At 65.4% G+C, this 53,160-nt stretch carries 47 protein-coding genes and 1 tRNA gene; 28 read left to right on the top strand and 20 right to left on the bottom strand.

What is annotated here, in order from left to right:
- Positions 1-165: 165 nt before the first annotated feature.
- Positions 166-564, top strand: coding sequence for a gamma-glutamylcyclotransferase family protein (locus AC0L30_RS18885; RefSeq protein ID WP_035993593.1), 399 nt, complete (start codon positions 166-168; stop codon positions 562-564).
- Here AC0L30_RS18885 and AC0L30_RS18880 read toward each other — a convergent pair.
- From AC0L30_RS18880 to AC0L30_RS18870, 3 genes are all read right to left on the bottom strand, one after another.
- The gene (locus AC0L30_RS18880) at positions 561-1,124 is read right to left on the bottom strand and encodes a chlorite dismutase family protein (protein WP_007596625.1); all 564 of its coding nucleotides are present in this window, start codon (positions 1,122-1,124) and stop codon (positions 561-563) included. The genes AC0L30_RS18885 and AC0L30_RS18880 overlap by 4 nt on opposite strands.
- Positions 1,125-1,194: 70 nt before the next feature.
- Positions 1,195-1,434: a BrnA antitoxin family protein gene (locus tag AC0L30_RS18875; protein ID WP_245285940.1), complete on the bottom strand. Its 240-nt coding sequence runs from the start codon at positions 1,432-1,434 to the stop codon at positions 1,195-1,197.
- A gap of 25 nt (positions 1,435-1,459) precedes the next feature.
- On the bottom strand, positions 1,460-1,771 hold the full coding sequence (locus AC0L30_RS18870; protein WP_473404956.1) for a BrnT family toxin: 312 nt from the start codon (positions 1,769-1,771) through the stop codon (positions 1,460-1,462).
- A gap of 159 nt (positions 1,772-1,930) precedes the next feature.
- On the opposite strand from AC0L30_RS18870, the gene dnaG reads away from it, so the two are divergent.
- From dnaG to AC0L30_RS18855, 3 genes are all read left to right on the top strand, one after another.
- Positions 1,931-3,943: a DNA primase gene (dnaG, locus tag AC0L30_RS18865; RefSeq protein WP_473404955.1), complete on the top strand. Its 2,013-nt coding sequence runs from the start codon at positions 1,931-1,933 to the stop codon at positions 3,941-3,943.
- Positions 3,944-4,320: 377 nt separating this feature from the next.
- Positions 4,321-6,471 (top strand): RNA polymerase sigma factor RpoD, encoded by a 2,151-nt coding sequence (gene rpoD / locus AC0L30_RS18860; RefSeq protein ID WP_007596618.1) that lies wholly within the window; start codon positions 4,321-4,323, stop codon positions 6,469-6,471.
- Positions 6,472-6,680: 209 nt separating this feature from the next.
- Entirely contained in the window at positions 6,681-7,061 is a 381-nt protein-coding gene (locus AC0L30_RS18855; RefSeq protein ID WP_371261371.1) for a thiol-disulfide oxidoreductase DCC family protein, read from the top strand.
- A 16-nt stretch (positions 7,062-7,077) separates the two neighbouring features.
- On the opposite strand, the gene AC0L30_RS18850 is transcribed toward AC0L30_RS18855, so the two are convergent.
- Together AC0L30_RS18850 and AC0L30_RS18845 are read right to left on the bottom strand one after the other, a co-directional pair.
- Entirely contained in the window at positions 7,078-7,314 is a 237-nt protein-coding gene (locus AC0L30_RS18850) for a hypothetical protein (protein ID WP_007596614.1), read from the bottom strand.
- 618 nt (positions 7,315-7,932) lie between these two features.
- On the bottom strand, positions 7,933-8,871 hold the full coding sequence (locus AC0L30_RS18845) for an OmpA family protein (RefSeq protein WP_473404954.1): 939 nt from the start codon (positions 8,869-8,871) through the stop codon (positions 7,933-7,935).
- Between the two features lie 157 nt (positions 8,872-9,028).
- On the opposite strand from AC0L30_RS18845, the gene AC0L30_RS18840 reads away from it, so the two are divergent.
- Complete coding sequence (locus AC0L30_RS18840) at positions 9,029-9,835, top strand: lytic murein transglycosylase (protein WP_473404953.1); 807 nt, start codon at positions 9,029-9,031, stop codon at positions 9,833-9,835.
- 190 nt (positions 9,836-10,025) lie between these two features.
- Here the strand turns inward: AC0L30_RS18840 and AC0L30_RS18835 are convergent, their stop codons facing one another.
- Positions 10,026-10,856 (bottom strand): SDR family NAD(P)-dependent oxidoreductase, encoded by an 831-nt coding sequence (locus AC0L30_RS18835; protein ID WP_473404952.1) that lies wholly within the window; start codon positions 10,854-10,856, stop codon positions 10,026-10,028.
- Positions 10,857-10,985: 129 nt separating this feature from the next.
- Here AC0L30_RS18835 and AC0L30_RS18830 point away from each other — a divergent pair, with 129 nt between their 5' ends.
- The 4 genes from AC0L30_RS18830 (at position 10,986) to AC0L30_RS18815 (ending at position 14,483) form a co-directional block, all read left to right on the top strand.
- Positions 10,986-11,360 carry a response regulator gene (locus tag AC0L30_RS18830; protein WP_007596606.1) on the top strand — a complete coding sequence of 125 codons (375 nt, stop codon included), beginning with the start codon at positions 10,986-10,988 and terminating at the stop codon, positions 11,358-11,360.
- Between the two features lie 56 nt (positions 11,361-11,416).
- Positions 11,417-12,028 (top strand): LysE family translocator, encoded by a 612-nt coding sequence (locus tag AC0L30_RS18825; RefSeq protein WP_007596605.1) that lies wholly within the window; start codon positions 11,417-11,419, stop codon positions 12,026-12,028.
- 582 nt (positions 12,029-12,610) lie between these two features.
- Positions 12,611-13,822 carry a GGDEF domain-containing protein gene (locus tag AC0L30_RS18820; RefSeq protein ID WP_473404951.1) on the top strand — a complete coding sequence of 404 codons (1,212 nt, stop codon included), beginning with the start codon at positions 12,611-12,613 and terminating at the stop codon, positions 13,820-13,822.
- Positions 13,823-13,856: 34 nt separating this feature from the next.
- Positions 13,857-14,483 carry a peptidoglycan recognition protein family protein gene (locus tag AC0L30_RS18815; RefSeq protein WP_354169367.1) on the top strand — a complete coding sequence of 209 codons (627 nt, stop codon included), beginning with the start codon at positions 13,857-13,859 and terminating at the stop codon, positions 14,481-14,483.
- A 182-nt stretch (positions 14,484-14,665) separates the two neighbouring features.
- Here the strand turns inward: AC0L30_RS18815 and AC0L30_RS18810 are convergent, their stop codons facing one another.
- The 3 genes from AC0L30_RS18810 to AC0L30_RS18800 form a co-directional block, all read right to left on the bottom strand.
- The gene (locus AC0L30_RS18810; RefSeq protein ID WP_007596600.1) at positions 14,666-15,007 is read right to left on the bottom strand and encodes a hypothetical protein; all 342 of its coding nucleotides are present in this window, start codon (positions 15,005-15,007) and stop codon (positions 14,666-14,668) included.
- Between the two features lie 192 nt (positions 15,008-15,199).
- Positions 15,200-16,099 (bottom strand): RNA polymerase sigma factor RpoH, encoded by a 900-nt coding sequence (gene rpoH, locus AC0L30_RS18805; protein ID WP_007596598.1) that lies wholly within the window; start codon positions 16,097-16,099, stop codon positions 15,200-15,202.
- Positions 16,100-16,316: 217 nt separating this feature from the next.
- Positions 16,317-17,324: an RluA family pseudouridine synthase gene (locus AC0L30_RS18800; RefSeq protein WP_473404950.1), complete on the bottom strand. Its 1,008-nt coding sequence runs from the start codon at positions 17,322-17,324 to the stop codon at positions 16,317-16,319.
- Between AC0L30_RS18800 and AC0L30_RS18795 the strand changes: the two genes are divergently transcribed.
- Both AC0L30_RS18795 and AC0L30_RS18790 read left to right on the top strand, forming a co-directional pair.
- On the top strand, positions 17,323-17,667 hold the full coding sequence (locus AC0L30_RS18795) for a hypothetical protein (protein WP_354169372.1): 345 nt from the start codon (positions 17,323-17,325) through the stop codon (positions 17,665-17,667). The two genes, AC0L30_RS18800 and AC0L30_RS18795, sit on opposite strands and share 2 nt — an antisense overlap.
- Before the next feature lie 242 nt (positions 17,668-17,909).
- Positions 17,910-17,984 (top strand) — tRNA-Glu (locus AC0L30_RS18790).
- Positions 17,985-18,080: 96 nt separating this feature from the next.
- Here the strand turns inward: AC0L30_RS18790 and AC0L30_RS18785 are convergent.
- Entirely contained in the window at positions 18,081-19,034 is a 954-nt protein-coding gene (locus tag AC0L30_RS18785; RefSeq protein WP_007596595.1) for an alpha/beta hydrolase, read from the bottom strand.
- Positions 19,035-20,062: 1,028 nt separating this feature from the next.
- Between AC0L30_RS18785 and AC0L30_RS18780 the strand changes: the two genes are divergently transcribed.
- Together AC0L30_RS18780 and AC0L30_RS18775 are read left to right on the top strand one after the other, a co-directional pair.
- Positions 20,063-21,553: an amidohydrolase family protein gene (locus tag AC0L30_RS18780; RefSeq protein WP_473404949.1), complete on the top strand. Its 1,491-nt coding sequence runs from the start codon at positions 20,063-20,065 to the stop codon at positions 21,551-21,553.
- A gap of 3 nt (positions 21,554-21,556) precedes the next feature.
- Positions 21,557-22,507: a CobW family GTP-binding protein gene (locus tag AC0L30_RS18775; RefSeq protein ID WP_473404948.1), complete on the top strand. Its 951-nt coding sequence runs from the start codon at positions 21,557-21,559 to the stop codon at positions 22,505-22,507.
- A gap of 61 nt (positions 22,508-22,568) precedes the next feature.
- Here the strand turns inward: AC0L30_RS18775 and AC0L30_RS18770 are convergent, their stop codons facing one another.
- Both AC0L30_RS18770 and AC0L30_RS18765 read right to left on the bottom strand, forming a co-directional pair.
- Positions 22,569-23,042, bottom strand: a complete 474-nt coding sequence (locus tag AC0L30_RS18770; protein WP_473404947.1) for a hypothetical protein — start codon at positions 23,040-23,042, stop codon at positions 22,569-22,571.
- A gap of 12 nt (positions 23,043-23,054) precedes the next feature.
- Positions 23,055-23,555 carry a hypothetical protein gene (locus tag AC0L30_RS18765; RefSeq protein ID WP_473404946.1) on the bottom strand — a complete coding sequence of 167 codons (501 nt, stop codon included), beginning with the start codon at positions 23,553-23,555 and terminating at the stop codon, positions 23,055-23,057.
- 295 nt (positions 23,556-23,850) lie between these two features.
- Here AC0L30_RS18765 and AC0L30_RS18760 point away from each other — a divergent pair, with 295 nt between their 5' ends.
- The 4 genes from AC0L30_RS18760 (at position 23,851) to AC0L30_RS18745 (ending at position 31,636) form a co-directional block, all read left to right on the top strand.
- On the top strand, positions 23,851-25,533 hold the full coding sequence (locus AC0L30_RS18760; protein WP_473404945.1) for a methyl-accepting chemotaxis protein: 1,683 nt from the start codon (positions 23,851-23,853) through the stop codon (positions 25,531-25,533).
- Positions 25,534-25,544: 11 nt separating this feature from the next.
- Complete coding sequence (locus tag AC0L30_RS18755; RefSeq protein ID WP_473404944.1) at positions 25,545-26,228, top strand: aspartate/glutamate racemase family protein; 684 nt, start codon at positions 25,545-25,547, stop codon at positions 26,226-26,228.
- Between the two features lie 127 nt (positions 26,229-26,355).
- Complete coding sequence (locus AC0L30_RS18750) at positions 26,356-29,661, top strand: carboxyl transferase domain-containing protein (RefSeq protein ID WP_473404943.1); 3,306 nt, start codon at positions 26,356-26,358, stop codon at positions 29,659-29,661.
- Positions 29,662-29,770: 109 nt separating this feature from the next.
- Entirely contained in the window at positions 29,771-31,636 is a 1,866-nt protein-coding gene (locus AC0L30_RS18745; protein WP_473404942.1) for a sigma-54-dependent Fis family transcriptional regulator, read from the top strand.
- A gap of 211 nt (positions 31,637-31,847) precedes the next feature.
- Here the strand turns inward: AC0L30_RS18745 and AC0L30_RS18740 are convergent, their stop codons facing one another.
- Together AC0L30_RS18740 and AC0L30_RS18735 are read right to left on the bottom strand one after the other, a co-directional pair.
- Positions 31,848-32,417, bottom strand: coding sequence for a flavin reductase family protein (locus AC0L30_RS18740; protein ID WP_354169390.1), 570 nt, complete (start codon positions 32,415-32,417; stop codon positions 31,848-31,850).
- A 57-nt stretch (positions 32,418-32,474) separates the two neighbouring features.
- Complete coding sequence (locus tag AC0L30_RS18735) at positions 32,475-33,572, bottom strand: LLM class flavin-dependent oxidoreductase (protein WP_473404941.1); 1,098 nt, start codon at positions 33,570-33,572, stop codon at positions 32,475-32,477.
- Positions 33,573-33,811: 239 nt separating this feature from the next.
- Here AC0L30_RS18735 and AC0L30_RS18730 point away from each other — a divergent pair, with 239 nt between their 5' ends.
- From AC0L30_RS18730 to poxB, 3 genes are all read left to right on the top strand, one after another.
- A complete protein-coding gene (locus AC0L30_RS18730) occupies positions 33,812-34,726 on the top strand; it encodes a 2-dehydro-3-deoxygalactonokinase (RefSeq protein WP_473404940.1) in 915 nt (304 codons plus the stop codon).
- A gap of 13 nt (positions 34,727-34,739) precedes the next feature.
- Positions 34,740-35,372, top strand: coding sequence for a 2-dehydro-3-deoxy-6-phosphogalactonate aldolase (locus AC0L30_RS18725; protein ID WP_473404938.1), 633 nt, complete (start codon positions 34,740-34,742; stop codon positions 35,370-35,372).
- A gap of 80 nt (positions 35,373-35,452) precedes the next feature.
- On the top strand, positions 35,453-37,189 hold the full coding sequence (gene poxB, locus AC0L30_RS18720) for a ubiquinone-dependent pyruvate dehydrogenase (protein ID WP_473404937.1): 1,737 nt from the start codon (positions 35,453-35,455) through the stop codon (positions 37,187-37,189).
- On the opposite strand, the gene AC0L30_RS18715 is transcribed toward poxB, so the two are convergent.
- On the bottom strand, positions 37,186-37,551 hold the full coding sequence (locus tag AC0L30_RS18715; protein WP_219683019.1) for a hypothetical protein: 366 nt from the start codon (positions 37,549-37,551) through the stop codon (positions 37,186-37,188). The genes poxB and AC0L30_RS18715 overlap by 4 nt on opposite strands.
- 68 nt (positions 37,552-37,619) lie before the next feature.
- Positions 37,620-38,528, bottom strand: coding sequence for a PaaI family thioesterase (locus AC0L30_RS18710; protein WP_354169400.1), 909 nt, complete (start codon positions 38,526-38,528; stop codon positions 37,620-37,622).
- A 150-nt stretch (positions 38,529-38,678) separates the two neighbouring features.
- Here AC0L30_RS18710 and AC0L30_RS18705 point away from each other — a divergent pair, with 150 nt between their 5' ends.
- Positions 38,679-38,999: a hypothetical protein gene (locus AC0L30_RS18705; protein WP_007596563.1), complete on the top strand. Its 321-nt coding sequence runs from the start codon at positions 38,679-38,681 to the stop codon at positions 38,997-38,999.
- A gap of 38 nt (positions 39,000-39,037) precedes the next feature.
- On the opposite strand, the gene AC0L30_RS18700 is transcribed toward AC0L30_RS18705, so the two are convergent.
- Positions 39,038-40,507: an amidase gene (locus AC0L30_RS18700; RefSeq protein WP_473404936.1), complete on the bottom strand. Its 1,470-nt coding sequence runs from the start codon at positions 40,505-40,507 to the stop codon at positions 39,038-39,040.
- Positions 40,508-40,632: 125 nt separating this feature from the next.
- Positions 40,633-41,745 (bottom strand): cyanuric acid amidohydrolase, encoded by a 1,113-nt coding sequence (gene atzD / locus AC0L30_RS18695; protein WP_473404935.1) that lies wholly within the window; start codon positions 41,743-41,745, stop codon positions 40,633-40,635.
- 399 nt (positions 41,746-42,144) lie between these two features.
- Here atzD and AC0L30_RS18690 point away from each other — a divergent pair, with 399 nt between their 5' ends.
- The 4 genes from AC0L30_RS18690 (at position 42,145) to AC0L30_RS18675 (ending at position 47,132) form a co-directional block, all read left to right on the top strand.
- Complete coding sequence (locus AC0L30_RS18690) at positions 42,145-44,481, top strand: Tex family protein (protein ID WP_007596557.1); 2,337 nt, start codon at positions 42,145-42,147, stop codon at positions 44,479-44,481.
- Positions 44,482-44,781: 300 nt separating this feature from the next.
- Positions 44,782-45,285 (top strand): hypothetical protein, encoded by a 504-nt coding sequence (locus tag AC0L30_RS18685; RefSeq protein WP_007596555.1) that lies wholly within the window; start codon positions 44,782-44,784, stop codon positions 45,283-45,285.
- A gap of 97 nt (positions 45,286-45,382) precedes the next feature.
- Positions 45,383-46,075 carry a response regulator transcription factor gene (locus AC0L30_RS18680; RefSeq protein ID WP_219683023.1) on the top strand — a complete coding sequence of 231 codons (693 nt, stop codon included), beginning with the start codon at positions 45,383-45,385 and terminating at the stop codon, positions 46,073-46,075.
- Positions 46,062-47,132 carry a sensor histidine kinase gene (locus AC0L30_RS18675; RefSeq protein ID WP_473404934.1) on the top strand — a complete coding sequence of 357 codons (1,071 nt, stop codon included), beginning with the start codon at positions 46,062-46,064 and terminating at the stop codon, positions 47,130-47,132. Before AC0L30_RS18680 ends, AC0L30_RS18675 begins: the two co-directional genes overlap by 14 nt.
- Here AC0L30_RS18675 and AC0L30_RS18670 read toward each other — a convergent pair.
- Positions 47,129-47,500, bottom strand: coding sequence for a response regulator transcription factor (locus AC0L30_RS18670; protein WP_007596549.1), 372 nt, complete (start codon positions 47,498-47,500; stop codon positions 47,129-47,131). The two genes, AC0L30_RS18675 and AC0L30_RS18670, sit on opposite strands and share 4 nt — an antisense overlap.
- Entirely contained in the window at positions 47,497-48,363 is an 867-nt protein-coding gene (locus tag AC0L30_RS18665) for a S1C family serine protease (protein WP_007596547.1), read from the bottom strand. The genes AC0L30_RS18670 and AC0L30_RS18665 overlap by 4 nt, the downstream gene beginning before the upstream one ends.
- 199 nt (positions 48,364-48,562) lie before the next feature.
- On the opposite strand from AC0L30_RS18665, the gene AC0L30_RS18660 reads away from it, so the two are divergent.
- The 3 genes from AC0L30_RS18660 (at position 48,563) to AC0L30_RS18650 (ending at position 53,024) form a co-directional block, all read left to right on the top strand.
- Positions 48,563-49,528, top strand: a complete 966-nt coding sequence (locus tag AC0L30_RS18660) for a VOC family protein (RefSeq protein WP_473404933.1) — start codon at positions 48,563-48,565, stop codon at positions 49,526-49,528.
- Positions 49,529-49,592: 64 nt separating this feature from the next.
- Positions 49,593-50,468: a dihydrodipicolinate synthase family protein gene (locus tag AC0L30_RS18655; protein ID WP_473404932.1), complete on the top strand. Its 876-nt coding sequence runs from the start codon at positions 49,593-49,595 to the stop codon at positions 50,466-50,468.
- A 231-nt stretch (positions 50,469-50,699) separates the two neighbouring features.
- Positions 50,700-53,024 (top strand): xanthine dehydrogenase family protein molybdopterin-binding subunit, encoded by a 2,325-nt coding sequence (locus AC0L30_RS18650; protein WP_473404931.1) that lies wholly within the window; start codon positions 50,700-50,702, stop codon positions 53,022-53,024.
- Positions 53,025-53,160: the final 136 nt, after the last annotated feature.

Here is a 53,160-nt window from a genome sequence, read left to right as displayed (position 1 = left end):
TATCACCCTCCCCCGTGGGGTGGGGCCCCGCCCCCCCCCCCGGGGGGCCCCCCCCCCCCCTTCTTCTCCCCCCCCCCCCCCCCCCCCCCCCCCCCCCCCCCCCCCCCCACGACCATGGAATGTGTGGCGCTGTCGCTCTGCATCATTCGCAGCTATAGAGCCCGCATGATCTCCAATCGTCTTTTCGTCTACGGCACGTTGATGCGCGGCTTCGACCATCCGATGGCGCGGCTGCTTGCCGGGCACGCGGATTTTCTGAGTGAAGCGACCTGCCGCGGCCGGCTCGTTCTGGTGAAGCATTATCCGGGGCTGCTGCTCTCCGATGTGCCGTCCGACCGCGTCCACGGCGAACTCTTCCACCTGCGCGTACCCGACGAGCTCCTGCGCGAGCTCGACATGTACGAGGCCTGCGGTGAGGGCTTTCCCGAGCCGACCGAATATCTGCGCCGGCTGGTCGACGTGACAGGCGCGGACGGGGTGACGGCACCGGCCTGGACTTACATCTACAACTGGCCCGTCACCGATCTGCCGCGCATCGAATCCGGCCGCTTCCTCGATCACTAGGCCGAAAGCACTTCCTTCACCGCGCGCACGTCGACCTCGCGCTCGACATAGGTCCACTCCTCGGTCCGCCGGAGCATCGCGACCAGCTCCTCGAACAGCGAGGCGTGCGCGGGCGCGAATTCGAACCAGGTTAGGAAATCGAAGGGCCCGCCAAGGTCGCGGCAATGATAGAGCTGCCGCGCAATCGCAGGCAGGAAGCGCAGGCTGCTCGCGATGTGATGCGACTTGTCTTCAAATATCCTGCGGCGTTCTTCCTGGGTCAGATCCCACCAGGCCTGCGACTTGCGGATCGGGATCAGCGCGGCGCTGGTTGCTTCCAGCCGGCCGAGGCCGGCCTGCATGGCAGTGAGCTGCTCCTTCTCGCCGCGCTCGGTGTAGCGCAAGCTGCTCGCGACACCGACCAGCCGCCAGGCATTGCGCGAGGGCACCAGCGGCAATGCGATGGCCTCGCTGTCGGTGACCGACAGCGCCGGCATGAAGGCGAGGGGCTCGCCCGTGACGGGCGAAATCGAGGTGATGCGCCAACCCCCGCTCTGGCCGCCTCGGAAGGTCCTGAACATGGCCCATGGAAGCGTGGAACCGGGGCGGGTTCAAGGCTTCTGTCACGAGCCTCCGAAGATATTCTCCGGATCAAGCCCGCTTCTTCGGCTTCGACTTCTGCTGCATGAAGGAGCGCAGCACCGCATTGATGCGCCGCTGATAGCCCTCGCCATCGCGCTTGAAGAAGTCGAGCACGTCCTCGTCGAGGCGGATGGAGATCGCCTTCTTCCTCGGCGGCATCACCAGCACGGCGTCCGACCAGTCGACGTCCTTGAACTCCGCCCAGTCGGGATCATTTGCGATCGAGGCTTCCAATTCCTCGTCCGTCATTGCATCGACACGGGCCCAATCACTATTACCCTTGCGGCGATCTCCCCATCGACGCTTCACGATATGCTCTTTTTTCATCTGGCCTCGGACGTCGCGCTGAAATGATACGGATCGCTTTGTCTCTTCGCGTGAAGATCACTGTCAGAAGTCGGTCGTCGAGTTTTCCGATCGCGATCCACCGCTCTTCGTCGTTGCGATTCGACCGTTTGATGACGACACGTTCGTAGAAGACCTGACTGGCATCGTCGAAGCTGATGCCATGTTTGATCAGATTAGTCCGGTTCTTCTCTTCGTCCCATTCAAACCCGGCAGACGCGAGAGAGCTGAAATCCGCCATCAGTTTCTCTGTATATACAATCGTATTTTTGGATTATCAAGCCTGTGGATATGGACTGAACATATCATGAACATTAAATAAGGCGTTGAAGCAAGGCCGGCGTTCGCCTTTCTGAGGTGGGCGCTTCACGCGGCCGAGCTGACAGAGTTCCATTCCGCCATGCGCTTCACGCCCCAATTCCTCGACGAGCTGCGTGCCCGGCTTTCGGTCTCCGAAGTCGTGGGCAAGCGCGTCAAGCTGAAGAAGGCGGGGCGCGAGTGGAAGGGGCTGTCGCCGTTCCAGCAGGAAAAGACGCCGTCCTTCTACGTCAACGACCAGAAGGGTTTTTACCACGACTTCTCCTCGGGCAAGCACGGCGACATCATCAGCTTCGTGATGGAGACCGACGGCCTGCCGTTCGCGGAGGCCGTGGAGCGGCTCGCCAATATGGCGGGCCTTCCGCTGCCGGCGGTGACGCCGGATGCGGCGCGTCAGGAGCAGCGGCGCCGCTCGCTGCACGACGTGATGGATCTCGCGGCGAAGTTCTTTGCCGAGACGCTGGCCTCGCGCGTCGGCGCCAAGGCGCGCGGCTATCTCGCCGATCGTGCGATCTCGCCGGCGACGCAATTGCAGTTTCGGCTGGGCTATGCGCCGCCCGATCGCTTCGCACTGAAAGAGCATCTCGGCAAGCTCGGCGTCTCCGTCGACGACATGATCGAGACCGGCATGCTGGTGGCAGGCAACGACATCCCGGTGCCCTATGATCGCTTCCGCGATCGCGTGATGTTTCCGATCACGGATCTGCGCGGCCGCGTCATCGCCTTCGGCGGGCGCGCGCTGGAGAAGGACGTTCCGGCCAAGTACCTGAACTCGCCGGAGACGCCGCTCTTTCACAAGGGCGACAATCTCTACAACCACCAGACCGCGCGCAAAGCCACCCATGACGGCAGCGCTCTCGTCGTGGTCGAAGGCTATGTCGACGTCATCGCCATGGTCACCGCGGGCTTTGCCGGCAGCGTGGCGCCGCTCGGCACCGCGCTCACCGCGAACCAGCTCGCGCTGCTCTGGAAGATGGCGGACGAGCCGATCCTCTGCTTCGATGGCGACCGCGCCGGCCAGAAGGCGGCGTATCGTGCCGCAGATCTTGCCTTGCCCTTCCTCGCGCCCGGCAAGAGTCTTCGTTTTGCGCTGCTGCCGGAGGGACAGGACCCCGACGATCTCGTGCGCTCCGGCGGTCGCGGCGCGATCGAGGAGGTGATCGCGGCGGCGCGTCCGCTCGCCGAGATGATCTGGTCGCGCGAGCTCGAAGGCGGCAATTTCGCCACGCCAGAGCGCCGCGCCGCGCTGGAGGCGCGCATCAAGGAGCTCTCCAACGGCATCCGCGACGAGGTGGTGCGGCGCTATTACCGGCAGGATCTTGCCGAGCGGCTTCAGCGCGCCTTTGCCCCCGAAGGCGGGCGCGGCGGCTTTGGCGGCGGCCGTGGCAATTTCCGCCCCGGCTCGGCCGGTCGTCAGTTTCAGCCCCGTGGTGGGGGAGGCGCGAATCGATTCGGCGGTCAGGGATTTGGAGGCCGCCGCGGCCCCCCCGGTCCAATCCAGCTGCCCTCGGGACCCTACCAGGCGGCGAGTGCGCAGCTCGCCGCAAGCCCGATCATGCGCGGCCAGCGCAGCGCCATCTCCCGCCGCGAGGCCCTGATCCTGCAAATCCTGATCAACCACCCCTGGCTGCTGCACGATCATCTCGAGGAGGTCGCGGCCCTGGAGCTCGCCCATCCCGAGGTCCATAAGCTCCGGGCCGGCATCATCGCCGCCTTCGCCAACGACCATCACCATTCGCCGGACCCCGGGGAGCTCGCCGAGAAGATGCGCAGCGACCTCGAAAAGGGCGGATTTTCGCAGGCTCTTCAAAGGGTTGAGGGCGGTATCACGACCGCGGCGGTGTGGGGCGCCCGTGAGGGCGCCGCACGGGACGACGTTCTCTCCACGTGGCATCAGCTGGTCGCCTTGCATCGGCAGTACCATTCACTACTTAGAGAGCTGAAAGACGCCGAGATGGCCTTGGGGGAGGATCCCAGCGAGGCCAACATGGTGTGGCTGCGCGACGTCAAGGCTAGGATTGGCGAAGTCGACGGCACCGAGGCCCTGATCGAGGGTTTTGGCGAGCTGTCGGGCCGGTTCCAGAAGAGCGTGTGATGAAAGAATCATGCGGACGGCCGGGGCCGGAACCGCTAAAAGACTCGCCAAATCCGAGGTTTGGCGGCAAAAACAGGGTTAATCGAGGCTTAACGGTCTTGTAGCACTTTGGCCACCAGGCGGCCGCAGGCAGAACAGATGCGTCAGGAATGAATCCGCGCAATTGCTGTTGGCACTATACCTGCAACCGCTGCGACAAAGAGGCTCTACGAAGCGTTAGGCAAATCCGGCGAGTGAAAGGTCGGGGGTGGCGACAAGAGGTCCGCGCCGCCCTTTCCGTGTCGAGATCTGACGAAGCGAGAGCATCGAACAACAGGTTCAAGTGATTTCACGCGGGCGCGGCGAACGTCTGTGTGAAACGCGTTTAGGAGCAATGGATGGCCACCAAGGCAAAGACGCTGCAGGCGAAGGACAAGGAAAAAGACGACAAGGCAGCGGACGCGCCGGAGAAGGACTCCCAGGACGCGCCCTCGCCGTTGCTCGATCTGTCCGACGCGGCCGTGAAGAAGATGATCAAGCAGGCCAAGAAGCGCGGCTTCGTGACCTTCGATCAGCTCAACGAAGTTTTGCCGTCCGACCAGACCTCGCCCGAGCAGATCGAGGACATCATGTCCATGCTCTCGGACATGGGCATCAACGTCACCGAAGCCGACGATAGCGAAGGCGAGGAAGACAAGGACGAGAGCGGCGAGGACGAGACCGACAACGAGCTGGTCGAAGTCACCCAGAAGGCCGTCACCGAGGTCAAGAAGAGCGAGCCGGGCGAGCGCACCGACGATCCCGTGCGCATGTATCTGCGCGAGATGGGCACCGTCGAGCTGCTGTCGCGCGAAGGCGAAATCGCGATTGCGAAGCGCATCGAGGCCGGCCGCGAGGCGATGATCGCAGGGCTGTGCGAAAGCCCGCTGACCTTCCAGGCCATCATCATCTGGCGCGACGAGCTCAACGAAGGAAAGATCTTCCTTCGTGACATCATCGATCTCGAAGCCACCTATGCCGGGCCCGACGCCAAGGCCGGCATGAACAATGCGATGATCGCGGGTCCCAACGGTGAGACCGGTGAAGCGCCGGCCGAAGGCGGCCAGGTCACCGGCGCCGCGCCCGCGCATGTCGCGCCGCCCGCCGCACCGCCGTCGCCGACCCCGTTCCGCGCCGCGCCTGTGCCCGGCAATGCCGGCGAAGCCGCGAAGGATCCGGCGGAGTCCGCCGCCGAAGCCGACATGGACGAGGACGACGAGTTCGAGAACCAGATGTCGCTTGCGGCGATCGAGGCCGAGCTCAAACCGAAGGTCGTCGAGATCTTCGACAAGATCGCCGACAGCTACAAGAAGCTGCGCAAGCTGCAAGAGCAGGACATCCAGAACCAGCTCGAGAGCACCTCGCACGGCCCCTCGCTGTCGCCGCACCAGGAGCGCAAGTACCGCAAGCTCAAGGACGAGATCATCGTCGAGGTGAAGTCGCTGCGCCTCAACCAGGCGCGTATCGACTCACTGGTCGAGCAGCTCTACGACATCAACAAGCGCCTCGTCTCGCATGAGGGCCGCCTGATGCGCCTCGCCGACAGCCACGGCGTCGCGCGCGAGGACTTCCTGCGCAACTACACCGGCTCGGAGCTCGATCCGCGGTGGCTCAACCGTGTCTCGAAGCTGTCGGCCAAGGGCTGGAAGAACTTCGTCCATCACGAGAAGGACCGCATCAAGGACCTCCGCCACGAGGTGCATCAGCTCGCGGCCCTGACCGGCTTGGAGATCATCGAGTTCCGCAAGATCGTGCACTCGGTGCAGAAGGGCGAGCGCGAAGCCCGCCAGGCCAAGAAGGAGATGGTGGAAGCCAACCTCCGTCTCGTGATCTCGATCGCCAAGAAATACACCAACCGCGGCCTGCAGTTCCTCGACCTGATCCAGGAAGGCAACATCGGCCTGATGAAGGCGGTCGACAAGTTCGAGTACCGCCGCGGCTACAAGTTCTCGACCTACGCCACGTGGTGGATCCGGCAGGCGATCACCCGATCGATCGCCGACCAGGCGCGCACCATCCGCATTCCCGTGCACATGATCGAGACGATCAACAAGATCGTGCGCACCTCGCGCCAGATGCTCAACGAGATCGGCCGCGAGCCGACCCCGGAAGAGCTGGCCGAAAAGCTCGGCATGCCGCTGGAGAAAGTGCGAAAAGTCCTCAAGATCGCCAAGGAGCCGTTGTCGCTGGAGACGCCCGTCGGTGACGAAGAGGATTCACACCTCGGCGATTTCATCGAGGACAAGAACGCGATCCTGCCGATCGACGCCGCGATCCAGTCGAACCTGCGCGAGACCACCACGCGCGTGCTGGCCTCGCTCACCCCCCGCGAAGAGCGCGTGCTGCGCATGCGCTTCGGCATCGGCATGAACACCGACCACACGCTGGAAGAAGTCGGCCAGCAGTTTTCGGTGACGAGAGAGCGTATTCGTCAGATCGAGGCGAAGGCGCTGCGAAAGCTGAAGCATCCGTCGCGGTCGCGGAAGCTGCGGAGCTTCTTGGATAACTAGTTCAAGCGCCGCGACTTGGCGGTTGTTGAGACAATAACGGCGGGCGAAAGCCCGCCGTTTTCGTTCGCGCCTACTTCGACCGCGTTCAGCCAAAGAGCCTCATCAGCTTTCTATCGGATTATACTTCCGATGAGAAAGGTGCATCGATCTTGCAATGCCGAATGGATGGCTCCTGCCTCGACGTGGCGCAGATCGACATTTATGCTTCGATGATGCCGGCTCACCTCACCGTCTGGTACAACACCCGCTGCCCCGTCTGCGATGCCGGCATCGACTGGCAGCGCAACAAGCTGCTCGCGTTGGTGCGCGCGGGCACGATCGAATTCAGGGATATCAACGAGCAGCCCGATGCGCTGGCGCACTTTGGCGCCACGCTCGACGATATCAGGCGCCGCCTGCATGCGACCGATGAGGCCGGCCGACTTATCGTCGGCGCGGATGTCGCGATTGCGCTGTGGAGGCTGACGCCGGGAGAGGGGTGGCTTGCGGGGTTGTTCGGCAATCGCGTGGCGCTGCCGTTCACCCGGTTCTTCTATGACCGGTTTGCCGATCTGCTGTTTGCCTGGAACAGGCGGGCCGGGCGCTGGTGAGCGCCTGGGGATCGGCCTATTTCTTCTTCGCGCCGACCCGCTCGAGGTTCTTGATCTCCAGCGCCGGGCGGCCGGATTTTTCGGCGATCTCGCGGTCCTGCTCCATGATGAAGGCGCGGGCCGGCTCGTCGCCGTCGAGGCCGCCGAGCAATTCGGCGGGCACGCGCCGGTTGGAGCGTTGGGAGCCGTCTTCATAGAAGACGTTGAAAAAGGCGAATTCGCCCTTGGGATTGGTTCCGGGTTTTTTGGCCATGGCCGGCTTTTCGTCGATCAGGGGGCCATAGTCAAATGACTTTGGCAGGTTTCCGGAGGCCGGCTGCGGACGCTGCTGCGGCAGAACTGGCTGGGCGATCGATCGACGAACCCGTTTGCGCGGCGCTTGGATGTCGGGTGGAAGCGTCCAGCGCTTCGTAAAACCCGATGCGCTCCTTCGAGGAGACCCTTACCTTCAGCCTTGCCTCACCCTTGCCGCAACAAACGGCGGGCCGCGAAGCCCGCCGTTTATTTTGGTCTTCAGCGTCGCCCGGGGCTGGCAGGGCGACAACCTAGAATAGAATGTTATAACCGGCGCCATGCCATGGCAACGCAAATCGTTGGCGCTGCGATGTCGCAGCGAGCGCATGAGATATGCAGTGGTCGCGACATCGCGTTTCGATCAGCATCAAAGCAATTGCTTGGACGGCTAAAGCACTTTGTTCGTATTTCCTGCTCTCGCAACGCAACGCAGCGAGCGCTGCGCGCCTTGTCAGAACGCGCGTTTGCCTGCACGTATTCCCGCGTGCGTGCAGAAGTCGCGCTGACAAACATATGTTAATCCGTTTTCGCCCTTCACGCTGTTCCCATCACGTTACGAGTGCCGCATGCACCGTTCTCACGGCGCCACCAGCTCCACGCGCCGGTTGAGCGCACGGCCTGCGTCCGTTGCATTCGGGCCGACCGGCGCCAGCAATCCAACACCGGCAGTGCGCAACCGCGCCTGCGCGATGCGAAAGTTCTTCACCAGCTCGGCTGCGATGGCTTCGGCGCGGCGCTTCGACAGGTCGAGATTGTATTCATAGGCGCCCTGGCTGTCGGTGTGGCCGACGATGAAGACGTTGAGCTGCGGCTGGCTCGTCAGCAGCTTTGCGATCTGCTCCAGCGTCGGGCGGCTTTCCGGTTTGAGCACCGCCTTGTCGGTGTCGAAATAGATGCCGTAGAGCGCGATGTGGTCGGTCTCGCCGAGTCCTTTCGCCATCGCGGCGGCATCCACCATCTTGTTCGCGATGGCGCCGAGCTCGGCGACGGTGACCTGCGCGGTGATGTCCTGGTTGTTCTGGCTGACCAGGACGCTGGCGAAGGTCTCGCGTCCGCCCTCGGTCTTGCGGCCGGCGTAGTAACGGTAGTTGAAACCATCGACCCACATCTGCGGGACTGGCAGCGTGTCGATAGCTTCAGTAAAGGGAATGGCGCCGCAAGCATCGGTGTCGCAGGCGAGCAGGGTCTCGAAGCCGGCTTTCGCCAACTGCGTCTCGAAATTGCGCGACACTTCCAGGATCGAGGGGCCGGGATTAGTGCGATAGGCGATGCGAAAGACGCGACCCTCGAGCCGCCGCGCATCGGCGGGCTGACCGTCCCTGAAGGGAGCCGCTTGCATCCGCGCCGCGTCAAAATCCTTCATCACATAGCCGGTGATGACGCTGCCGGCGAACCGGCCGATGCCGGGATAGTCGCGGCCACCGGCCACATCGCGCGTCTGCGCGGAAGCGGCCGTCAGGGTGAGGGAGAGCGATGCGAGGACGCCGAGCATGCGGCGCGACATGGACATAGACATGGTCATCTCGATCGGTTGGGGAGGGGGCGAGCGCATTTCATTTGTCGCAGGCAGGCAGCGATCGGTTCTGGCGAGGATTTGCCGCTTTGACGCGAATCCGGTTCCCGGGCATGATCGTGCGCCGCTCTCCCGCCCATTCCCTGTAGGATTCATCCGAATGTCGAAATACGCCTTGGCCATCGCCTTCATCGCCTGTCTGGCCGGCGGATCGGCGCAGGCCGCGCGCTGCGGCGGCGACTTCAACAGCTTTGTCGCCAGCATGGCCTCGGAAGCGCAAGCCGCCGGCGTCTCGGCGAGCGTGACCAGCGCGGCGCTCAGCGGTGTGCAGCAGGACGGCGCGGTGCTCGCCTTCGACCGGCGCCAGCGCTACACCTTCAACAAGAGCTTCGAGCAGTATGTCTCGACCCGTGTCGGCCCTGGCCGCATCAATGGCGGCAAGGCACTGCTGCAGCGCCACGCCGCACTGCTGTCGCGCATCGAACAGCAGTTCGGCGTGCCCCGTTATATCCTAGTTGCGATCTGGGGGCTGGAGAGCGATTTCGGCAAGGGCGACATCGGCAAGCTGCCGGTGATCCGCACCCTGGCGACGCTCGCGCATGACTGCCGCCGCACCGAGCTGTTCCAGGGCGAGCTGCTTGCGGCGTTGAAGATCGTGCAGCGCGGCGACCTGCCGCTGCGCGACCTGATCGGCGCCTATGCCGGCGAGATCGGCCAGACCCAGTTCCTGCCGTCGTCGTACGTCAAGTACGGCGTCGATTTCGACGGCGACGGCCATGTCGATCTCCGCCACAGCGTCCCCGACGTGCTCGCCTCGACCGCGAACCTGCTCCACACCAGCGGCTTCAAGATGGGCCAGCCTTACGGCGAAGGCACCGCCAATTTCGAAGCCATGCGCGAATGGAACAGGGCGGTGATCTATCGCAAGACGATCGGGTATTTTGCCGATCGGCTGGCGGGGCAGTGAGGGCGTGACGTCTCTCCGCCGTCGTCCTGGCGAAAGCCAGGACCCATTACCCCAGGCGGGACTCGTTACAACGACTGGCAGTCACGTACCTGGTAACTGGCAGTCTTCGCCAAACTGAATTCGGTGGCTATGGGTCCTGGCTTTCGCCAGGACGACGGCCGCGGGTGAATGATGCCATTCGCCTCATGCCTCACTTCGTCCCCTTCGCCATTCTCTCCAGCTTGCGCTGTAACGGCGCCCAGTACGTTCCCGGGCGGAAGCGCTGCAGGAGATCCATGAAGCGCGCGTCGTTACCGATCAGGATGCGTGGCTCGTTTCTTTCGATGCCCCTGATGATGCGCAGCGCGGCGTCTTGCGGCGTGGTCTTGGCTGCGTTCTCGAACCGCTCGATCGATTGCGACCGGCGCGCATTGTCGGTGACGCCGACCCCGGTGTGCGAATTGCGGGCGATAGCGGTGGCGACGCCGCCGGGATGCACCACCGACAGCCTCACGGCGCTGCCCGCCATCGCAAGCTCGTGCCGCACGCTCTCGGAAAAGCCGCGCACCGCGAATTTCGCCGCGGCATAGGCCGACTGTCCCGGGGCGATGATGCCGAAGATCGAGGACAGGTTGACGATGTGCGCCTCGCCCATCGTCTTCAGATGCGGCAGGAAGGCGCGCGTGCCGTGCACCACGCCCCAGAAATTGATGTCGAACAGCCAGTCCATCTGCGCCTGGTCGATCTCCTCGAACGAGCCCATCAGCGCCACGCCGGCATTGTTGACGACGATGCCGAGCGCGGGATGCGCGACGGTCGCCTCACGCGCGAACTGCGCGATGTCGTCGGGTTCGCTGACGTCGAGGCGATGCAGGCTGACCTTGCATGCAGCTCCGATCTCGGCCGCGAGCGTCTTCAGCCCGGCCTCCTCGCGATCGGCGAGCGCGAGATCGCAGCCGCGCCGCGCAAGCTCGATCGCCAGCGCGCGGCCGATGCCGCTTGCCGCTCCGGTGACGGCGGCGGCGCCGCGGATCGCAGTCATGATGATCCCCCGTCGAGCCTCTCGAGCGGAACTATGATTTACATTTTTTCATATTGGAACCGAACCGCATCGCGGTTCCCACCTTAACCTACGTTACTTGATGAAGACAGGCAGCATTGGGAGCCGCCGATGGGACAAGCACAGCCATTTCGCGCCACCGCACTGATCGTGGAAGACGACCTCATGCAGAGGGAGATGCTCAGTCTTCTTCTCGAAGAAAGCGGCTACGACGTCATTCAGTGCGAGAGCGCCGAGGCGGCCGAGCTGGTGCTCGACAAAAGCGCGGGCGTGCTCTGCCTGATGATGACCGACGTCCAGCTTGCCGGCCGCATGAACGGGGTCGAGCTCGCGCACGTCGCCAAGGACCGCAACCCCAGGCTCGACATCGTCGTCACTTCCGGCCGCCCCTTGATGCAGGCCTTGCCCGACGGCGCAAAGTTCTGGGCCAAGCCCTGGGCGCCGCTCGACGTGCTCCGAGAGGCCGAGATCGCGCAGCTGTCCTGACGGTCGGTCCGGCTGGCCGGCTTTCGTGGTCCCGGGCGCGGTGATAAGGTCGGTCCATGACCTTGTCCTTCCTGCTCACTTCGCTGATCGTCGTCGCCTCGCCCGGCACCGGCGTGCTCTACACGCTGGCCGCCGCGCTGACCCGCGGCTCGCGCGCGAGCATCGCGGCCGCCTTTGGCTGCACCCTTGGAATCGTGCCGCACATGACGGCCGCGATGCTGGGGCTCGCCGCCGTGCTCCACACCAGCGCGCTCGCCTTCGCCGCACTGAAGTGGTGCGGCGTCGCCTATCTGCTCTACATGTCCTGGCAGGCGCTGCGCGAGACCGGGGCGCTGGCAGTCGACGGCGAGATCCGCGAGCGTTCGGTCGGCCGGGTGATCGTGACTGGCTTCCTGATCAACATCCTCAATCCAAAGCTGTCGATCTTCTTTTTGGCCTTCCTGCCGCAGTTCATCGCCGCGGACGAAGCCCATGTGTTGGCGCGGATGCTGGAATTGAGCGGCGCCTTCATGGCGATGACATTTGCGGTGTTCGTGGTCTACGGCCTCTGTGCGGCCTCGGTGCGCGAGCGCGTCATCTCCCGCCCGCGCGTCATGGCCTGGCTGCGCCGGAGTTTTGCTGCCGGCTTCGCCGCGCTCGGCGCCAAGCTGGCGTTCGCGGAGCGGTAGCTTCTCCAGCCGATAAAGGCGGCAGCCAACAAAAAAGCGGGCCTTGCGCCCGCCGTCTTCAAACTCAGAACTCCCACCCGACGCCCGGGCGGAGCGAGCTCCACCCGGGCAAAGAATAAGAAGCCTCGTTACTTCTTCTTCGCTGCCTTCTTGGCCTTTTTCTTCGTCGCCTTCTTCGCCTTCTTCGCTTTCTTAGCCATAGGATCCTCTTCAGGGTTAATGGTAAAACGCGACACGAGGGATGCTCGGCGGAGGGCCAGCCTCGCAACATCCTCGACGACGAACTCAGCAGATTCGCGCGCTTCTGCCCCGCGCTGTCACATCCGTGTCATCGCGTTATCCACAGCTCAGATGCGTTTTCTGGCGATTTTGACCCGCGAATCCGCATCGCCGGCCATGCCTAACGATCCGACAATGCGCCAGCCGTTCATGATTCCAAAACCAAAGGCATGTTTTCGCGGATCGCAGTGAGACTCCGTTAAGCGCGACGGCCGCATTGTCCTCCGCAAGAAAACGGGGACGGGTCATGAACGGACAGCTGGCAGGGACAGAGGGCGCGACGCTGCGCGTGTGGCGCGCGCCATGCTGAACGTGCCGACGCTCTGGACCGTGTTCGTCGTCAACTTCCTGGCGCTCGGCCTGATCTGGGCCTACGTGACGCGCTCCTATCCGAAATTCGCGGCCGCGCGGTTCTGGATGGCATCGTGCTTCGTCGGCGCGACCGGCACGATGGCGGCCCTGATCCGCCTTTTCGTCGTTTCGCCTGTCCCGCTTCTGCTCGGAGCCGCCGGCGTCATCGCGGCGAGCTGCCTTGCCGCCATGGGCATTCAGCGCTTCTACGGTCGGCCGGTGTCCTGGCGCCTCATGACCGCGACGGGAATTCTCAGCCTCGGCGGCGTCGTGTTCTTCATGGTCGCATACGATCACATGCAGCTGCGTATGCTCAGCTACTCGCTCGGCCAGGCGCTGCCGCTGGCGCTGTCGCTGCGTTTGCTGCTGTCGCCGTCGGAAGGCCGTGCCAGCCCGGGAGCCCGGCTCTCCGGCATCGTGATCATCACCATCATCGCGATCTTCGCGGCCCGTGCGGTCGGCAATCTGCTCGGCGGCGATTTCTCGTCGGTCTCCGGAGGGCAGTCTCATGCCGTCATGGTGCTGGGGCTCCTGTTCCTGTCGATGACGCTGAATTTCGGCTTCCTGCTGATGGCGATGGACCGCCTGCGCAACGAAGTTGCCGACCTCGCGCTGCTCGACGATCTCACCGGTGTCGCCAACCGGCGGCACCTGTTGCAGCGGCTGGGTGAAGAATGCGCCCGCTCGGAGCGCAGCAGCGAGCCGTTCTCGCTGCTGGTGATCGATCTCGACGGCTTCAAGGCCGTCAACGACACCCATGGCCATGCCGCGGGCGATGCCTGCCTGCAGCACTTCACCCTGATGGCGCAGACGCGCTTGAGGCCCGGCGACATGCTTGCCCGCACCGGCGGCGACGAATTCTGCGTCGTGCTGCCGTCGTCGACCTTGCGCGAGGCGGCTGTGATCGCCCGCCGCGTGCTCGAGGTCTGCCGCCAGGATGCCGTCAACTGCACCGGCATCGACATCCCGATCGCGATCTCGATCGGGGTGGCGCAGTGGGACCGCGGCGTCGGCCAGTTTCCGGACCGCCTGATCGCGCATGCCGACCACGCCCTCTATGCCGCCAAGAAGAACGGCAAGAACGACTTTGCGGTCCACGATCCGGCGCCGCCGCTCATGCCTGACCCGATCGGTCCAGGCGAGGCCTTGCGCAAATTCGCGTAAGGGCGTGCTAATCTCTGGTCCGCATTGGACCCGCATGATGATCTCTCGCCTGCTCGCGGCCGTTCTCGCCGCTCTCATTCTGATCACACCCGCCGCCGCGACCGACGCCGAGCTCGCAAAGCTCGCGCGCGCCTCCGGCACGCCCGACATTCCCGGCCTGAAGATGGTGTGGCTGGCGCCATGGGGCGATGTCGGCAACGCAAAACCCTGGCGCAACATCATCGTGCACCAGACCGAGGGACCGGCAGGCTCGGCGCGCGGCGGCGCGCAGGTGCAGGCTAAGAATCCCACGCGTCGCGGCGTCACATTGTGGGTCGAGACCGACGGCACCGTCTATTGGGCGGTCGCGGAAAACCTGGTGCCGACCCACGGCGACGGTGCCAACCGCAACGACAATAAGTACATCGACAACAAGCCGACCTATCGCCAGGTGGTGCGCGACAATTCGATCGGCGTCGAGTTCGCCGGCAACTATCCCGACGTCACCACGGGCCCGACCGCGGCGCAGGTCGCGGCGTGGAAGATCCTCGTCCAAATCCTGCGCGCGCGCTACGGCATCCCGCTCGACCACGTCTATGCGCACAACTGGATCGACTACAAGGACGCCCGCTATTGCGAAGGCTGCTGGCTCGCGACGCTGGCGCGGACATGGGGGGAGTAGGTTAGGGAGGCGCTGGTGGTGCGCTCTTCCCTTCTCTCCTTGCCGGAGAACGTGGCGCAAAGCGCCGGATGAGGGGTATCTCTCCGCGAATGACCATGTGAGAGGCGTGCTCGCGGAGGCAACCCCTCACCCGTCTCGCTCCGCGAGCCACCCTCTCCCGCAAGGGGAGAGGGGAAAAGCAGCTACACCGGCTCCGACATCCAGCCGAACAACCGCCGGATCAATCCCGGCCGCCGCGGCACTTCCGGCGGGCCGTCTGCCGCCAGCACGCGCTTGAAGAAGTAGTCCAGGAACACCATGTCGTTCGGCTCGGTGACGGTGAATGTCTCGTCGCCGAAATAGACGCTGTAATTGAAGAAGAACGGACCCATCAGCGGGATCGTCGCGGTCGAGGCATAGTCCTTCGAGATCACGAACTCCGACGGCTCGAGCCCGTGCTCGCGCATCGCCTGCTCGACCAGCGGCAGCTTGCGCATGAACTGGGCGGAGAAGCCGCCGACGGTGGATTGCAGGATGATCGACACGGTCTGTGTCCGTTCTCTTGAGGCTGCCGGTCCGATGCTTTTGGTCGGTCGACCGGCAGAGCGGGTTCAAGATGCCTGGTCCGCGTCCCCGCGAACATGCCGCACCTCACATGCAAACAAAAAAGCCGGCGTTGCCGCCGGCTTTTCTGTCTCTTGTCGATCCGCCAATCTCTGGCGCCAAAAACCTCGCGCTTAGAGCGCGGCTTCCAGCGCGGCCTGTTCGGCCTTTGCGATCGTGCCCTTGACCGCGGACTGCACCTTCTCGAAGGCGCGGACCTCGATCTGGCGGACGCGCTCGCGCGACACACCAAACTCGGCGGCAAGGTCTTCCAGCGTCATCGGCTCGTCGGCGAGCCGGCGCGCCTCGAAGATGCGGCGTTCGCGCGGGTTGAGCACGCCCATGGCGCCGTTCAGGGCGTCACGGCGGTGATCATACTCCTCGTGCTCGGCCAGCATGGCTTCCTGGTTGGGCGAATTGTCGACCAGCCAGTCCTGCCATTCGCCGGCTTCGCCGTCGTCGCGGATCGGAGCGTTGAGCGACGCGTCGCCACCGAGGCGGCGGTTCATGTCGACCACGTCCTGAGCCGTGACGCCGAGACGCTTGGCAATGATGGCCACCTGGTCGGGGCGGAGATCGCCTTCGTCCAGCGCGGAAATCTTGCTCTTCGCCTTGCGCAGGTTGAAGAACAGCTTCTTCTGGTTCGCGGTGGTGCCCATCTTCACGAGCGACCACGAACGCAGGATGTACTCTTGAATCGACGCCTTGATCCACCACATCGCGTAGGTGGCGAGACGGAAGCCCTTCTCGGGCTCGAACCGCTTCACCGCCTGCATCAGGCCGACATTGCCTTCCGAGACGACCTCGGAGATCGGCAGGCCGTAGCCGCGATAGCCCATGGCGATCTTGGCCACGAGACGGAGATGGCTGGTGACGAGTTGGTGCGCGGCGTCACGATCATCGTGCTCGCGCCAACGCTTGGCGAGCATGTATTCCTGCTGGGGTTCCAGCATCGGAAACTTGCGGATCTCGCCGAGGTAACGGGAAAGGCCGGATTCGCCATTCAGGACCGGCAGGGTAGCTGTACGGGCCATAGTGCGCCCTCCAAACAGGTTCAGGCCCCCGATAGCGGCGGGCCAGGCAGACGACCGCTTGGTTAAAGCCGATCGGTGCTGCGATGTTCCGCGTTGGTCTTCAACGCAAGCGCAATATACTCCATCGGGAGGCAAAAAGGGAAGGATTGCTGACGTCACGTCCCCGTGTGGCAGCTATAACTTTTTGTAATGTAAAGCATTTCTGAAGCGGCCTGCGTCATAGCGCCGCTTTCAGGGCCCCCTGGAGGAGAAGCAAATCCTCCGGCAGAGGCGCTTCCCAGTGGAGTAATTCTCCAGTCCTCGGGTGCTTCAATACCAGCAGGTAGGCGTGCAGGGCCTGCCGCCCCAGCGCGGCCAGGACGGCCTGCGACTCAGGGCTCAGCTGGTTTGCCTTGGTCTTGAAATGCGGGCCGTAGACGGAGTCGCCCATCAGGGGGTGGCCGATATGGGCGAGGTGGACGCGGATCTGGTGGGTGCGCCCGGTCTCGAGCTCGCAGGCAAGCAGCGCCGCGATCGGCTTGCCGTCGCGCCCGTTAAAACTCTCCAGAAGCTCCCAATGCGTCACAGCCTCGCGGCCGCCCTGGCGCACCGCCATCTTCTCGCGCGCATGCGGGTGGCGGTCGATCGGCGCGTCCACGGTGCCGCGATGGCGGCCCGGCAGCCCCCAGGCGAAGGCCATGTAGCCGCGCCGCATCGGCCCGGTGCGGCCGTGGTCGGCGAACTGCGCGGTGAGCGAGGCATGCGCGAGGTCGTTCTTGGCGACCACCATCAGCCCGGTGGTGTCCTTGTCCAGCCGGTGCACGATGCCGGGCCGGCGCACCCCGCCGATGCCCGACAGCGATGAGCCGCAATGGGCGATCAGCGCATTGACCAGCGTGCCGGTCTCGTGGCCGGCCGCGGGATGCACCACCAGCCCTTTCGGCTTGTTGAGGACGACGATGTCGTCGTCCTCGAACACGATATCGAGGGCGATATCCTCGCCTTTCGGCTCCGGCGCGGCCGCTTCCGGCACGTCGATTGTGATCGTATCGCCGGAGGCGACGTGATAAGCGGGGTCCCGGATCGCGGCGTCCCTGAGGCTCACCGCGCCCGCCAGAATCAGGGCTTTCAGCCTCGATCGCGACAGTTCGGCAAGGTGCACAGCCAGCACGCGGTCGAGCCGGGTCGAGCCCTCGGAGCCCTCGACGACAACCTCCAACCTTTGCGCAGAGCCAGAATTTTCCATGACGACGTCTGATACCGTTGTTCCCGAACCGAGCCCCGAGCAGGCCGCGCTGTTCGCGCGGGTGCGGCGGATGATGCTGATCGCGGGGTTGACCACGGCGCTGGCAATCTGCGCCGTGCTGATCGCGGTGGGCTACCGCCTTTTCAAGTCCGAGGGAAGGGCGCCCGAGCCAGCAGGCGACGTGACCGCCACCCTGCCCAAGGGCGCCAGAATCGTCTCGAGCGGTGTGGCCGGCGACCGGCTCGTGATCACGCTCGATGTCGGCGGCGTCACCGAGATCCGCACCTTCGACGCCCACACCTTGCGGCCGGCCGGAAAGCTGAAATTCGCCAACGAGCCGTAAGGCGAGCCCCGGAACTCCCCGCCATCGTCGTCCTGGCGAAAGCCAGGACCCATAACCACCGAACCCGGTTGCGTGCACGAGATCGTCGTTCCGATCTATCTTAACCATCCCCATTCCGGTTAATGGGTCCTGGCTCCCGTGCGCAATAGCGCACCAGGCCAGGACGACCCCAAGCGGACCTCCGAAACCCCTCGATCCCCGCTTGCCGCCGGCAAAATTCGAGGCTATGTCCTCTCCCTCACGCTCCCTTCGTCTAGCGGTTAGGACGCGGCCCTCTCAAGGCTGAAACAGGGGTTCGATTCCCCTAGGGAGCGCCATTTCTCCTGCCAGACCGGGCACTTCGAAAACCGGCCATTTCCGCTTGTAGCCCCCACCGGCGTGCGCAGTTCGCACGGCTCGGCGCGGGCGCTCTCCTAAGCGATCGTGCCGTCGATCGAGCGGCGGATCACCCGCTGTACTTCTGCATTCGACAGAAACAGATCGTGGTTGATGATGCCCCAGCCCTCCTGCGAAGCATCGACCACGCGCACACCGAGCTGCGCGATGACGGCTTTCTCGGCGGCGCCGACCCTGGTCATTCCACCTGCAATCTGTCCCGACAGCGCCAGGGCGCGATCGTTCGTGGAGGCGATCACGGTGATCTTGCCGGCAAGCGGACCGATGCGGTGGATCGCAGACGAGAACACGTCCATGTCGATATCGGGCGCGGCAAACACCACCGCGCCGATCTTGCTCGTCACTGTGTCGCCGTATCGCGCATAGAGCTGACGCAGGCTTTCGAGCGACAGCATGGTTCCCATGCTGTGCGCAACGATGTTCACGCGGCCGGTGCCTGGCGCCGACACGAGTGCGGAGAGCACGCGCTCAAACTCGTCGCGGGACCACATCGCACTGTCGCGGTCATAGGCATAGTCGAACAGTCCTGCCTTGGAAGGCCAGGAGAACACCATGGTCCGGCCGCGGAACTTGATCCCGTCGGAGAGATGGGCGCCATCGAGCACCGCCGTCTCGAACGTCTGCTTGAAGCCGTGCACATAGATCAGCACGTCTCCTCCGCCGGCCTGCGCGACGAGATCGCCGGCGTCGGCCGACACCGGTTCGACCCGGTCAAGGCGCCAATCGCCAATTCCAACCGAGGCGAGAGAAAGACGGCTCTCATCCGGCGCCCCCAGCTTCGCCCGCGCGACTGTCATGGTCGTCGCGCGCTCCGGGCCGAACCAGGGCTTCGTGCGACCGCCGTTCACCGGCTTGCGCGTGGTGGTGACGAGCAATGTGGGGTCAAGGGATAGCGATGACGCGTCGAAACGCGCGCCGGTCGCACCCAAGCCGGCGCATCCGCCGAGCGCGAGGGCGGTCCCTGCCGACATAAATCCGCCGAGGAGAGCGCGGCGCGAAATAGAACGACAGGGGTCGCGTTGCAGAAGAGGCCGAGCGATCACACGAAACCTTTGGGAACTTTTGTCCACCGTAGCGCCCCGCTACATCCCTGAATGACAATGGGGGCGAGAAGACGGCGGAGCTGCTTCGCGGTCCATTGCTTGGTCTTGGGTCAATCACCTCCGCGGGGCGGGCTAGAGTTAAGGTGACGGTGCACAGAACTCGTGCCGCCTTGTAAGCCGCGATCTTCTTGATCTGTGCTGCCTGTCGGGCAACACAGCCGAAGTCCGTCAACCCCTCCTCACAAAAATATTCCACTTTACCGAAATTCGGAAATATCGTATGTGTCGGCCATCCCAGCCCACAAAAGGGGCGGTCGTACGTCGTCACGAACGCGGGTTGGGAGTTGCGGTGGACGCGGGCGGCGTTAAAGGCGGGTGAGTGGCGTGCAGGGCGAGATGAACCTCGTGAGCATGTCACGAACCGCATCGACGGACGGCGCCGAAGCCCTGCGAAGCCTCTTGGCGAAGCAGGGTCAGCTCGCGTACGGCGAAACCGTGTGGTCCTGGCCGTCGTTGCTACGGTCAAGCCTTTGCGAAGGCGTCAGCGCGTCAACCGGCGCGGTGCCGTGCATTTCGCGGAGGTGACGGAGGCAAGAAGGAACTCGTCTCCGGGGAGAGCGCGGCATAGGCCGTCAAACCATCGCGCAGGGAAGGCCTGGTCTCGGCTGCCCTGTGTCTCCCCTGTGCATTGCGTGTGCAATCAGTTCGCATGGGGGTTTTTATGGGTGCCAGTCGGCGCCCGGTCTTCCCTGCGCCCTTTCTTGGAGGGCGTGAAGCGAGAAGCATAGCTCGGGCAAACCTGCCGCGAGACTGCGAGCGCGTGTCCGCGCCCCGCATGCAAATTGCACCCCCCCCTTTCGAGCCTTCCTTGCGAGCATGATGCGTCGGCATCGGTGGAGGTGGTCGTCCCTCCCGGAATCTGCCTTGATGCGGAATCAGCGTGAGGGAGCGACAATATGAGCGGCTTGGTGATCTCTGGCGGTCGGGTGGTGGATCCCGCCAGCGGAATGGACGCGGTTGGCGATGTGGCGGTGGTGGACGGCAGGATCGCCGCGGTCGGCGCCTCGCTCGGCAGCGCGGAGCGGGTGATCGACGCGACCGGCCTCGTGGTCGCGCCCGGCTTCATCGACCTTCATGCGCATGGCCAGTCGCTCCCCGCCGATCGCATGCAGGCATTCGACGGCGTCACGACGACGCTCGATCTCGAAGCGGGTGTGCTGCCGGTCGGCTCCTGGTATGAGCGCCAGGCGCGGAAGGGGCGCGTGCTGAACTACGGCGCCGCCACCAACTGGGCTTTTGCGCGCATCGGTGCAATGACGGGCTCCAATGCGGAGAGCTCGCTGGAGGCGTTCGGCAACGCCATGCGCGATCGCCGCTGGATGGACAACGTGGCGAGCGATGCGGAGGTATCAGGCATCCTCGAGCGCCTCGCGCGGGGCCTGAACGAGGGCGGCATCGGCATTGGCATTTTGAACGCCTATGCGCCGGGCGCCGGCGTGCAGGAACTGACCGCGGTGTGCCAACTCGCGGCAAGCCAAGACGTGCCGACCTTCACCCACGTCGCCTACATGTCGCGCGTCGACCCCGAAAGCGCGGCGGAGGCCTATATCCGCCTGATCGGCTATGCCGGCGCCACCGGCGCGCACATGCACATCTGCCATTTCAACTCGTCGAGCAAGACCGATGTCGAGCGCTGCCGCGTGCTGATCGCGAAAGCGCAGGCGCAGGGCCTGCCCATCACGGTCGAGGCCTATCCCTACGGCACCGGCTCGACCGTGCTGGCCGCTGCCTTCTTCAGCGACCCCGAATTCGTCGAGCGCAACGGCACCGGCTACGATTCCGTGCAGCGGGTCACCGACGGCCATCGCTTCAGCGATCGCGAGGAGCTCTTGAAGGCGCAGGCCGAAGAGCCATCGTCGCTGGTGCTGTGGCACATCCTCGACACCGAGAACAATGCGCATCACCGCGACCTGCTCGACATGTCGGTGCTCTATCCCGGCGGCGCGATCGCCTCCGACGCGATGCCGTGGACGACGTCGGACGGCAAGACTTACACCGGCGATGCCTGGCCGCTGCCGGATGACGCCACCTCGCATCCGCGCTCGGCCGGCTGCTTCACAAAATTCATCCGCGAATGGGTGCGCGAGCGCAAGACCGTGTCGCTGCTCGAAGGCGTGCGCAAATGCGCGCTGATTCCGGCGGAGATCCTGTCGCAAAGCACGCCCGCGATGCGCGCCAAGGGAAGACTCACGAAGGACGCCGATGGGGACATCGTCGTGTTCGACTACGAGAAGCTCTCGGATCGCGCGACCTTCACGGCGATGAACCGCCCGTCCGAAGGCGTGCGGCATCTGATCGTCAGCGGCGAGATACTAATCAGCGACGGTGTGCTGGACGTGGCGGCGCGGCCCGGCCGTCCCGTGCGCCGCCCCGTCGTCGGGGGCTGAGACATGCCGGTCCCCATTCTCCTGGTGACGGGCTTTCTGGGGGCCGGCAAGACCACGGTCGTGAACCATCTGCTGGCGCATGCGGAGGGCCGGCGGATCGCCGCTGTAGTCAACGATTTCGGCGCGATCAACATCGATGCCGAGCTGATCGCAGGCGCGAGCGATGGCGTGGTCAGCCTCGCCAATGGCTGCATCTGCTGCTCACTCGAAGGCGACCTGCTGCGCACGCTTGCGACGCTGCTGCGGCGTGATCCGAAGCCGGAATATATCGTCATCGAGACCAGCGGCGTCGCCGATCCCGCCGACATCGTCCGTAACCTGATGGATCCCGTGATCCTGCGCGAGGCGCAGCTGGAAACGGTGCTCTGCGTGATGGACGCGGCGGCACCGCCGGCTGCCCTGGACGATGCGCTGCACCGTTCGCAATTGCGCGTCGCCGATATCGTGGCTCTGAGCAAGCTGGATCTGGCGAACGAGGGCGCGGGCTCCCGCATGCGCGAGGCCATCCGCGCGCAACGCGTTCCTGCCGTGGTGGTCGATGCGCCGCACGGCGAGATTCCTTCCGCGCTGCTGTTTCCCGCAACCGTCGATCGCGCGCCACCGCTACGCGAGCCCGGACCGAAACGTCCGGCAGAGCAACGCTTCGAAACGCTGAGCTGGACGTCGGACCAGCCGATCTCGCTGGTCCGCCTGCAGCACGCGATCGGTCGCCTCGCGCCAAAGCTCGCGCGGGCAAAAGGTCTGTTCGAGACCGTCGAGCAGCCCGGGCGCCAGATGGTGTTTCAATTCGCCGCCGGCCGCGCCACGTTGGCCCCTGCAGATGCCGCGCTCGCCTCCGGCGATGCGCTGGCTCCGGGCCTGCCCGCCGCGCGCATCGTCTTCATCGTCGAGCTAGGCGTGCTCTCGAAGGCGGAGCTCGACGGCATCATGGAGACGTGCGTTGCCGATCGGTGAAGCTATCACCTCAAGCGAATTGCGCGAGGCGAACACGGTGATCTGGCAGGACCGCTGGCTGTCAGCAGACCGCGAGCGCGTTGACTGCCCGCGTCGTCACGGTCTCGTTCTCGTTGCCGACGAACTGGCAGACGGCGGATTCGAGCTCACCCACCTGGCTGCCGCGCGCCACCGCCAGCAGTCGCATCAATTCCGCCTCGTCCTTCGACAGGCGCCGGCACGACGGCGGCATGAAGCACAATTGGCAGGGCCGGCCGCTGCGCAGGATTCTGACCAGCGCGGCAACGCGTGCGACCAGCAGCGGGCTGTCGGCGATGCCAGGCGCCTCGTCGGCAAAGCGATAGGCCGCCTCCCAGCAATCGGACGCGCCGGTCGCATAGGCAGCTGCGATGAACCGGAACAGCGAGAGCGCGACGCGGCCAAAATCATCGTAGCTCTCGACGTCAGGCCGCGTCGCAAGCGCGGCCTGGAGCGGACAGAGCCGCGCCTGGCCGGCTTCCGTGACGGGCACAAAGCCGCAACTATCCTGCATCACGCGCGATCCCCGTCAGTGCAACGTCGGGCTTCCGACCAGCCAGCTCTTCATCGCCATCGTCCGGTCATGATCGAAAGACGGAACGTGCCGGTCGGGCAGGATGAGGCCCGCCATGCGGAAGATCGTTGCAAGCCCCCGCACGGGTGCGAGAGCCCAATCGGCACCGACCGGCGGCAGCCAGCATTCGAACTGCTCGCGCGCGATATCGTCGCGCTCTTTCTGCGCGGCGGCGATCGCCCGCAACATGCCGTGCTCGCTGACGGACATGCGCGGGCAGGTCGGGCAGTGCACCGCGATGGCCGTATGCGCCGTGCAGGCAAAGATCTCGATGATGCATTCCAGCGAAGGCACGGCGTCGCCCACGCGAAAGTGGTCGTAGACTTGCTGGATATCGGCCGCGGTCGGAACAGCGCTTCCGCTGCGCGCCTTGGCCCGAAACCCCCAGATGAAGAGCCGCTCCGCCGCGCTCAGCGCCGGAAGCTCGAGGGACCCTGTCGATGTCGATTGATGCATTGAACCTCTGGCCTCTGGCTGCGCCTACGCCCCGACCGGCGCTGATGATCTGCACCGATCGTTCCGTCAGAGCCCCCTGCAAGTCAACGCTCGGAGGGGCGATGTCGAGGTCTTCTAGTTTTGAAGAGTTCGCATCTCGGATGCAGCCAGCCTCGCGAGCTTGCGAGGCCGTCCGCAGCATGCCGGTAGGATCCTACGGAGTTTTGCGGGTGGTGGGGAACCCGAATGCTTAAAGCTTTGCTAAGGGGCGCGGGATAAACTGGCATATCAGCCCTTCCAATTCTTGCGAGCTCCGATGTTTTTCTCCCGCATCAGTTTCAAGCTGGTCCTGATTGTCGGCATCAGCCTCCTTGGCATGATCGCGCTGGCGCCGATCGCGCTATCGACCCTGCGCGCGCAGATGATCGCGGACCGTGAGGCCAAGACGCAGCACATGGTCGACGTCGGCTACGGCATCCTGGCGCACTACCAGAAGCTCGAGAGCGAAGGAAAACTCCCACGCGAGCAGGCCCAGGCCGGCGCGATCGCGGAGATCAAGAGCCTGCGCTACGACAAGGTCGAGTATTTCTGGCTCAACGACATGACCCCCAAGATGGTCATGCATCCGATCAAGCCCGAGCTCGACGGCAAGGATCTGTCCGGGATGAAGGATCCATCCGGCAACGCGCTGTTCGTCGGCTTCGTTGACGTCGTCAAAAAGCAGGGCGCGGGCTTCTACAGCTACCTCTGGCCGAAGCCCGGCTTCGACCAGCCGGTCGGGAAAATCTCCTATGTGAAGGGCTTTGCGCCCTGGGGCTGGATCATCGGCACCGGAATCTACCTCGACGACGTCGACGCCGTCTTCCGCCAGAATGCGATGACCTTCGCCCTGGTGTGCCTGGCCGTGTTCGTGCTCGTGCTCGGCGCCTCCTTCGTGATCGGCCGCAGCGTGACCCGGCCGCTGGCGAAGATCACCGCGCTCACCGAGCGCCTCGCCTCCGGCGACAGCGCGTTCGACGTGCCCCATACCGACCGTCGCGACGAGATCGGCGGGCTCGCCAAGGCGCTCGCCGTGTTCAAGGACAATGCGTCGGCGGTCGGCCGGATGCACGCCGAACAGCAGGAGACGAAGCAGAAGGCCGACGAGGAGAAGCGCAAGACGATGACCGACCTCGCCGGTAAGTTCGAGGCGAACGTTCAGGCCGTCGTCCGCGACGTCTTCAACGAGGCGCGCGCGATGCAGCAGGCCGCGCAGGGTATGTCCGAGACCGCCGACAAGGCGACCGACCGTGCTAGCTTCGTCGCCACCGCCTGTCAGCAGGCTTCGAGCAACGTGCAGACGGTGGCCTCCGCCGCCGCGCAGCTGTCGTCCTCGATCACCGAGATCAGCCAGCGCGTCGCGCAGGCTGCAAGCGTGGCCGACAAGGCCGCCGCCGACGGCCAGCGCACCAACGACACCGTGCAGGGGCTGGCCGCCGCCGCGCACAAGATCGGTGAGGTCATCGACCTCATCAACCAGATCGCCTCGCAGACCAATTTGCTCGCGCTTAACGCCACCATCGAGGCAGCGCGCGCCGGCGAGGCCGGCAAGGGGTTTGCGGTGGTGGCAAGCGAAGTGAAGTCGCTGGCGAGCCAGACCGCGAAGGCGACCGACGAGATCGGCGCGCAGATCACCGCGATCCAGGCCGAGACCAACCAGGTCGTCGGCAACATCGACAGCATCCGCAAGACCATCATGGAGGTCAACGAGATTTCCTCGTCGATCGCCGCAGCCGTCGAGGAGCAGGGCGCCGCGACCGCGGCGATCGCCCACAGCGTACGCGAGGCTGCCTCCGGCACCGACCAGGTTTCGCAGAACATCTCGGGTGTGACCGACGCGACGGCGGAGACCGGCCAGGCCGCCGGCCTCGTGCTGCAATCGAGTGGCCGGCTGTCGCAGAAGCTGCAATCGCTGGAAGACGAGGTCAGTGCTTTCGTTGCGGGGGTGCGGGCGGCCTAGTATAGCAGGGGATGAATCAGAGTTCTGATCGGCGCGCGCGCATTCTCCTGATCAATCCGAACAGTTCCGTGGCGACCACTGAGATGATGGTCGCCATCGCGAGGTCGACCGCCGTCGACGGCTTCGACATCGACGGCGCGACCGCAACGCGCGCGCCGCAAATGATCGTGACGCCGGATGCGCTGGATGCAGCTTCCGCCGAAGTTCTGGAGATATCGCAGTCGAACCGGCATGCATGCGACGGTATCATCGTCGCGGCGTTCGGCGATCCCGGATTGGCCGGCATCAAGGCCGCGATGAAACGGCCCGCGGTCGGCATCGGTGAGTCCTCGATGGTGGCAGCCGCCGAGAACGGCCGCCGCTTCGGCGTGGCGACCACGACGCCGCTGTTGGAAGCGAAGATCGACGCTCTGCCGGAAGCGCTGGGTCTGCGATCGTATTACACCGGCGTCCGCTTCGCGGAGGGCGATCCGCAGGAGCTGATGCGCCATCCGGCGCGGCTGCGAACAGCGCTCGCGGGCGCGGTCGAGGCCTGCATCGCGCAGGATGGCGCGGAGGCGGTCATCATCGGCGGCGGGCCGCTGGGCGAAGTCGCGCGCGAGCTTCAGCCGATCTTCACCGTGCCGGTCATCGCGCCGATCCCGTCTGCCGTGGCGCGGATTATTCGCCTCATCACGGCACGCGCGACCGACTGAAATTCCGGCCGGCGGGAACGGTCGTCGGGACCGGCGTTCTTGCCCTTGACGGCCTCGGTTAAAGTGACGAAGCAGAACAATCGGACCGGCCGACCCGCGCTTGGGCACGCGGGCATGGAGACGCTGCATGTCGTTCAAGAAGCTCCTGATCGCCAATCGCGGCGAGATCGCCATCCGCATCGCGCGCGCCGCAGCCGATTCCGGCCTCGCGACGGTCGCGATCCATCCCGCGGACGATGCGCTGTCGCTGCATGTGCGCCTTGCCGATGAGGCGGTCGAAATCCCCGGCCGCGGCGCGCGGGCCTATCTCGACATCGAGGCCGTGGTGAAGGCGGCGAGGAGCGCAGGCTGCGACGCCGTGCACCCCGGCTACGGCTTCCTCAGCGAGAACGCTGCGTTCGCGAAGGCCTGCGTCGATGCAGGCATCGCCTTCGTCGGGCCGAAGCCGGCGGCGCTCGAACTGTTCGGCGACAAGGTTGCGGCACGGCAACTGGCAAAGCGCTGCGGCGTGCCAATCATCGCCGGCACCAGCGGGCCCTCCTCGCTGGAGGACATCACGGCGTTCTTCACCTCGCTCGGCAGCAACCCGGCGATCGTGATCAAGGCGATGGCCGGCGGCGGCGGGCGCGGCATGCGCGTGGTCGAGCGCGCTGCCGATCTCGCGGAGGCCTATGCGCGTTGCCAGTCCGAGGCCAAGGCCGCGTTCGGCTTCGACGGCGTCTATGCCGAGCGGTTGATCCGGCAGGCGCGCCATATCGAGGTGCAGATCATCGGCGATCGCCACGGCGCGATCTCCCACCTCTGGGAACGCGAATGCACCATTCAGCGCCGGCACCAGAAGCTGATCGAGGTGGCGCCGAGCCCGTCGCTCAGCGACGGCTTGCGTGGCCGTATCAGCGAGGCGGCGAAGCAACTCGCCGTGGCCGCGTCTTACGACAATCTCGGCACGTTCGAGTTCTTGGTCGACGGCACTGCCGACGACAGTTTTGCCTTCATCGAGGCCAACCCGCGGCTCCAGGTCGAGCACACCGTGACCGAAGAGGTGCTGGGCCTCGATCTGGTCCGCGCCCAGCTCGCGGTCGCCGCCGGTGCCTCGCTTGCGTCGCTCGGCCTGGCGCAAGGCTCGATCCCGAAACCGCGCGGCTATGCCATGCAGTTGCGTGTCAACATGGAGACGCTGGACGAGCTGGGGGCGACGCACCCGACCGGCGGCGTGCTTGCCGTGTTCGAGCCGCCGTCGGGCCCCGGCGTCCGCGTCGATAGTTTCGGTTATGCCGGCTACAAGACCAGTGCCGCCTTCGACTCGCTGCTGGCAAAGGTCATCGTGCATACGCCGGGTGAAGCCTGGCACGACGTTGTCTCCAAAGCCGCGCGCGCCTTGCGCGAGTTTCGTATTGACGGCGTCGTCACCAACATCGCTTTCCTCCAGGCCGTGCTGGCGCATCCCGATTTCAGGGCTAACCGCATCGCGACAGACTTCATCGATCGCAACATCGGCAAGCTCGTCGAAGCCGCCGATGGCGCGGCCAAACCACTCTATTTTGCGGCGACGGAGCGAAGCCGCGGTCCCGGCATCGAGGCGCATACCGCACAGATCGTGCCCGAAGGCACGGTGATGGTCGCAGCACCCTTGCAGGGAACCATCGTCACCATCCAGGTGAAGGAAGGCGAGATCGTGCGTCCGGGCCAGCAGCTCGCCGTGATTGAATCCATGAAAATGGAACATCTGGTCATGGCCGAGCAGGGCGGCCGTGTCATGAAGCTACTCGCCGGCGACGGTGTCACGTTGATGCATGGCGAGCCGATCATGTATCTGCAGCCGCTCGAGGTTGCGGCTGATGCGTCTGCAACGGAAACCGATATCGATCTCGACCACATCCGTCCCGATCTCGCCGAACTGATCGCGCGCCAGGCCAACACGCTCGACGAAAATCGCCCTGCTTCGGTCGAGCGCCGCCGCAACACCAATCAGCGCACCGCGCGCGAGAATGTCGCGCAGCTCGTCGACGACGGCTCGTTCATGGAGTATGGCAGCCTTGCGATCGCGGCGCAGCGGCGCCGGCGCAAGCTCGACGATCTCGTCAAGAACACGCCGGCCGACGGCCTCGTCATGGGCGTCGCGACCGTCAACGCCGAGAAGTTCGGGCCCGAGGGCGGGCGCTGCATCGTCGTGGCCTACGACTACACCGTGCTCGCGGGCACGCAGGGCCACATGAACCACAAGAAGATCGACCGCATGCTGACGCTCGCGGAAGACTGGCGCGTGCCCCTGGTGTTCTATGCCGAAGGCGGCGGCGGCCGGCCTGGCGATACCGACCGGCTCGGCATGACCGGGCTCGATGGTCCGTCCTTCGTGCAGTTCGCCAGACTCTCGGGTCTTGTGCCGGTCATCGGCGTGGTCTCCGGCTATTGCTTCGCCGGCAATGCCGCGATGCTCGGCTGCTGCGATGTCATCATCGCCGCCAAAAATGCCTCGATCGGCATGGGTGGCCCCGCGATGATCGAGGGCGGCGGGCTCGGCGTCTATCACCCGGCCGAGGTCGGTCCTGTTACGTTCCAGTCGCCGAACGGCGTCATCGACATCCTCGTCGAGGACGAAGAGGAGGCGACATCCGTTGCGCAAAAATACCTGTCCTATTTCCAGGGCGAGGTGACGGACTGGCAGGCCGCCGACCAGCGGCTGCTGCGCCGCGCGATCCCCGAGAACCGCCTGCGCGTCTACGACATCCGCAGCGTGATCGACCTCGTCGCGGACAAGGACAGCGTGCTGGAGCTGCGCCGCGACTACGGCGTCGGCATGATCACCGCGTTGATCCGCATCGAGGGGAAGCCGTTCGGCCTGATCGCCAACAATCCGCGCCATCTTGGCGGTGCGATCGACGCCGATGCCGGCGACAAGGCCGCGCGCTTCCTCCAGCTCTGCGACGCCTTCGATCTGCCGATCGTCTCGCTGTGCGACACGCCCGGCTTCATGGTCGGCCCGGAAGCCGAGAAGACGGCGATCGTGCGCCACGTCTCGCGCATGTTCGTGACAGGCGCGAGCCTGACAGTGCCGCTGTTCGGCATCGTCCTGCGCAAGGGCTATGGGCTCGGGGCGCAGTCGATGATCGGCGGCGGCTTCCACGCCTCGTTCTTCACCGCGGCCTGGCCGACCGGCGAGTTCGGTGGCATGGGCCTGGAGGGATACGTCCGCCTCGGCTTCCGCAAGGAAATGGAGGCGATCGCCGACCCCGTCGAGCGTGAGACCTATTATCGCAACAAGGTCGCCGAGCTCTACGCCAACGGCAAGGCGGTCTCGATCGCCTCCGTGTTCGAGATCGACAACGTCATCGATCCCGCCGAGACGCGGCGGTGGATCATGGCAGGCCTGCGGTCGGTGCCGAAGCCGCCGACGCGGACGGCGAAGAAGCGACCCTGCATCGATACGTGGTGAGGGCGGTGCAGCAATTATGATTGCGCTTCGCCGCGTTCCCGGTTCCCGATTGACATCCCCGCCTGCGGTGCCAGACTTTGCACAATAATACAGGGTGGAGACGTCCGCGATGGCCAGCCTTTCGGCCTCGAACCATGTCGCCCGTGTCTTGTCCGTCGCCAATCAGGTTGCAGACCGCTTGGCCGACGTCGATGCCTCTTCGCGCATTGCCAATTCCTGGCGGCGCTGCCTGGTCAGCCACAAGCTCGATCCCGCCCGCCAAGGCCCGCCGCAGACGCTGACCGAAGCCGAGATCCGGCATGTCGCCGAGCCGATGGAAGAGACGATCCGGCTTGCAACACCGGAGCTCGACGATCTCGCCCGGGTACTTCGCGATGCCGGTTATTGCGTCAACCTGGCGGACGTGAACGCAACCATGCTGTTCAGCCGCCTGCCCGGCGAGGCCGACGCACGACTGTTCATGGACTGGAAGATCTACACCGGCTCGAATTTCTCCGAGGCCTTTGAAGGCACCAATGGGCTCGGCACCGCGCTCGCCGAGCAGAAGCCGATCCTGGTACATCGCGACGAGCACTTTCGCGCGCAGTGGCACATGTTTTCCTGCGCCGTGACGCCGCTGTTCGACCAGGCCGGACGGCTCGCAGGCGCCGTGAACATCACCTCCTGCCGCGAGGACCTCGAACGCACCGCGCATCAGCTCGCGCTGGCGGTGACGATGGAGGCAACGCGGCGCATGGAGGGCGCGATCTTCCGCGGTCATTTCCGCAACGCCTGGATCGCGACCGTGCCGGGCGATGGCGGCAGCGGCCTGCTCGCCTATGACGACGATCGCCGCATCGTCGGCGCCTGCCGTTCGGCGCGCGCACTGCTGGGTCTCACCGACGGCTTGATCGCCTCCGGCATCGATCTGTCGCGCTATGTCAAATTCGACCATCCCGCCGCGCGCGACGCGGACGATCTCGTCGAGCTGCGCCGGGGCGATGGCAGTCCGTTGGGGCATGGCCATGTCGCGCCGCCGCTGCGGCCACGGCCGTCCACGCAGCGTCGTGACGTTCCTGTGGACCCCTTCGATGCGCTGCAGCGCCTCGCTGGCCGCGATCCAGGACTGATCAAGAGTGTAAAGCGGCTCAGACGCATCGGCGATCACAATCTGCCGGTGCTGCTGCATGGCGAGACCGGCGTCGGCAAGGATGTGTTCGCCCGTGCCATCCACGCAGCCGGCAATCGCGCGCGCCACAACTATGTCGCGCTGAACTGCGCTGCGATGCCGGACAGCCTGATCGATGCCGAGCTGTTCGGTTACGAGGCCGGCGCCTTCACCGGCGCGCGCCGCGACGGCTCGAAAGGCCTGATCGTGCAGGCCGACGGCGGCACGCTGTTCCTCGACGAGATCGGCGACATGCCGATTGCGCTGCAGACGCGGCTGCTACGGGTGCTGGAGAACCGCGAAGTCTGGCCGCTCGGCGCGCTGAAGCCCGTGCCGGTCGACATTCGCCTGATCAGCGCCACGCATCGCGATCTCGGCCGCATGGCCGAGGAGGGCGCCTTCCGCACCGACCTCTATTTTCGTCTCCGCGGCATGGAGGTGCGGCTGCCGGCCTTGCGCGAGCGCGCCGACCGCGACGACGTCATCCGCCAGATTGCGCGCGAGGAAGCGCCGAACTGTTCCCTCTCGGACGAGGCCTGGGCGCAGCTCTCGGCCTATCCCTATCCCGGCAACATGCGCCAGCTCCGGCACGTGCTGCGGCTCGCCGGCTGCACGGCGGAAGACGGTGTCATCACCGATGCCGACCTCGATTTGCCGCCGTTTGGTGGAAGGGCGGAGCCGGATCTCGCGGCGGCGGAGCGCGCCACGATCGTGGAGGCGTTGCGCGAGCATGGTGGTCGTGTGATCGAAGCGGCGCGCGCGCTGAAGCTCAGCCGCGCGACGCTCTATCGCAAGATCAAGCAGTTGAAGATAGAGACAGCGCAGTAGCACTCAGCTGCATGCGGCGAGCTTTCTTCCCCTCTCCCCCTGCGGGAGAGGGTGGCTCGCCGCGACAGCGGCGAGACGGGTGAGGGGTCTCTCTCCGCACCTGATTCTCTGGCTTCTGGATTCGCGGAGAGATACCCCTCATCCGGCGTTTCGCGCCACCTTCTCCCGCAAGGGGAGAAGGGAAGAGCGCACCATCAACGCCGCCGCTGCCTTACGAAAAATCGCTCCAGCTCAGATGTCGCGAGTCGAGGTCGCCGACGGTTACGGTGCCGCGGATTTCGCGCGGGGCGTGGAAGCTGCTGCGCAGATACACGAGCGGCGCCGCGCCGTCGGAATGCGATGCGCCGCGCACCTCGCCGACGAAGATCGAATGCGTCTTGGTCTCGAATTCCTGCGCCAGCACGCAGTCGAACGCGGCGACCGCATCCGTCAGCACCGGCGCGCCGGTCACCCCGCGCGTCCATTCCCCGAACGCAAAGCGGTCGTCGCCATTGACGCCCTTCTGGCCGCTGAAGGTCAGCGCCAGTGCCGCGTGGTCCTCGTGCAGGAAGTTGATCGCGAACGCGCCTTCCTCGCGGATACGCGCGTGCGCACTGGCGTTGCGGTTGACACACACGATCAGGGATGGCGGCGAGTCCGACAGTGAGCAGGCCGAGGTCACAGTCAACCCCGTGCGCTTGCCGTGCTCGGCGCCGACCGTCACCAGCGCGACGGCGCCGGCGCACTGGCGCATCGCCTCCTTGAAATCCTTGGCGTCGAAAGCACTGGCGTCCACGCTCACGCGGAAATCTCCGAAATGGATGCGGATGCGGCACGATCGCGCCGCACCCGCGTCGGGTCAAGCCGCCTTCTGCGCGGAGCCGAGATGCTTCAGGTGCGGCATCACCTCGTTCCTCAGCAGCGACAGCGAGTGATGCCAGGCTTCAGCCTTGTGCTTGTAGTCGAAGCCGAACACCAGCAGCACGCCGAAGCCGCCGACCTCCTCGTAGATCTTCTCGATTTTCTCGGCGACGGTCGCGGGCGAGCCGACGATCCAGTTCCGCTTGGCGCAATATTCGACGGTGACGTCGCTATCGGGCACGTCGGGCGCGTGCTTCAAATAGTCCTTGAAGCCGAAATGCCCGAGCAGCGGCAGGAAGTACTCGCCCATCATCCGGCCCATCATGTCGCCGGTCGAGAGCCTCCACGCTTCCTCGTCGGTATCAGCGACGAACACCTCGCGCACCAGCCGCCAATCCGCGCGGTCCGGCTTGCGTCCGGTCTTGGCGGCACCGGCTACGACCGAATCCCAATGACTGCCGACATAGGCCGGGTTGAGGTTGAGGCTCATCGGGATGAAGCCGCGCTCGCCGGCGAGCTTCAACGTGTCCGAGTTCTTCGAAAGACCGGCGACACCGATCGGCGGATGCGGCGTCTGCAACGGCTTGATGTGGGGTTTCAGGAAGTCGAACATCGTGTCCGGCTTGGTCACCGTCCAGAATTTGCCCTTGTAGGTCCAGGGCGCGGGATCGCTCCACATCTTCAGAATGATCTCCAGCGCCTCGCGCGTCATGTCGCGGTTCTGTCCGCTCATGCCGTCGACGTTGAACATGGCCCAGTCGCTCGGCAGGCCGCTAGCCGCGACGCCGAAATTGAGCCGCCCCCCGGAGAGATGATCGAGCATGGCGACGCGGTTGGCGAGCTCGGCGGGGTGGTGATAGGGCAGCAGGAAGCCGCCTGGTCCGATGCGAATATTCTTGGTCTGCATCAGCGCCTGTGCGATCAGAAGGTCTGGCGTGGGATTGGGTTCCCAGGGCGCGGTGTGGTGCTCGCCGACCCAGGCCTCCTGATAGCCGAGCTCGTCGAGCCAGCGCATGACCTGCAGGTCCCAGTCGTTCCCTTCCTTCAGGCCGCACTCCGGCGGGTGCGAAGGCATCGTGAAATAACCGATCTCCATGGGTTTCCTCTCCACAATTGACGCGTCTTGTTGCGCGGTTCACGGATGTGAGCAGAAACGCTTTAGCAAGCGGTGTGCCAGCTCTTCGCGAGTGGTGGGCCAGCGCGAACGGCGCCTCAGACCTGCGAGAAAAGGCTGGTTTGCGGCGGCAATAGCCGATATCCCGGGACAGATTTACGGGGCCTCGTCTCACTGTCGCGAGACGGCGTCTCGGCGGTGAGACGAGGATACGAATCGAGATGACTGAACCTGCCTATGTCGCGGTAGACTGGGGCACCAGCAGCTTCCGACTCTGGCTGATCGACCGCGCCGGCGAGGTGCTGGCCGAGCGCCGCAGCGATGAGGGCATGCTGGCCGCCGCGAAGGCCGGCTTTCCCGCCGTGCTGCAATCGCATCTCGCGGCAGTCGAGGCTCCCGATCATCTGCCCGTCCTCGTCTGCGGCATGGCCGGCGCGCGTACCGGCTGGGTCGAGGCCGGTTATGTCGACACGCCGGCACCACTCTCCGCTGTTCTGAAGCAGGCCGCGGGCGTGCCCGGCGAAGCGCGCGACATTCGCATCTTGCCGGGTATCGCGCAGCGCGATGCAAAAGCGCCGGACGTGATGCGCGGCGAGGAAACGCAGCTGCTCGGCGCGCTCGGGCTCGATGCCGCCGGCGAAGCGCTAGTCTGCATGCCCGGCACGCATTCGAAATGGGTGCGCGTGAAGGACGGCACGGTCGCGCATTTCTCCACCTTCATGACCGGCGAGCTCTTCAGCGTCGTGTCGCGCGAGACGATTTTGTCGCTTGCGGTCGCCGGCGCCGAAGACGCCGAGGATGTCGCGAGCTTCAAGGCGGCGGTGAAGGCCGCGTACGAAGCACCGGCCTTCGCGGCTAATTTTCTGTTCGGCGCGCGCTCGCGTCAGCTCCTGTTCGGGAGCACACCGGCCGCGGCGCGCGAAACGCTGTCGGGCACGTTGATCGGCGTCGAGCTGGCGGCGGGGCTTTCCGGCGCGATGTCGAAAGCTGGCATCACGCTGATTGCCTCGGGGCGGCTCGCGATGCTGTATAGGCTGGCTTTCGACGCGCTGTCGGTCGCCGTGAACCAGGTCGATGCCGATGAAGCGGTCCGCCGCGGTCTGTCGATGGCGGCTGCCGCGATCTGGACGCAATGAGAGGACTGTCGAGATGAGCGTTCCCTTTCCGGCGATGAAGCGGCCACTGGTCGCGATCCTGCGCGGCGTGAAGCCCGAGGAAACGCAGGCTATCGTCGGCGTGCTGATCGAAGCCGGCATGACCGCAATCGAGATTCCGCTGAACTCGCCCGACCCGTTCCGCTCCATCGCAACAGCCGTGAAACAGGCGCCGGCCGATGTGCTGATCGGCGCCGGCACAGTGCTGACCACTCCGGATGTCGATCGGCTCAACGATGTCGGCGGCAAGCTGATGGTGTCGCCGAATGTCGACACACAAGTGCTCACGCGTGCACATCAGTACGCCATGGTGACATTGCCGGGCGTGTTTTCGCCGACCGAGGCACTGCTTGCCGCGCGCTCCGGCGCGTCGGGCCTGAAATTCTTTCCCGCCAGCGTGCTCGGCGCGTCCGGTATCGCTGCGATCCGTGCCGTGCTGCCGGCCGGGGCGATGATCGCCGCCGTCGGCGGCGTCTCCGAGCAGAATTTCGCGGAGTACATCATGGGCGGCGTCACCGCGTTCGGGCTCGGCTCCAGCCTCTACAAGCCCGGCATGACGGCAACGGACGTTGCCGCTCGCGCAAAGGTGACGATTGCGGCCTACGATCGGGCGATTGCGAAAGACTGAAACGGCAATAAACAAGCCGTGATGCCGTCACACCCGGGCTTTATCCTATCTTGCCGCAGAAGCGAGATCAGGAGACCGACATGGCGATCAACAACGTGGCCGATTTGTTCGTGGCAACGCTCGAACAGGCCGGCGTCAAGCGCATCTACGGCATCGTCGGCGACAGCCTGAATGCGTTGACCGAAGCGCTGCGGCGGCGCGGAACGATCGAGTGGATCCATGTCCGGCATGAAGAGGTTGCGGCCTTTGCCGCGGCCGGCGAAGCGGAGATGACGGGCAGTCTTGCGGTGTGCGCGGGCTCGTGCGGTCCCGGCAATCTGCATCTGATCAACGGCCTGTTCGATGCCCATCGCAGTCGCGTTCCCGTGCTGGCGATCGCCGCACAGATCCCGACCGCCGAGATCGGCAGCGGCTATTTCCAGGAGACCCATCCGCAAAACCTGTTCCGCGAGTGCAGCCATTATTGCGAGCTGGTCTCCGATCCGAGTCAGCTGCCCTACGTGCTGGAAAACGCTATCCGTGCGGCTGTCGGCATGCGCGGCGTTGCCGTCGTCGCCATGCCGGGCGACGTCGCCTTCCGCAGCCCACCGAAGCGCGCGCTGTCGACGGCGCGTGGCCTTGCGCTGTCGGCGCCGAAGGTCGTGCCGCAGGCCGATGAGCTGAAGGTGCTCGCGGACCTCTTGAACGGCGCCGAACGCATCACCCTGTTCTGCGGCCGCGGCTGCGCTGGCGCGCATGCGCCGCTGATGCAGCTTGCGGAAGCCTTGAAGAGCCCGATCGTGCATGCGCTGGGCGGCAAAGAACATGTCGAATACGACAATCCCTACGACGTCGGCATGACCGGCTTCATCGGCTTCTCCTCCGGCTATGCCGCCATGCACGCCTGCGACGCGCTCGTGATGCTCGGCACTGATTTTCCCTACAAGCAGTTCTTCCCGACCGATGCGAAGATCGCGCAGATCGACATCCGTCCGGAAAATCTCGGGCGGCGCTGCAAGATCGATCTCGGCCTTGTCGGCGACGTCAAGCTCACCATCGAGGCGCTGCTGCCGCTGCTCGAGGCCAAGACGCGGCGCAAGCATCTCGACGATGCGATCGCGCTTTACAAGAAGGCACGCGAGGGCCTGGACTCGCTCGCGAAGGGCACGCCCGGAGCCAAGCCGATCCATCCGCAATATCTCGCAAAGGTCATCAGCGACCATGCCAGCGATGATGCGGTGTTCACCGCCGATGTCGGCACGCCGACGGTGTGGGCCGCGCGCTATCTCGACATGAACGGCCGCCGCCGGCTGATCGGCTCGTTCGTGCACGGCTCGATGGCCAACGCAATGCCGCAGGCGATCGGCGCGCAGGCCGCGCAGCCCGGCCGCCAGGTGATCTCGCTCTCAGGCGACGGCGGCTTCACCATGCTGATGGGCGATCTGATCACGCTGACCCAGATGAAGCTGCCGGTGAAGGTGGTCATCTTCAACAACGGCGTGCTCGGCTTCGTCGCACTGGAGATGAAGGCGGCCGGCTTCGTCGACACCAATGTCGATCTGGAAAACCCGGACTTCGCGGCGATGGCGCGCGCGATGGGCATCCTTGCAAGGCGCGTCGAGGATCCCGGCGAGCTCCCGGGCGCCATGAAAGAGATGCTGGCCCACGACGGGCCGGCGCTGCTCGATGTCGTCACCGCCAAGCAGGAGCTGTCGATGCCGCCGACCATCACGCCCGAACAGATCAAGGGCTTCAGCCTCTGGGTCTTGCGCGCCGTGATGAACGGCCGCGGCGACGAGGTCGTCGATCTCGCCAAGACCAATCTGCTGCCGCGCTAACCGCGCTTGACCGACGGTACGGGCAGCCGCTCATGGCGGCGCTGGAAGCGTTGCCAGTGCAGCACGATGCCGATCAGCAGCGCCGGCACGAAGCCGAGCGCGATCAGGAAGTGCGGCAGCTGGGCCGGTGAGATGAACGCGATGGCGATGTCGGAGATCAGCCAGAGCGCGGCGAACATCACCGCGAAATCGGTGCGCGGGCAGCGCAGATAGTAGAACACGGCAGTGATGACGACGGCGGGTCCGATGGCGATGCCGATCATCACCGTCGTCAGCTCCTTCGGCGTCAGCGCGTCGAGCACCATCGCTGCCAGCAGCCAGAGCGCGGCGAACATGGCGACGATGTCGAGCGGATGCCGCAACCCAATACCTCTCGCAGAAAACGCACTATCGTTGTGGCCCGGACCTTGGCCGTCAAGGGAAAATGCGCCTATTCCTCGTCGTTTCCGGGCGTCGGCCGCAGCATGAAATGGCCGAAGGCGGTGGCGATCGGCTTGTTCGCATCGTCCTGCCAGGCTCGCGCCTCGAAGGCGACGATGCGCCGGCCCTGCTTCACGATCGAGACGTTGGCGAAGGTGTCGAGCGCGCGGCCGGAGCGCAGATAGTTGACGGTCAGTCCGATCGGCTTGGGCAGTGCGGCGGCGCCGAGCTCGCGCGCCACTCCGAAGATCGCGGTGGTCTCGAGGAAGGCGCCGGTCATGCCGCCATGGATCGCAGGCAGGATCGGATTGCCGATGATCTTTGGCGAGAACGGCATTGTCAGCGTGTCGTCGTCGTTGACGCGAATGCCGAGGCAGCGCGCGAACGGGCTGTTGGCGAACGGGCCTTCCGGATCGTCCGGCGCCTCCAGCGTCGAGATGCCGGGCGAATCTGTCCTGCGATCCGCGAGCATGTTGGTGCGGTTGGCGCCGATCATGAAACAGGCGGTCGCGGTCGCGACCGGATCGTCCTCGGACTCCTGATAGGCGGTGGAGCGCACGAAGGCGATCGAACGCGTGGTGCGGTAGCAGACCGAATGCGCCTTGATGTCGAGGCCCGGCGTTGCCGGCTTCTGATAGTCGATGCGCAGATCGAGCGTCGCGATTGCGCTCGTGCCGTCGAGCGCGAGCTGCACGGCCATGCCGCAGCTCTCGTCCAGCATCGCGGTGACGACCCCGCCATGCAGCACGCCGGTCTCGGTGTCGCCGACGAAGACGGGCCGGTAGGGCAGGCTGGACCAGGCCTCGCGAGGTGCGAAGCGGTCGAGCTGGAGTCCGCTGATCTGGCCGTAATCGGAGCGGCGGCCCTTGATCGCCTCGGCGAGGTCCTCGAACGAAAGTGTGGTCGGTGAGCTGGACATGAGGACGTTCTAAACCAGCGGCGGGCGCGGTGCAAAACCCCGGATGGGCGTCCCGCGGCAGGAGTTCCGAGGCCGGTTTGGCCTCGACAGGGCCGGCCGAAGCAACGATGGTGGGCGCCTCGTTCGTTCGACCAGCCGCAAGGAGTGCCCATGGCCGATCCCGAAATGCCCGCCACCAGCCAGGGGCCCGTCATCATTTCGACCTCGAGCTCGGAGCGGGCGCCGATCATCTATTTCGACGGTGCGTCCTGCTTCGGCCACCACAACGGCGCTATCCAGATCGAGCTTGCTGCGAACCTTCTGATGCCGGTCGGCGCCGCCGTCAGGGTCGACGTGGTCCAGACCGCGCATCTGCGCTGCAGCGTGGCCGCCGCGCTGGCCCTGCGCGAAGCGCTCGACAAGGCATTGGCGATGTACCAGCAGGGTCAGCAGGAGCCCCGGCCGGAGGAAATTCCGACGGTGAAGAACTGAGGCAAGCGGCGGATCGCAAGTTAATGCGATCAACTCGCTCAGCTCACATGCACCTTCGGCTTCCTGCCATCGTTCCACTTGCCGTCGAGCGCGCGCTCGATCTGGGCGGCGAGTTGCAGCAGCAGGCCGTCATTGGCCTGTTTCGCAATCGCCTGGATGCCGAGCGGCAGGCCGTGGTCCTGCGTGGCCATCGGCATCGAGATCGCCGGCATGCCGCAGAGATTGGCGAGCGGCGTGAAGGCGAAGAAGCGCCAGAGATTGCCGAACCAGTCGAGCACGTCAGGATTGTCGGAGATGGTGAGATATTCCCGGGTGCCGACCTTCGGCGTCGGCAGCGCGGTGATCGGCGTCAGGATCACGTCCCACTGCTCGAAGAAGGCGCCGAAGGCGCGTGAGGTCGTGTTGAACACGCCTTGCATCTTCGCCCGCTCGGCGAAGCTCGTATGCCGGCCGGCTTCCCAGATCCGGATGTTCATGGGCTCGATGAGGTCTTCCGGGGGCCGCTCCAGCCCGCGCGCGGCGAGCATGTTGGAGATTACCACGGCAAAATTCGAGATATAGCAGGTGGTCTGCGCCTTGAACGCGGCGCGGAAGTCGAGCTCGGGCAGGCCGTAGTCGACGTGATGGCCGAGGCCTTCGAGGAAGCGGCCGGCCTTTGCCAGCTCGGCCGCGATCTCTGGCGTCGCGGTGTAGTCGCCCCAGCTGTGCGACAGCGCGATGCGAAGTTTTGACGGATCGCGTTTGATCATCTCGGAGTATGGTTGCGCCGTGGTCCAGAACGGCATGAACTCGCCCGGCGCCGCTCCCCTGGCATGGTCGACGAAGGCGGCGGTGTCGCGCACCGAGCGCGACTGGCAACCCTGGATCGAGACGAGGCCGGTGAGATCGGACATGTGCGGTGCGAGCGAGAACACGCCGCGCGAGACTTTCAGGCCGATATTGCCGTTGACGCCGGCGGGAATGCGGATAGAGCCGCCGCCGTCGGTCGCATGCGCGATCGGCACCACGCCGGCCGCCACCATCGCGGCGCTGCCGGCCGAGGAGCCGCAGGTGGTGTAGTCGGTGTCCCAGGGATTGCGCGTGACATAGACGGCCGGATTGTCGGCCGAGCTGCATACGCCGAATTCCGGCGTCGTGGTGCGTCCGATCAGGTTCAGTCCGGACTGGCGGAATTTGCCGGTCAGGAACGTGTCGGCGTTGGCGCGATTGCCGCGCATCAGCAGCGAGCCCATCTCCTGGAGCCGGCCCTTCATGGTCGGGCCGAGGTCCTTCATCAGGAAGGGCAGGCCGGCGAACGGGCCGGCAAGATTGGCGCCGTCCTTGGCCGGATCGGCGATCACGTCATCGAACAGCTCGACCACGCCCGACAGTGCCGGATTGACCTTGGCAACGCCCGCAGCGGCCTGACGCGCCAACTCCTTTGCCGTGAGCTCGCCCTTGCGGACGCGCGCGGCCAGTCCCACGCCATCGTGCTGCGCCCATTCGTTCCAGCTCATCGGGAAAGTCATGCGATCCAAACCTCTTCGTGCGGCGCCACCTTAGTTTCGCACGGGAACATTTTAATCAACTGAGGCGGCGCGAAGGGCAGGGTTGCGCGGGATGGAGAGGTAATCCTCCATTGCATGCGCACGCATCAATCCGAGAGCTTTGCGATCACCGCGACCGGCCCGCCGCCAGCGGGGCCCTGGTGCTCGGCGCCGCCGGAGACGTAGACCGCCCCGGTGCCGGCGAGGCCGGCAATCAGGCCGCCGACGGCAGCCCGGGCGTGGCGCGTCGAGCTGATATCGGTATCTTCCAGCATGGTGTGGCGGAAGCCGCGCACGCTGCCATCAGGCGAGGCCTCGGCCTTGGCGAAGATGTTGACGAGCTCGCGGCCGGTCGTCGTCTGCGGCGCGGCACAGAGCCCAACGCTCTCCAGCGCCGCGAGCACGGCGGCAGCGTCGATCGCATCGCTCATCACGGCATGCCCGATCTCGAATTCGCTCGTCGAGGACATCGAATTGCCGAGCACGATGACGACGTTGTGCATCAGCTCGATTCCGGACGAGGTCGAGGCGACGTTCGAAAACAGATCGTAGCGCCGCAGCACGTCGTCGTCTCGTAGGTCGGTTGCGATCTCGCCGAGCGCGACTGCAACCCCGAGCGCGGAGGCGCCGCGCGAATAGGCCATCGAACTGTAGGCGCTGGTCGTCGCCGTCTTGTGGCCGCGCGCATTCGCCGCTTCGACGCGCTCGCTGGTGAGCAGCGGGCATTTGATCTGCACGAAATGGACGTCGGCGGGATCGGCGATCCCGGCATCCGCCATCGCGGCCTTCACGGCCTTGGCTGTCTCCGTGATCTGAGCGGAGCGGCCGAGCTCTTCAGGGAGAAAATCCCGCGTGTGCGCCATGCCGATGCTCAGGCGCTTGCCCGAGATGCCCGGCGGGCGCTGCTGGACGTCCTGGCGCGTGAACACCGTGATGTGCGGGCTAAGCACGCCCTCGGTGCCGCCGGACATCACGAAAGCGATGCGCTGCTCGACCTCCTGCGGCGACAGGCCGAGCTGCGGCGCCAGCGCCGTGCACAGCGCGGCAACGGCATATTCCCGGGTAAAGTCGTTGACGCCGCCATTGCCTTCGGTCTTGCCGAGGATGGCCAGGATGGATGCCGGATCAATCGCGCCGGAGCCGATCATGGCCATCAATCCGGAGACGTCGCCGGGGCCTTTGGTGGCGACCTTGAAGACGCCGACCGATGTCGTCCGCATTGTAGTCCTCACATGGGGTTCAGGAGCCCGGCCGACAAAACAGCCGTCGAACCGGGGCGCCTGTCAAGGTGTCGAGGCAATCCATCGTCGTCCCGGCGAAAGCCAGGACCCATTACCCCACGGAGAAGTTTGGCGAAGGCTCGTCGTTCGGTATTGATACCGCCCATGGTCGATGGATTCCGCGGTATGGGTCCTGGCTTTCGCCAGGACGACGACGGAAGATGTGCGTCGTCTTGGCCGTACCCACGATTGTGGCGAGATCGCATCGCTTCGACAAAAAATCCCTTGTCGACGGCCGCTCGCTGCACCTTGATGAATCAACCTCGATTGGTCCATAAGCGGCGTCCCGCAGCCGGTGGTTCGCCTCCGCGATGCGTGCTTGGATAGAGGGGTTCTCGCGTGGCAAATATCAACCAGAAAATTGCGCAGGAGCTTGGGGTTCGGGCGGAGCAGGTCGAGGCGACAGTGGCGCTGCTCGACGGCGGCGCCACGGTTCCCTTCATCGCCCGCTACCGCAAGGAAGCGACCGGTGCGCTCGACGATGCGCAATTGCGCACGCTGGAGGAGCGCCTGGGTTACCTGCGCGAGCTCGAGGACCGCCGCAAGGCCATCCTCGAATCGGTCCGCGAGCAGGGCAAGCTCGATGCCGCGCTGGAAGCCTCCATTCTCGCCGCCGACAGCAAGGCACGCCTCGAAGACATCTATCTGCCGTTCAAGCCGAAGCGCCGCACCAAGGCGGAGATCGCCAAGGAAGCCGGCCTCGAGCCGCTCGCCAATCAGCTCATGGCCGACCCCACCAACGATCCGAAGGTCGTCGCTGAGGCCTTCGTCAATGCCGAGAAGGGTGTTGCTGATGCCGCTGCGGCGCTCGACGGCGCCCGCGCCATCCTCGTCGAGCGTTTCGACGAAGACGCCGACCTGATCGGCGCGCTTCGCGAAGAGGTGTGGACCAATGCGCGCATGGCCTCCAAGGTGCGCGACGGCAAGAAGACCGAGGGCGAAAAGTTTGCCGATTATTTCGAGTTCTCCGAGCCGCTGACGAAGCTGCCCTCGCACCGCATCCTCGCGATGTTCCGCGGCGAGAAGGAAGAGATCCTCGATCTCCAGATCCAGGCCGAGGCCGAAGCATCGCCGCCGGGCGTGCCGAGCGTCTATGAGCTGAAGATCATGAAGCGGTTCGGCATCGCCGACCTCAAGCGCGCCGGCGACCGCTGGATGATCGACACCGTGCGCTGGGCCTGGCGCACCAAGATCCAGGTGCATCTCAACATCGACCTGCGCATGCGGCTGTGGAATGCGGCCGAGACCGAAGCCGTGCGCGTGTTCGCCTCGAACCTGCGCGACCTCCTGCTGGCCGCGCCGGCCGGCACCCGCGTCACCATGGGACTCGATCCCGGCTTCCGCACCGGCGTCAAGGTTGCCGTCACCGATGCGACCGGCAAGGTGGTGGATACTGCCGTGATCTATCCGCACGAGCCGCAGCGACAGTGGAACGAGGCGCTTGCGATCCTCGGCAAGCTCGCATTGAAGCATCGCGTCGAGCTGATCGCGATCGGCAACGGCACCGCCTCGCGCGAGACCGACAAGCTCGCGGCCGACCTCGTCAAGGGCCTGCCCGACTTGAAGATGACCAAGATCGTGGTGTCGGAAGCTGGCGCGTCGGTCTATTCGGCCTCGGCTTTCGCCTCGGAGGAGTTGCCGGGCCTCGATGTCACCCTGCGCGGTGCGGTGTCAATCGCGCGGCGGCTCCAGGATCCGCTCGCCGAGCTCGTCAAGATCGAACCTAAGGCGATCGGCGTCGGCCAGTACCAGCACGACCTCGGTCAGGCCAAGCTCGCCAAATCACTCGACGCCGTGGTCGAAGACTGCGTGAACGCGGTCGGCGTCGACGTCAACACCGCCTCGGCACCACTGCTCGCGCGCGTGTCGGGCGTCGGTTCCGGCCTTGCCTCGAGCATCGTGGCACACCGCGACGCCAACGGTCCGTTCAAGTCGCGCAAGGCGCTGAAGGACGTGCCGCGGCTCGGCCCCAAGGCGTTCGAGCAGTGCGCGGGCTTCCTGCGCATCCTCGGCGGCGAGGACCCGCTCGACGCCTCCGGCGTGCATCCGGAAGCGTATCCGGTGGTGCGCCGGATTCTCAGCGCCACCAAAAGCGACATCAAGGCGCTGATCGGCAGCAGCGACATCGTTCGCACGCTGAAGCCGAAAGACTTTGTGGACGAGACGTTTGGTCTGCCGACCGTCACCGACATCCTGCGCGAGCTCGAGAAGCCCGGCCGCGACCCGCGTCCGGCGTTCAAGGCCGCGGTGTTCATGGACGGCGTCGAGGAGATCAAGCACCTCAAGAAGGGCATGATCCTCGAGGGTACCGTGACCAACGTCGCCGCGTTCGGCGCCTTCGTCGACATCGGCGTGCACCAGGACGGCCTCGTGCACATCTCGGCGATGTCCAGGACCTACATCAAGGATCCACGCGAGGTGGTGAAGCCCGGCGACATCGTCAAGGTGAAGGTGCTGGACTTCGAGGTCGCGCGCAAGCGCATCTCGCTGACGCTGCGGCTCGACGACGAGGTCGGCGCCAAGAAGGACGCGCCCGGCATGCAGCGGGACAACAGCTCGCGCAATCCGTCCCGTATGACCTCGTCGGCCCCGCGCCAGCAGGAATCTTCCGGCGGCGGCGCCCTCGCGGAAGCGCTGCGCCGCGCGGCCGAGAAAAACGGCGGCAAGAGGGCGTAGCTTCTAACCTCTCCCCGCTCTTCTGCTGGGAGGTGTCGGATCGCTGCTCGATATATCGAGAGTTCTATCCGCGTCGTCATTGCGAGCGCAGCGAAGCAATCCAGAATCTTTCCGCGGCGGGACTCTGGATTGCTTCGTCGCAAGGGCTCCTCGCAATGACGAGGAGAGAGCGCGGGTCCGTCTCCCTAACTTCCGCGTCAGAATCTGGCGCGTTTGTAAGTTGAAGGTGCCGGTCCCTTCCTCTCATCTGATCCTTCTCGCGCGGCAGAAATATCGCCGCGCAGTACGGAGGATGCTTCGATGGACAACAGGCTTTTCAAAGGCCTCACCGCGGTGACGATCGCAGCGGTGATGGCGCTCGCTTCACCGGTGCTCGCCCGTGGCGGCGGTGGAGGCGGCGGCCACGGCGGTGGTGGTTTTGGCGGCGGAGGTCATGGCGGCTTTGGCGGTGGCGGGCATTTCGGTGGCGGCGGCATGCACGCGGGAGGCTTTGGCGGCGGCATGCACGCCGGTGGCTTCGGCGGCATGCACGTTGGCGGCATGGGTGGCGCCCGTTTCGCCCATGTCGGCGGACCGGGCTTCGGCGGCGCCCGCTTCGCGCATGCGGCGATCGGGCCGCGCTTCGCTGGTTCCGGCTGGCACGGCAGGCCCTTCATCGGCCGCCACGCCTTCTTCCGGCACCACCATCGCTTCTTCTTCGGAGCACCTTTCATCTATGCCGGCTACAATGACGGCTGTTGGCGCAGGAGCTGGACGCCCTATGGGTGGCAATGGGTCAATGTGTGCGGAGACTCTTGGTACTAGCATCGCCGTACCGCACCATTGTCGCGATCGTCATCGGACGGTTCCGCTCAGCCCCGGAACGGGATAGTCTGGTGGCGATCGTCGCGCGGAGTTTGTCATGTCCGGAGGTCACCGCCGCATTCTGGTCGTCGAGGACGATGCGGAAACCGCAGGCCAGCTCGTCGAGGAGCTGACGATTTCCGGCTACGACGTCGATCTCGCCGCCACCGGGCGCGAGGCCCTCAGCCACGGCGCCGCGCGCGACTATGCCGTGATCACCATCGACCGCATGCTGCCCGACATCGACGGCATCAGCGTGATGCGCCAGTTGCGCGACGACGGCATCGCCGCGCCGTTCCTGATCATCTCCGCACTTGGCGAAGTCGACGACCGCGTGCGCGGCTTGCGCGCCGGCGGCGACGATTATCTGGTCAAGCCGTTCTCCTTCACCGAATTGCTGGCGCGGCTGGAGGCGCTCGGCCGGCGCAGCGACACCGTTGCCAAGGAGACCATCCTGCGGGTTGGCGATCTCGCCGTCGACCTGATCGCACGTAGCGCGAGCCGCCGCGGCCGGAAGATTCCGCTGTTGCCGCGGGAATTCCAACTGCTCGAATATCTCGTCCGCAACGAGGGCCGCGTCGTCTCGCGTGCGATGCTGCTCCAGCATGTCTGGGATCTGCATTTCGATCCCTCCACCAACATCATCGACGTCTATGTCGGGCGCGTCCGTCGCAAGGTCGATGATGCCCAGGCCTATCCGCTGATCCACACCATCCGCGGCATCGGATATTGTCTCCGTGCTCCTGGCTAAAACGCTCCGCTCCTCGACCTTCCGCCTTGCGCTGATCGCGATCGCAGCATTTGGGCTGATCGTCGCGGCGATCATGGCCTATGTCTATTTCGGCACGATCGCCTATGTGCAGAGCCGTATCGGCGATGCCGGCGACCACAGCAGCTTCACCGCGATGATCGAGCTCGCGATGGCCGCTGTCGCCGTGCTGATGCTGGTGCTCGCCGGGCTCGCCGCGGTGCTGGTGACGCGCCGCACGGTCGGGCGAATCGAGGAGATCAACGCCACCAGCCGCGCCATCATGATGTCGGGCCTCGACCAGCGCATTCCCTTGCGCGGCAGTCACGACGAGTGGGACCGCGTCGCCGAAAACCTCAACCAGATGCTCGACCGCATCGAGACACTGATGGGCGAGGTCAAGCAGGTCAGCGACAACGTCGCCCATGATTTGCGTACGCCGCTGACGCGCATGCGGGGCCGGCTGGAGAAGGCCTATCACGCCCCTCGCAATGGCGAGGCCGACGCGGCTCTGATTGGTGACACCATCGCCGATCTCGACGCGGTGCTCGGCATGTTTGCCTCGATCACCCGCATCTCGGAGATCGAGACCCGCGCCCGCCGCAGCGCGTTTCGCACGCTTGATCTCGCCGAAATCGCCGGCGAGGTCGTCGAGCTCTACGATGCCGCCGCCGAACAGGTCGCGACTCGGCTCAGTCTGGGCGGCGATCGCGAGGTGGCGATCACGGGCGATCGCGACCTCCTGTTCGACGCCATCGCCAATCTCGTCGACAACGCGATCAAGCACGGCTGCGAAGGCGGGCAGGTGATCGTCACCTGCCGCCGCACCGACGGCGGTGCGACGATCGCGATCGCCGACGATGGTCCCGGCATTCCCACTGATGAGCGCGATCATGTGTTCAAGCGCTTCTACCGGCTCGAACAGAGTCGCTACACCCCCGGCGGCCTCGGCTTAAGCTTGGTCGCCGCGGTCGCCCGCCTCCATGGCGCCGAGATTGCCCTGCACGACAACGCGCCGGGGCTGACGGTTCAGCTCAGCTTCCCGCCGCACCTGCCCTAGAGTTCGATCACGCCGCGGCGTGCCGCATGTGCCACCGCATCGGTTCGGCCGGTGGCGTCGAGCTTGTCGAGCAGCGAGCCGACATGGAATTTGACCGTGTGGACGGAAATGCCGAGCTGACGCGCGATCATCTTGTTGGAGCCACCTTCCGCCATCAACGCCAGCACATCGAGCTCGCGCTGTGTCAGCGCGATGTCCTCAGGCATGATGCGCGGATCGCGGGTGACAATCGTCGCGGCCGCCTTCTCGCCGGGTTCGGCGAGGCGAAGCCCGGCGATATGGCCGAGCAGAGCCGCCAGGCGATCGGCGAGGGCGGGATCGTCGATCTCCAAGGCCAGAACGATCTCGGGGGCGATATCCTCGCTCACGCCGCCGGCCTCTCGCCGATCGTGACCTTGAAGCTGACCGGTTCGCCGCCGCGGCGCGCCGCGATATCGACCACCGCGCCCACGCTCGCCGGACCCAGCGTCCGCGACAGTGCACGCACGCCGGACAGCTTCTGGTCGTTGACGGCGACGATGACGTCGCCCTGGCGGATGCCGGCCGCCGCCGAAGGGCCGGCCTTGTCGACATTCATCACCATCGCGCCGACGCCGTCGTCGAGCCGGACCGGCTGCAGCCCGAGGCCGAGATATCCGCGTGCGATGCGGCCGCGCGCCTCTAACTGGGCCGCGACCCGCTCGATCGTCGCTGTCGGGATCACCAGCACACGCCTCGGGCCGAGCACGGCCATGCCGAAGGCTTCGCCCGATGCATCGAGCGCGAGGCCGCCCTGCTGGCTAGAGCGCAAGCGGACGTCGAGCTCGATCCGCGCGTCGATGTCGCCGCCGCGCAAGGAGCGCCAGCTCTTGCCGGACAGCGACACCATGCCGAGCGCGGCGCTCGGCGCATCGCGGTTGGTGGCGACAACAACCGACAACGCGCCGAGGGGCGGCACAATTGTGGCCAGCTTGACCGGGGCAATCGCGCTATCGACGCGCAGCAGTGCGACATCCGTCGTATGGTCGCGGCCTGCGATCGTGGCGGCCGCGGTGCTGCCGTCGGGGAGGCCGATCTCGACGTCGCCCTCGTCGGCCAGCGCCTCGTCGGCGGTGACGATCAGGCCGGGTTTCCAGACGAAGCCGGTGGCGCGGGAGCGATGCGAATGCACGGCGACGACGGAGGGCGCGGTGCGCGCCACGACGTCAGCGAGCGCCGACGATAGGGAGGTCAGGGGAGTTGAGTCGGTCATGGGGGGCTCCTGTAAGCTGCGCCCAATCTGGGATGTCGCGGCCGATTGTGAAACTGGCCGGATGGCCAGGAAATGAGCAGGGAAAGCTGGTCCGTAAGACCACGGCCGACGAACATGTGATTGGGAGCCGCTCACGGCAACGTGTAGCAATCGAGAAATTGCGCCGCACGGCCCTAAACCTTTCAGCGAGCCCTGACCGATGACCATCGACCTCACCCGCCGCACCCTGCTTCAACTCGCCGGCGCCACCTCGCTTGCAATGGCGGCGGCGGGCGCGGCGCGCGCCGAGGGCGCACCACAGGGCGGTGGGCCGACCTACGCCAGCCGCACCCCGATGCGGGTCGGCATGGTGACGCTCCGGGTGAAGAGTCTCGACAAGGTTGCGGACTACTATCGCGACGTCATCGGACTCACCGTGATGGAGCGCTCGGCAACTGCTGCAAGGCTCGGCACGGCCGGTATCACCCTGCTGGCGCTGGAGTCCCGTCCTGATGCCGAGATCGAGCCGCGCAACGCCGCCGGCCTTTACCACACCGCCTTCCTGATGCCGACCCGCAAGGACTTGGCGCGCTGGCTGGTAGCAGCCGCTTCGCATCGCGTGCCGCTGTCGGGCTTTGCCGATCACCTCGTTAGCGAATCCGTCTATCTCGACGACCCCGAAGGCAACGGCATCGAGGTCTATGCCGACCGCGATCCCTCGCAATGGCAGTGGAGCGAGGGCAGCGTGAAGATGGCGGCCGACGAGCTCAACATTCCCGAGCTGCTGTCGCTGACCAATACGCGCGTGCCTGATTATGCCAAGGCGCCCGACGGAATGCGCATCGGCCACATGCATCTGCGCGTCGGCGACCTCACGCAGGCTGAGCGCTTCTATCACGGTGCCATCGGCCTGGACCCGACCCGCAGCCGCAACGGCGCCGCGTTCCTGTCGTCGGGGCACTATCATCATCACCTCGGCATGAACGTCTGGCAGAGCCAGGGTGCCGGCCAACGCGACGATCAGGCAACGGGGCTCGCCTGGTTTTCGCTGGTGACGGAGAAGCCGGACCTGCTTGCCGCTCAAGACGAACGCCTGCGCAAGGGCGGCGCGAAAGTCACGGCGCTGGCGAATGGCGTGGAGGCGATCGATCCCTGGGGCACGCGGGTGCGGCTGATCAGGGTTTGATCGCGGGCGCGAGCGTTGGTAAGACCGGTCAGGCGCAAGCCAGTTTCCGGGATTTACAGCTGACATGTCCGATTTTCGCGGCGTCTTCCCCTATCTCGTCTCGCCCGTCGCTGCCGACGGCGCAGTGCGGACGAACGTGCTCGCAAGGCTCTGCGACGATCTGATAAGCGCCGGCGTCCACGGTCTGACCCCGCTCGGCTCGACCGGCGAGTTCGCCTATCTCAATGCCGCCCAACGCACCGCGGTCGTGCAGACCACGATCGAGGCGGCAAGGGGACGCGTGCCTGTCGTCGCGGGCGTGGCCTCCACCTCGACGGCTGACGCCGTGGCGCAGGCGAAGGCGTATCAGAAGCTCGGTGCCGACGGCATTCTGGCGATCCTGGAAGCGTATTTCCCCCTCGCCGATGCCCAAATCGAATCCTATTTTCGCGCCATCGCGGATGCCGTGGACATCCCCGTCGTGATCTACACCAATCCGCAATTCCAGCGCTCCGATCTCACCCTCGACACCATCGCGCGCCTCGCCGAGCATCCGCGCATCGGCTACATCAAGGACGCCTCGACCAACACCGGCCGGCTGCTCTCGATCATGAACCGCTGCGGCGATGCCTTGCGGGTGTTCTCGGCCTCCGCCCACATTCCGGCCGCGGTGATGCTGATCGGCGGGCTCGGCTGGATGGCGGGCCCCGCCTGTATCATCCCACGCCAGAGCGTCGCGCTCTACGATCTCTGCAAGGCTGGCCGCTGGGACGAGGCGATGGCGCTCCAACGCAAGCTGTGGCGCATCAACGAGGCTTTTGCCCGCTTCAACCTGGCGGCTTGCATCAAGGCCGGCTTGGCCATCCAGGGCTACGACGTCGGCGATCCCGTCCCGCCGCAGACCGCTCTCACCGCCGATGCGCGCAAGGTCGTGGAAGCGGCCTTGCGGGAGTTGGCGTAGCCATCCCCTCTCGTCATGGCCGGGCATAGCCGTCCGAAGGACGGCGTCGCTTTCGCTCGCCTATGTCCCGGCTATCCACGCGCTTCCACACGAAAAGTACGTGGATGCCCGGGACAAGCCCGGGCATGACGAAATCGCGGATATACCGCCTAAAAGCGCGGCTGGTATGCCCTTGATCGATCCGCTAAAAAGCGGCCCGCAGTTTCGAAAAGACCCTGAGGACCCCACGGAATGAACATTCTTCCCGGCAATTTGCGTTTCGGAGCGGGGCAGCCCGTCAAGCGTTTGGAAGACCAGCGACTGCTCACCGGGAAGGGACAGTTCATCGACGACAAGCCGGAAGATGGCGCGCTGTGGTTGTACCTGCTGCGCTCGCCGCATGCCCACGCGAAGATCGTCTCGATCGACACGGCCGCCGCCACGGCGATGCCTGGCGTGACCGCGGTCTACACCGGCGCCGACCTCGTCAAGGACGACATCGGAATCATCCCGACCTTGAGTATCTTCAAGCGCCCCGACGGCAAGCCGATGACGGTGCCGCCACGCCGCCTGCTGGCGCACGAAATCGTGCGCTATGCGGGCGAGGCCGTGGCCGCCGTGGTGGCCTCCTCGCGTGCCGACGCGCAGAGCGCGGCCGAAGCGATCGTGGTCGAATATGACGTGCAGCCGGCCGTGGTCGATCCCGTCGAGGCGGTCAAGCCCGGTGCGCCATTGGTGTGGCCGGAGGCGCCCGACAACATCGTCGGCGCGATGAGCTACGGCGATGCCGCCAAGGTGGACGAGGCTTTTGCCAAGGCGGCGCATACCGTCGAGCTCGATCTCGTCAGCCAGCGCCTGGTGCCGTCGGCCATGGAGCCGCGCTCGACCATTGCCGAGATCGACAAGACGTCCGGCCGCCTTCTGCTGCATGTGCAGTCGCAGACGCCCGCCTCGACCCGCGACGTGCTGGCCGAGGCCGTGCTGAAGCGGCCGAAGGACAGCGTGCGCGTCCTGGTCGGCGATATCGGCGGCGGCTTTGGCCAGAAGACCAACCTCTATCCCGAGGACGGCATCGTTGCTTACGCCGCAACCAAGCTGAACAAAAAAATCCGCTGGCGCGGCGATCGCACCGACGAGTTCGTCGGCGGCACCCATGGCCGCGATCTGACCTCGACCGCTTCCTTCGCACTCGACGAGAAAGGCAAGGTGCTGGCCTATCGCGTCAGCTCGATCGGCTGTACCGGCGCGTATTCCTCGGGCGCGGCCAACATCATTCCGCTGGTGCTGGGGCCGTTCGTGCAGACCGGCGTCTACGATTTGCCGCTGGTGCATTTCGAGGTGAAGTCGGTGATGACCCACACCGCGCCGGTCGGCGCCTATCGTGGTGCGGGCCGGCCCGAGGCCGTGTTCATCGTCGAGCGCCTGTTCGACGCTGCCGCGCGAAAAATCGGCATGGACCCGCGCGCGATCCGGAAAGCCAACTACATCAAGCCGGCGCAACTGCCCTACACCAATGCTGCGGGGCAGGTTTACGACTCCGGCGCCTTCGCGCACATGCTCGATCGCGCCGTGAAGCTTGCGGACTGGGACGGCTTTGCCGCGCGCAAGAAGGCCGCGAAGAAGAAGGGCCTGCTCTACGGCCGTGGGCTCACCTCCTATATCGAATGGACCGGCGGTCGTGCCCACACCGAGAAGGTCAGCCTGCACGCGACCGCGCAGGGCCGCGTCGTCCTGCATTCCGGCACCATGGCGATGGGGCAGGGGCTGCAGACCACCTACACCCAGATGATCTCCGACACGCTCGGCATTGCCATGGACAAGATCGACGTGGTCCAGGGCGATACTGATCTGGCGATGGGCTTCGGCAGCGTCGGATCGCGTTCGCTGTTCGTCGGCGGCACGGCGGTCGCGGTCTCCTCCAACGATCTGATCCAGAAGGCGCGCGAGAAGGCGGCGAACGTGCTGGAGACCTCGATCGAGGACATCGAATACCAGGGCGGCATGCTCACCGTGGTCGGCACCGACCGCCGCATCAGCCTGTTCGACATTGCCGAGAAAGAAGGCGGCGCGAAACTCAGCGTCGATTCCGAAGGCGAGGTCGACGGTCCGAGCTGGCCGAACGGCACCCATATCTGCGAGGTCGAGATCGACCCCGAGACCGGCGTGTCCAAGGTCGTGCGCTACACCACCGTCGACGACGTCGGTGTCGCCGTGAACCCGATGCTAGTGAGCGGCCAGATCCACGGCGGCGTCGCACAGGGCATCGGTCAGGCGCTGTATGAGGGCGTGTCCTATGATGCCGACGGCCAGCTGCTCACCGCGAGCTATCAGGACTATTGCATCCCGCGCGCCGACGACGTTCCGCCGATCGTTGTGACGCTGGACGATTCCGCGCCCTGCCGCACCAATCCGCTCGGCGCCAAGGGCTGCGGCGAATCCGGCGCCATCGGCGGTCCGCCCTGCGTCACCAACGGTGTGATGGATGCGCTCGCCGAACTCGGCATCACCCAGCTGAATACGCCGCTGACGCCGCAGAAGATCTGGCAGGCGATCCGGGATGCGAAGGTGGGCGGTTAGCGGCCATTGTCGTGCTGGCTGTCGCCACAAATCCAACTCGTGGGGGGGGGGGGGGGGGGGGGGGGGCGCCCCCGGGGGGGGGGGGGGGGGGGGGGGAAAAAAAAAAAAAAAAAAAAAGAAAAAAAAAAAAAAAATA

The sequence above is a fragment of the Bradyrhizobium sp. MI1.11 genome (genome assembly GCF_055811255.1).
This window is presented reverse-complemented; position numbering and strand designations above follow the sequence as displayed.

Bases quoted from the DNA above. Each gene is read 5' to 3' on its own strand.
- AC0L30_RS18885 (WP_035993593.1), top strand. From the start codon at position 166: ATGATCTCCAATCGTCTTTTCGTCTACGGCACGTTGATGCGCGGCTTC.
- AC0L30_RS18880 (WP_007596625.1), bottom strand. From the start codon at position 1,124: ATGTTCAGGACCTTCCGAGGCGGCCAGAGCGGGGGTTGGCGCATCACC.
- AC0L30_RS18875 (WP_245285940.1), bottom strand. From the start codon at position 1,434: ATGACGGACGAGGAATTGGAAGCCTCGATCGCAAATGATCCCGACTGG.
- AC0L30_RS18870 (WP_473404956.1), bottom strand. From the start codon at position 1,771: ATGGCGGATTTCAGCTCTCTCGCGTCTGCCGGGTTTGAATGGGACGAA.
- dnaG (WP_473404955.1), top strand. From the start codon at position 1,931: ATGCGCTTCACGCCCCAATTCCTCGACGAGCTGCGTGCCCGGCTTTCG.
- rpoD (WP_007596618.1), top strand. From the start codon at position 4,321: ATGGCCACCAAGGCAAAGACGCTGCAGGCGAAGGACAAGGAAAAAGAC.
- AC0L30_RS18855 (WP_371261371.1), top strand. From the start codon at position 6,681: ATGATGCCGGCTCACCTCACCGTCTGGTACAACACCCGCTGCCCCGTC.
- AC0L30_RS18850 (WP_007596614.1), bottom strand. From the start codon at position 7,314: ATGGCCAAAAAACCCGGAACCAATCCCAAGGGCGAATTCGCCTTTTTC.
- AC0L30_RS18845 (WP_473404954.1), bottom strand. From the start codon at position 8,871: ATGTCTATGTCCATGTCGCGCCGCATGCTCGGCGTCCTCGCATCGCTC.
- AC0L30_RS18840 (WP_473404953.1), top strand. From the start codon at position 9,029: ATGTCGAAATACGCCTTGGCCATCGCCTTCATCGCCTGTCTGGCCGGC.
- AC0L30_RS18835 (WP_473404952.1), bottom strand. From the start codon at position 10,856: ATGACTGCGATCCGCGGCGCCGCCGCCGTCACCGGAGCGGCAAGCGGC.
- AC0L30_RS18830 (WP_007596606.1), top strand. From the start codon at position 10,986: ATGGGACAAGCACAGCCATTTCGCGCCACCGCACTGATCGTGGAAGAC.
- AC0L30_RS18825 (WP_007596605.1), top strand. From the start codon at position 11,417: ATGACCTTGTCCTTCCTGCTCACTTCGCTGATCGTCGTCGCCTCGCCC.
- AC0L30_RS18820 (WP_473404951.1), top strand. From the start codon at position 12,611: ATGCTGAACGTGCCGACGCTCTGGACCGTGTTCGTCGTCAACTTCCTG.
- AC0L30_RS18815 (WP_354169367.1), top strand. From the start codon at position 13,857: ATGATGATCTCTCGCCTGCTCGCGGCCGTTCTCGCCGCTCTCATTCTG.
- rpoH (WP_007596598.1), bottom strand. From the start codon at position 16,099: ATGGCCCGTACAGCTACCCTGCCGGTCCTGAATGGCGAATCCGGCCTT.
- AC0L30_RS18795 (WP_354169372.1), top strand. From the start codon at position 17,323: ATGACGACGTCTGATACCGTTGTTCCCGAACCGAGCCCCGAGCAGGCC.
- AC0L30_RS18800 (WP_473404950.1), bottom strand. From the start codon at position 17,324: ATGGAAAATTCTGGCTCTGCGCAAAGGTTGGAGGTTGTCGTCGAGGGC.
- AC0L30_RS18785 (WP_007596595.1), bottom strand. From the start codon at position 19,034: ATGTCGGCAGGGACCGCCCTCGCGCTCGGCGGATGCGCCGGCTTGGGT.
- AC0L30_RS18780 (WP_473404949.1), top strand. From the start codon at position 20,063: ATGAGCGGCTTGGTGATCTCTGGCGGTCGGGTGGTGGATCCCGCCAGC.
- AC0L30_RS18775 (WP_473404948.1), top strand. From the start codon at position 21,557: ATGCCGGTCCCCATTCTCCTGGTGACGGGCTTTCTGGGGGCCGGCAAG.
- AC0L30_RS18765 (WP_473404946.1), bottom strand. From the start codon at position 23,555: ATGCATCAATCGACATCGACAGGGTCCCTCGAGCTTCCGGCGCTGAGC.
- AC0L30_RS18760 (WP_473404945.1), top strand. From the start codon at position 23,851: ATGTTTTTCTCCCGCATCAGTTTCAAGCTGGTCCTGATTGTCGGCATC.
- AC0L30_RS18755 (WP_473404944.1), top strand. From the start codon at position 25,545: ATGAATCAGAGTTCTGATCGGCGCGCGCGCATTCTCCTGATCAATCCG.
- AC0L30_RS18750 (WP_473404943.1), top strand. From the start codon at position 26,356: ATGTCGTTCAAGAAGCTCCTGATCGCCAATCGCGGCGAGATCGCCATC.
- AC0L30_RS18745 (WP_473404942.1), top strand. From the start codon at position 29,771: ATGGCCAGCCTTTCGGCCTCGAACCATGTCGCCCGTGTCTTGTCCGTC.
- AC0L30_RS18735 (WP_473404941.1), bottom strand. From the start codon at position 33,572: ATGGAGATCGGTTATTTCACGATGCCTTCGCACCCGCCGGAGTGCGGC.
- AC0L30_RS18730 (WP_473404940.1), top strand. From the start codon at position 33,812: ATGACTGAACCTGCCTATGTCGCGGTAGACTGGGGCACCAGCAGCTTC.
- AC0L30_RS18725 (WP_473404938.1), top strand. From the start codon at position 34,740: ATGAGCGTTCCCTTTCCGGCGATGAAGCGGCCACTGGTCGCGATCCTG.
- poxB (WP_473404937.1), top strand. From the start codon at position 35,453: ATGGCGATCAACAACGTGGCCGATTTGTTCGTGGCAACGCTCGAACAG.
- AC0L30_RS18710 (WP_354169400.1), bottom strand. From the start codon at position 38,528: ATGTCCAGCTCACCGACCACACTTTCGTTCGAGGACCTCGCCGAGGCG.
- AC0L30_RS18705 (WP_007596563.1), top strand. From the start codon at position 38,679: ATGGCCGATCCCGAAATGCCCGCCACCAGCCAGGGGCCCGTCATCATT.
- AC0L30_RS18700 (WP_473404936.1), bottom strand. From the start codon at position 40,507: ATGACTTTCCCGATGAGCTGGAACGAATGGGCGCAGCACGATGGCGTG.
- atzD (WP_473404935.1), bottom strand. From the start codon at position 41,745: ATGCGGACGACATCGGTCGGCGTCTTCAAGGTCGCCACCAAAGGCCCC.
- AC0L30_RS18685 (WP_007596555.1), top strand. From the start codon at position 44,782: ATGGACAACAGGCTTTTCAAAGGCCTCACCGCGGTGACGATCGCAGCG.
- AC0L30_RS18680 (WP_219683023.1), top strand. From the start codon at position 45,383: ATGTCCGGAGGTCACCGCCGCATTCTGGTCGTCGAGGACGATGCGGAA.
- AC0L30_RS18665 (WP_007596547.1), bottom strand. From the start codon at position 48,363: ATGACCGACTCAACTCCCCTGACCTCCCTATCGTCGGCGCTCGCTGAC.
- AC0L30_RS18660 (WP_473404933.1), top strand. From the start codon at position 48,563: ATGACCATCGACCTCACCCGCCGCACCCTGCTTCAACTCGCCGGCGCC.
- AC0L30_RS18655 (WP_473404932.1), top strand. From the start codon at position 49,593: ATGTCCGATTTTCGCGGCGTCTTCCCCTATCTCGTCTCGCCCGTCGCT.
- AC0L30_RS18650 (WP_473404931.1), top strand. From the start codon at position 50,700: ATGAACATTCTTCCCGGCAATTTGCGTTTCGGAGCGGGGCAGCCCGTC.